The sequence below is a fragment of the Micromonospora sp. NPDC004336 genome, from assembly GCF_053602615.1.
In genome coordinates, this window is the sequence record NZ_JBSGDY010000001.1 from 56,551 (window position 1) to 113,152 (window position 56,602).

Sequence of the window (56,602 nt, forward strand, 5' to 3'; positions counted from 1 at the left end):
TGGTTAGTTCCTTGGAGAGGAGCTCGGCGATCTGGGCGGTGTTGAGGGCGGCGCCCTTGCGGAGGTTGTCGCCGGTGACGAAGAAGTCCAGGGCGCGCGGGTCGTCGACGGCGCGACGGATCCGGCCCACCCAGGACGGGTCGGTGCCGACCGCGTCGATCGGCATCGGGAACTCGCCGTCGGCCGGTTCGTCGACCAGGATCACCCCGGGGGCGTTGCGCAGCACCTCGCGGGCGCCCTCGGCGTCGACCTCGGTCGCGAAGACCGCGTGCACCGCGACGGAGTGGCCGGTCACCACGGGCACCCGTACGCAGGTGGCGGAGACCTTGAGGTCGGGCAGCCCGAGGATCTTGCGCGACTCGTTGCGCAGCTTCATCTCCTCGGACGACCAACCCGCCTCGGCCAGCGACCCGGCCCAGGGCACCACGTTGAGGGCCAGCGGAGCCGGGAAGGGGCCCAGCTCGTCGCCCACCGCCTGGCGGACGTCGCCCGGACGCGACCCGAGCGCCCGGTCCCCGGCGATCTTGGTGAGCTGGGTGTGCAGGGTGTCCACCCCGGCCTGGCCGGCTCCGGAGACCGCCTGGTAGGAGGCGAGCACCAGCTCGCGCAGACCGTACTCGCGGTGCAGCGGGGCCACCGCGACGATCATCGCGAGGGTGGTGCAGTTGGCGTTGGCGATGATCCCCTTCGGCCGGTTGCGGACCTGCTCGGGGTTGATCTCCGGCACCACCAGGGGAACGTCGCGGTCCATCCGGAAGGCGCCGGAGTTGTCCACCGCGACCGCGCCCCGGCTCACCGCGACCGGGGCCCACTGCGCCGAGACCTCGTCCGGCACGTCGAACATCGCCACGTCGACGCCGTCGAACGCCTCCGGGGTCAGCGCCCGGACGGTGAGCTCCTCGCCCCGGCAGCGCACCCGCCGCCCGACCGAGCGTTCGGAGGCGAGCAGCCGGATCTCTCCCCAGACGTTCTTGCGCCCGGTGAGCAGCTCGCACATCACGGTGCCGACGGCACCGGTCGCTCCGACCACGGCCAGGGTGGGCAGCGACGACACGGGGGCTACCGTCCCGTCCCCGCGTAGACGACGGCCTCGGTCTCGCCGCCGAGGTCGAAGGCCTCGTGGATGGCGCGCACGGCGGCGTCCAGGTCGGTGTCGCGGCAGACCACGGAGACCCGGATCTCCGAGGTGGAGATCATCTCGATGTTCACCCCGGCCGCGCCGAGGGCGGCGAAGAAGCCGGCCGCCACGCCGGGGTGGGACCGCATGCCGGCCCCGATGAGCGACACCTTGCCGACGTGGTCGTCGTAGAGCAGGCCCTTGAACTTGACCGCTTCCTGGATCTTGCTGAGCGCGGCCATGGCCGTCGGGCCGTCGGTCTTGGGCAGGGTGAACGAGATGTCCGTGCGCCCCGTGCCCTCGGTGGAGACGTTCTGCACGATCATGTCGATGTTGATCTCGGCGCCGGCGACGGTGTCGAAGATCCGCGCGGCGGCGCCCGGCTCGTCGGGCACGCCCACGATCGTGATCTTGGCCTCGCTGCGGTCGTGGGCGACCCCGGTGATCAGTGCTTGCTCCACAGGAAGGTCCTCCATCGATCCGGTGACCATCGTGCCGGTGTTGGTCGAGTATGACGAACGGACGTGGATCGGCAAGCCCGCCCGGCGGGCGTACTCCACGCTGCGCAGGTGCAGGACCTTGGCGCCGCAGGCGGCCAGCTCCAGCATCTCCTCGTAGGTGATCTGCTTGATGTGCCGGGCGTTGGGGACGATCCGCGGGTCGGCGCTGAAGATGCCGTCGACGTCGGTGTAGATCTCGCAGACGTCCGCCCGCAGGGCGGCGGCCAGCGCCACGGCGGTCGTGTCGGAGCCGCCCCGGCCCAGCGTCGTGACGTCCTTGGTGTCCTGCGAGACGCCCTGGAAGCCGGCCACGATGACCACGGCGCCCTCGTCGAGCGCGCCCTTGAGCCGGCCCGGCGTGACGTCGATGATCCGCGCCCGCCCGTGCACCGACGTGGTGATCACGCCGGCCTGCGAGCCGGTGAACGAGCGTGCCTCGTAACCCAGGTTGTGGATGGCCATGGCGAGCAGCGCCATGGAGATCCGCTCCCCGGCCGTGAGCAGCATGTCCAGCTCGCGGCCCGGCGGCAGCGGGCTGACCTGGTTGGCCAGGTCGAGCAGCTCGTCGGTGGTGTCCCCCATCGCGGAGACCACCACCACGACGTCGTCGCCGGCCTTGCGCGCGGCGACGATCCGCTCGGCCACGCGCTTGATCCGCTCGGCGTTGGCGACGGAGGACCCGCCGTACTTCTGCACCACGAGTGCCACGACGGTGCGCTCCCTCCCAGCGACGACCCTGAGCGTGCCGACGCCGCCGGTCGGGGCCGGCGGCGCGTGTCAGACCCGTCCAGGGTATCGGTCGGCGAGTTCGGCCGGGTCAGGTGATCCCACGATCCGGCCCGGCCGACGGCGGCGACGCGGCGCGCGACACGCCGGACGGGCGGAGCGGCAGGGACCCCCGCGCGCCGCCGCCGGCCCGCAGAATGGCCCCGTGCACGCCCACCTGAGTCCGGCCCGCCCCCACGGCCGGGATCGTCGGCCCGCCCCCGGCGGAGACGCCCACCCGCCCACACCGCCCGCTCCTGGCGGAGACGCCGGCACGCCCACGCGGCCCGCTCGCCGCCTCGCCGGAGCGCTCGCGCTCGCCCTGCCGGCGCTTCTCGTCGCCTGCACCGCCGACCAGCCGGCCGCTCCGCCGCCCTCCACCCCGACACTCGCAGTGGCCGGGATGGACGCGGCGCGCGACGAGCTGGCCGCGCTCGCCGCCGCGGCGCAGGACCGGCACCTGGTCGCCGGCTACACGCTGCGCGCCTCCGACGCCCCCGACCGGACGGTCATGGTGACCCGCGCCACCGACGGCACCTGGCGGGTCGACATCCCGGGCGGCGCGCTCGGCGGCACCGCGGACGTCTCGTTCGCCGCGACCGCCGACGGGCTCTACCAGTGCGCCCTGCCGTCGGCCACCCGGCCGGAGCCGCCGAGCTGCGTGCGCCTCGGCGACCCCGACGACGCCGTGCCCCGCCGGCTCGATCCCCGGGTCCAGCACCCCTTCACCGACTGGCTGGACGTGCTGACCGACCGTCGGGCCCCGCTCGCCGTGTCGCCGGCCGAGCCCCTGCCCGGCGCGGCGGGCGCCTGCTACTCGGTCGAGACGACCTCGGCGTCGATCAACGCCCCGCTGGACGTGGGCATCTACTGCTACGACCGCGACGGCACGCCCACCGCCGTACGGACTGTCGCCGGCACGCTGGTCCTGGCCGCGCCGCCCGCACCGGCCCCGGCCACCGTGCAGCTCGCCGGTCCGGTGGTGGACCGCGAACCGCTCGGCACGGCGGCGCCGGAACCGGTCGACAGCCCGAGCGCGGCAACGCCCTGACCGTCAGGACGTTACGGGTGCGATTCGCCACATTCGGACATCCCTCTCTTAATCCCTGAATCACCCGTACGGGACACTCGACGCATGGCCGACCTCACCCCGCTGCTCGCGTTCCGCTGGAGTCCCCGCGCGTTCGACCCCGACGCGGAGCTGACCGCCGACGAGGTCGCCGCCCTGCTGGAGGCGGCCCGCTGGGCGCCCTCGGCCGGCAACGCCCAGCCGTGGCGGTTCGCGCTCGGGCACCGGCAGGACGAGACCTGGAAGCGGATCCTCGTCGGGCTGCCCGACGACGACCAGGGCTGGGCCCGGCACGCGGCCGCACTGCTGCTCGGCGCGCACGCCGGCAGCGATCCCGAGCAGGCCGCGTACGACCTGGGACAGGCCGTCGCCCACGTCACCGTGCAGGCCACCGCGCTCGGCCTGCACGTACGCCAGCTCACCCGCCTGGACCGGCCCCGCCTCGCGGCTGAGCTGGAGCTGCCCGGCGACGTCCGCCCGCTGGTGGTCGCCGCCGTCGGCCGCCTCGGCGACCCGGCCGTCCTCCCGCCGGACCTCTACGTCCGGGAGACCGCACTGCGGCGCCGCCGGCCGATGCCGGCTCTGCTGCTCCACTGAGCCGGTACGGTCGGCTCAGGTGCCGCGAGCGGCCCGGAGCAGGGCAGCGCCGGCCTCGGTGTTGCGGTAGAGCACGTGCCGCCCCGATCGGGACCTGGCGACCAACCCGGCGGCATGTAGTGCGAAGAGATGCTGGGAGACGTTCCCGGCCGACATCCCGGTCCGCCGGGCCAGGTCCGTGGTCGTCGCCGCCGTGCCGAGCAGGTGCAGCAACGCGGCCCGGCCGGCGCCGACCACCCGGGCCAGCGGGTCGCCGGGCGAGGTGGAGACCCGCTCCCAGAGCGTCCCGACCGCCCGGACCGGGTACACGCCGACGGGCAACGACTCCTCCAGCAGGGTCCACAGCACGCGCCGATCGGTGAAGATCCCGGGGTTGAGCGCCAGCCCGCGTCCACGAAGGTCGAAGTCGCGCCCGAACGGGTCGTCACTGACCACCCGGTCGCCGAGCCAGCGCAGGCTCGGGTGGATCTGCTCGAACAGCCGCCCGGCACCGCCCTCGGCGAGCTGGGAGGCGCGGTACGCCACGTCGGCGTCGAGCAGCGCCCGCATCCGCGGCCAGTCCGGGGCGATCGCCTCGTCGTACCAGACCCGCACCGCCTCGACGAGCTGCGGCAACAGCCCGCGAGGATCGGCGAGCAACGCCTGCCCGAACGGGCCCGGCGGCCGGCGCGACGCGGTCGACAGCACGTCCCGGACCACGACGTCCGGCGGCGTGGCGGCGATCTGGTCGAGCTGGTCGGCCAGCTCGGTGCCCGGATGGGCCGCCGGGGTGAGGAAATCGGGCAGCCAGCGACGCGGCCCGGCCAGCTCCACCAGCGGGCGGACCCGGTCGGCCACCTCCGGGCGGCGCAGCGTCGCCCGAGCCCGGTCGATCCAGGGCAGGTGCAAGGCGTAGCGGACCGGATCGTTCAGGGCCCAGATGCTCATGACCGTCTCGTTGGCCGGCGAGACGGCGAACCGGACGCCGGCGACATCGGCCAGGCTGAACCGCAACTCGGACACGGTCCCTCCAACGGCAGGATTCGGCTCAGCCTAAAAGTTTGGACCGGGGCATGGGAAATCCGCTTGGCTCGCCGCCATGAGTGTTCGAGCAAGCATTCGCACCGCCGTCCGGGTGCTGCTCCAGGTACGCCTCAGCCGGGGTGCCGACACCGCGCCGGACGCGGCCCGGGCGTCTCGCCGGGGCGCCCTGCTGATCGCCCTGTTCTGCCTGGTCCTTCCGCTCTCCGGGGCGACCCGCGGCACGCTGACCGTGGTGGTGCTGGTGGCCGCCGCGACGCTGTTGATCGTGGCCGAGCTGGTCGAGTCGGCGGGCGCCTGGGGGCTCACCGCCGCACTGCCACCGGCCGCCCAGCGCGGCGCGTACGTGGGGGCGTTCCAGTTCGGCACGCGGGTGCAGTCCCTGATCGCTCCGGCGGGGCTCACGGCGCTGGCGGTGACCACCGGCGGCTGGGGCTGGTACCCGATCGCCGCCGTCTTCGCGCTGATCGGGCTGGCGATCGTGCCGGTGGTGGCCTGGGCCGGACGGACGCCACGGCTCGGCACGACCGCTCCGGAGACGCCGGTGACCCTGGTCCCATAATCCGGACCTGCCTTCCCCGCCCCCGCCCCGCCACGTAGGGTGACCCTGTCATGTGGCGGGCGTACCTCCTCCTTGGTCGCCGCGACGAGGCCTGAAGGCCGGCACCTCGTCGCGGAGTCGAACCGCGCCGTCCAGCACATCCGAACTTTCCATCGGCACCGCACGGGCACCGTCGCCCGGCACCTCGCCGACACCTTCCGATTGCTGACGCCACATGTTCCAAGGGGAGCACTCCGTCATGGCTCAACCCGTCACCGACGTCGAGACCGATCCGATCGCCCGGCAGCGCCCCAGCCGGATGCCCTACCACCGTTACCAGCCGTACCAGCAGCAGTTCCGGATCGACCTGCCGGACCGCACCTGGCCGACCCGGCACGTCGAGGCCGCGCCGCGCTGGTGCGCGGTGGACCTGCGCGACGGCAACCAGGCGCTCATCGACCCGATGTCGCCGGAGCGCAAGCGCCGGATGTTCCAGCTCCTGGTGCAGATGGGCTACAAGGAGATCGAGGTCGGCTTCCCCTCGGCCAGCCAGACCGACTACGACTTCGTCCGGCAGCTGATCGAGCAGGACCTGATCCCGGAGGACGTCACGATCCAGGTGCTGACCCAGTGCCGGGAGCACCTGATCGAGCGCACCTTCGAGTCGCTGCGCGGCGCGCGCCGGGCCATCGTGCACTTCTACAACTCGACCTCCACGCTCCAGCGGCGGGTGGTCTTCGGGCTGGACCGCGACGGCATCGCGGACATCGCCACCCAGGGCGCGCGGCTCTGCCAGAAGTACGCGGAGATCCACACGCCGGACACCGACATCCACTACGAGTACTCCCCCGAGTCCTACACGGGCACCGAGCTGGAGTACGCGCTGGAGGTCTGCGCCAAGGTCATCGAGGTGGTCGACCCGACCCCGGACCGCAAGCTGATCATCAACCTGCCGGCCACCGTCGAGATGGCCATGCCGAACGTCTACGCCGACTCGATCGAGTGGATGCACCGGCACCTGCCCCGCCGCGACAGCCTGGTGCTGAGCCTGCACCCGCACAACGACCGGGGCACCGGCGTGGCCGCCGCCGAGCTGGGGCTGCTGGCCGGCGCGGACCGGGTCGAGGGCTGCCTGTTCGGCAACGGCGAGCGCACCGGAAACGTCGACCTGGTGACGCTGGGGCTCAACCTGTTCTCCCAGGGCGTCGACCCGATGATCGACTTCTCGAACATCGACGAGGTCAAGCGGGCCGTCGAGTACTGCAACCAGCTCCCGGTGCACGAGCGCCACCCGTACGCGGGCGACCTGGTCTACACCGCCTTCTCCGGCTCCCACCAGGACGCGATCAAGAAGGGCTTCGACGCGCTCGCCAGGGACGCGGCGGCGGCCGGGGTGCCGATCGACCAGCACACCTGGGCGGTGCCCTACCTGCCGATCGACCCGAAGGACCTGGGCCGCACCTACGAGGCGGTCATCCGGGTCAACTCGCAGTCCGGCAAGGGCGGCGTCGCGTACATCATGAAGAGCGAGCACCAGCTCGACCTGCCGCGCCGGCTCCAGATCGAGTTCTCCGGCGTCGTCCAGCAGGTCACCGACCACGACGGCGGCGAGGTCGACCCGGGCACGATGTGGGAGATCTTCGCCCGGCACTACCTGCTCGACCACCAGGCCGACCCGGCGCTCACCCTGGCCGGCTACGCCATCGGCACCGCCGACGGCAAGGTCGAGATCGAGGCCCGCGTCGGCCTGGGCGGCGAGACCCACTCCCTCACCGCGGTCGGCAACGGCCCCATCGACGCGTACGTCGGCGCGCTCCAGTCGGTCGGCGTGGCGGTACGGGTGCTCGACTACCACGAGCACGCGCTCTCCTCCGGCGGGGACGCGCAGGCCGCCGCGTACGTGGAGTGCGAGGTGGACGGCCGCACGGTGTGGGGCGTCGGCACCGACGCCAACATCGTCACCGCCTCGATCAAGGCCGTGACCAGCGCCGTCAACCGCGCCCGAAGCTGAGCGACGGGTGGTCGGGCCCCGCACGCCGGAGCCCGACCACCTGCTCAGACCGGCACGACGACGGCATTGCCGTCGTCGAGGACGAGCGCCTGCGCCACGATCACCCGCTGTCCGTCGAAGGTTGCCGCCGGCGAGCCGTGCAACCGGTAGCCGTCGGCCAGCAGGTCGCTGACCCGCCGGCAGAAGTCGGCGTCGTCCGGCCCGGTCAGCAGCCGGTACCGCAGCCGGACCGGCGTCCCACTCTTCTGATCACCCATGGCCCGACGCTAACAGCGCCACCGGTCACCGCCGCTCTGGCGGCGACGAGGCGGGCGGGGAGGCGCGGCGCCGGCCGCGGGCTGGTTACCGCCGCTCTGGCGGCGTCGAGGCGGACGGGGAGGCGCGGCGCCGGCCGCGGGCTGGTTACGGCCGCTCTGGCGGCGTCGAGGCGGGCGGGGAGGGGCGGCGCCGGCCGCCGGGCGTCGGCCGCGCCGGCCGGTGGATGAGCAGGGCGGCCAGCGCCGCGCCGGCCAGCAGCTGGCCGGCGCACCAGAGCATCGCGCCCCGGTACGCGCCGGTCAGCTCGCCCGGCTGCGCGTAGCCGGTGCCGGAGAGCCCGACCAGCAGCGGCAGCGCGGCCACCGCGAGCAGGCCGCCGGCCCGCGACGCGGCGTTGTTGAACCCGCTGGCCACGCCGGCGTACCGGTCGTCGACCGCCGCCAGCACGGAGGCGGTCAGCGGCGCCACCACCAGCGTCAGGCCGACCCCGAAGAGCCCCACCCCGGGCAGCACGTCCCGCCAGTACGACGCGTCGGGGTCGACGCCGCGCAGCAGCACCAGCCCGGCGGCGGCGACCACCGGCCCGACGGTCAGCGGCAGCCGGGGGCCGATCCGCGCCGACAACGCGCCGGCCCGCGCCGAGCCGACCAGCAGCAGGACGGTCGTCGGCAGCATCGCGACACCGGTGAGCAGCGCCGACCAGCCGACCACGTTCTGCAGGTAGACGGCGAGGAAGAAGGTGAAGCCGCCGAGGGCCGCGTAGACCAGCACGGTGAAGACGTTCAGCACGGAGAACAGCCGGCTGCCGAACAGCCCGGTGGGCAGCATCGCGGCGTCGCCGCGGCGCCGCTCGACGAGCACGAAGGCCACCGCGCCGGCCACCCCGACCAGGGCCGCGACCAGCACCGGCGCCGAGTCGAAGCCGCGCGCCGGAGCGTCGATCAGGGCGTACGTGACGCCGGCCAGGGCGAGCGCGCCGAGCAGCGCGCCGGCCACGTCGAAGCGGCGCCGACGCCCCGGCCCCCGGGTGCGGGACGCGGCCTCGTCCCGGCTCTCCGGCACCCAGCGCAGCGCGGCGAGCACCACCAGCACGGCGAGCGGCAGGTTGAGGAAGAAGATCCACCGCCAGGAGAGCGCGTCGATCAGCCAGCCGCCGACGAACGGGCCGACCGCGGTGGAGACGCCGGAGAGCCCCGACCAGACGCCGATCGCCCGGCCCCGGTCGTCGGGGTGGAAGCTGGCCTGGAGCACCGACAGCGAGCCCGGCGTCAGCAGCGCGCCGCCGGCACCCTGGAGGAACCGGGCCGCGATCAGCCACTCCGTGCTCTGGGCCAGCCCGCAGAGCAGCGAGGCGCCGGTGAACCAGACCACGCCGAGCAGGAAGACCCGCCGCCGCCCGAAGCGGTCGCCGAGGGCGCCCCCGAGCAGCACGAAGGCGGCCAGCATCAGCAGGTAGCCGTTGACCGTCCACTGGAGACCCGCCACGGTGGCGTCGAGTTCCGCGCCGAGCCGGGGCAGCGCCACGTTGACGACCGTGCTGTCCAGGAAGACCATGCCGGAGGCGAGGACGGCCGCGAGGAGGGTGCCCCGGCCGTGGACGGTGCCCAGGCGGAGTGCCGGCGCGGATCGGGTCATGCCGTCCAATCTGCCTCGCACCATATGAGCAACGCCACGAAACGCCGAAACCATGCCCGGGTACTGTGCGGGATCGCCGGGAGCCCCCAAGCTGGAGAGGTGTCGACTGTGCGTACCAGATCAGGACCGCGCGTCGCGGTGACGGCCGCGCTGGCCGCGGCGCTGGCGCTCGGCGCGGCCGGCTGCGTCCCCGCCGACGAGCCCGACGCCCCGCCGAGCGGCAGCGGCAGCGGCGGCAACGCCGCGCAGAAGCTGGCCCAGCTCACCGTCGCCAACGCGGGGTCGATGAAGGGCTACAGCCGGGAGCGTTTCCCGCACTGGCGGGACACCGGCAAGAACTGCGACGTGCGGGACAGCGTGCTGAAGCGCGACGGGGAGGACATCAGGTTCTCCGGCTGCAACGTGGTGGGCGGCCGGTGGGAGAGCGTGTACGACGACCGCGCCCTGACCGACCCGTCCGACGTGGACATCGACCACATGGTGCCGCTGGCCAACGCGTGGCGCTCCGGCGCCGACGAGTGGGACGACGCCAAGCGGGGCGACTTCGCCAACGACATGGACCGGCCGCAGCTCATCGCGGTTTCCAAGTCCTCCAACCGGGCAAAGGGTGATCAGGACCCGTCCCAGTGGAAGCCGGCGAACCGGTCGTTCTGGTGCAAGTACGCCGAGAACTGGGTGACGGTCAAGCACCACTGGCGGCTCACGGTGACCAATGCCGAGAAGGCCGCCCTGACCGACATGTTGGAGGGCTGCACATGGGCGAGCAAGCCGTGACCGGGGCCGGGGCGACCCCCGCCCCGGAGCAGACGCCGGACGCCGCCGGGGCGGACGCGGCGGCCGCCACCGGCGACGCGCCGACCGAACCGACCACCCCGGAAACGACCGCCGGACCGACCACGCCCGGACCGACGACGACCGGGACGGCGGCGGGACCGACCACGGCCGGGATGACGGCCGACGGCGCGCCCGGCGCGCGGGACGCGGTGCCGGGAGCCGGGATGGCCGCCGACGCCGGCGGCACGTCGACCGCCGCGCAGGAGCGCACGGCGGACATCGTGCCCGGGCCGGGCGGGGTGATGACCGACGAGGTCGGCGTGGTCACCGGCGAACTGACCCTGCGCACCGGCTACGCCGACGGCCAGGTCACGCTGTCGGTGCAGTACAGGGACGCCGACGAGTGGTACGCGGTGACCGGCGGCAGGGCCGCGCTGGCCGACCCGGCCGGGCTGGACGCGGTGCACGGCATCGCGGTCGCCCTGCTGCACCGTCCCGAGGGCTGACGACGCCGGGCCTCCAGGGCGGACGACGCCTCGTCCTTCAGGGCGATCGACGCCCTGGCTCACAGGGCGGACGACGCACGTCCTCCCAGGGCTGGCGGCGGCGCGGACGCGACCCGGTCGAGACGGGGCCGCGTCCGCGCCGCCGGATCAGACGTACGAGCCCGGCTCGCTGGGGGCGGAGACGGTGTGCGGCTCCTCGCCCTCGTCCATCGGCCGGGTGATCTGCACGCTCACCTTGTGCGGACGCAACTCGCCGCTGGCGATCGGCTCCGCGAAGTGGCAGGCGACCCGGCTGCCGCCGATCTCCCGCAGCGCGGGCCGCTCGTCGGCGCAGCGGGTCGGCTGCGCCCAGGGGCAGCGGGTGTGGAACCGGCAGCCCGACGGCGGGTTGGCCGGCGAGGGCAGGTCGCCGGCGAGCAGGATGCGCTCCCGCCGGTCCTCCACGTCCGGGTCGGGCACCGGCACCGCCGACATCAGCGCCCGGGTGTACGGGTGCAGCGGCTCCGTGTAGAGCCGGTCGCTGGGCGCCTCCTCGACGAGCGCGCCGAGGTACATCACGCCGACGGTGTCGGAGATGTGCCGCACCACCGCGAGGTCGTGCGCGATCACCAGGTAGGTCAGGCCGAGGCTGTCCTGGAGCTCGTCGAGCAGGTTGACCACCTGGGCCTGGATCGACACGTCGAGCGCGGAGACCGGCTCGTCGGCGACGATCAGGTCAGGGCCGAGCACCAGCGCCCGGGCGATGCCGATGCGCTGCCGCTGCCCGCCCGAGAACTCGTGCGGGTAGCGGGAGAGCGCCCAGCGGGGCAGGCCCACCGCGTCCAGCGTCTCGCCGATGATCCGCCGCCGCTCGTCGCGGTTGCCGCCGATGCCGTGGGTCTGCAACCCCTCGGTGAGGATCGACTCGACGTTCTGCCGGGGGTCCAGGCTCGACATCGGATCCTGGAAGATCATCTGCATCCGGCGGCGCATCGAGCGCAGCTTGCCCGCCGGCAGCTTCGTCAGCTCGACGCCGTCGAACTCCACCTGGCCGCTGGTGGGCGGGGTGAGCTGGAGCAGCGCCCGGCCGAGCGTGGACTTGCCACACCCGGACTCGCCGACCAGGCCGTACGTCTTGCCGCGCGCGATGCGCAGGTCGACGCCGTCGACCGCCTTGACGTGCCCGATCGTCCGGTCGAGGATGACCCCCCGCCGGATCGGGAAGTGCACCTTCAGGTCGCGGACCTCGACGAGGATGTCGCTCTCGGTCACGGCTTCTCCTCCTCGCGCGGGGCGGGCACCGGGCCCGGGGTCGTCTCCGCCACCGGGGCCTCGGCGGCCGGGGCCTCGGCGGCCGGGGCCTCCGCCGCTGGGGTTTCCGCCACCGGGACCTCGGTGGCCGGGGCCTCCGCCACCATGACCTCCGCGGCCTGAGTCTCCGCCGCCGGGGCCTCCGCGGCCGGGGCGGTGGCCGGCGTCGCTGCCGGGACGGTGGCCGGGGCGGCGGCGGCCGGCACGACGCCGGGCAGCGGGGCCGGGTTGACGCAGCGGTAGCTGCGCCCGTCGTGGGCGAGCACCAGCGCGGGCGGCTCCCCCACGCACTCGTCGACCTGCCGGGCGCAGCGCGGCGCGAAGGCGCAGCCGTCCGGCCAGGGCAGCAGGTCGCGGACCGAGCCGGGGATCGGGTTCAGCCGCTCGCCGCGCCCCGCGTCCAGGCGGGGCACCGAGCCGAGCAGCCCCACGGTGTACGGGTGCCGCGGCTCGCGGAACAGCGGACGGCGGCGGGCCGTCTCCACCACCCGGCCGGCGTAGAGCACATTGATGCTGTCGCACATGCCGGCCACCACGCCCAGGTCGTGCGTGATCATGACCAGCGCGGTGCCGGAGTCGCGGACCAGCTCCTTGAGCAGCTCCAGGATCTGCGCCTGGATCGTGACGTCCAGCGCCGTGGTCGGCTCGTCGGCGATCAGCAGCCGAGGCTTGCAGGCGACCGCCATCGCGATGAGGGCACGCTGCCGCATGCCGCCGGAGAGCTGGTGCGGGTACTCCTTCAACCGCCGCTTCGGGTCGGGGATGCCGACCCGGTCCAGCAGCGCCGCCGCCTCCTTCTCGGCCGCCGCGCCCTTCATCCCCCGGTGCCGCGTGAGCACCTCGGTCACCTGCAGCCCGATCGGAATGACCGGGTTCAGGGAGGAGAGCGGGTCCTGGAAGATCATCGCGACGTCCCGGCCCCGGATGTCCCGCCGGGACCGGTCGTCGAGCTGGAGCAGGTCGGTGCCGTCGAAGACCGCCTTGCCCCCGACGCGCAGGCCCGGCTGCTTCGGCAGCAGGCCCATGATCGCCAGGGAGGTGACGCTCTTGCCGCAGCCGGACTCGCCGACCAGGCCGACCACCTCGCCGGCGTCGACGGAGAACGAGACCCCGTCGACGGCGTGCACGGCGCGCTGACCGCGCCGGGCGAACGTGACCGAGAGGTCGTCCACTTCGAGCAGTGCCATCATCGACCTTCCGTTCGCGACTGCGGGGCTCGCAAGCTCACTCCTCGCGCCTCACACAGCCGACCTTCCGCTCGCGACTGCGGGGCTCGCAAGCTCACTCCTCGCGCTTCACACAGCCGACCTTCCGCTCGCGACTGCGGGGCTCGCAAGCTCACTCCTCGCGCTTCACACATCGCGCCTACTTCCGCAGCTTCGGGTCGAGAGCCTCGCGCATCGCCTCACCGAGCAGGGTGAAGCCGAGCGCGGTGATGATGATCGCGACCGCCGGATAGATGGCCAGCGCCGGCCGGATCCCCAGGTACTGCTGCGCGTCGGCGAGCATCACACCCCACTCGGGCACGGCCGTGTCGGGGTTGCCCAGGCCGAGGAACGAGAGCGCGGCGGCCTCGATGATCGCCGTCGCCAGGGTCAGGGTGGCCTGCACGATCACCGGGGCGAGCGAGTTCGGCACCACGTGGGTGATCGCGATCTTCGACTTCTTCACGCCCAGCGAGGTCGCGGCCAGCACGTAGTCGCTGTTGGCCTGGGAGATCATCGAGCCGCGCAGCAGCCGGGCGAAGACCGGCACGGAGACCACGCCGACGGCGATCATCACGGTGGCCAGGCTCGCCCCGAGCAGGGCGGCGATGCTCACCGCCAGCAGCAGGCTGGGCAGCGCCAGCATCATGTCGATGACGCGCATGAGCGCGGTGTCGATCGTCCGGCCCCACCGGCCGCCGAGCCCGGCCGCCGCGCCGGCGACCCCGCCGATCAACGCGCCGACCGCCAGACCGATCAGCGTGGAGACCACGCCGACCAGCAGCGTCTGCCGGGCGCCGACGACCATCCGGCTGAACACGTCGCGGCCCTGGTGGTCGTAGCCGAACCAGTGGTCGCCGGACGAACCCGGGATGAGCCCCTGGCCCGACTTCACCACGCCCTCGCGGATCCCGATCGTGTCCGTCGGCCCGTACGGGACGAAGAACGGGCCGAAGACCGCGACCAGGACGAAGAGCACCAGGATGACCGCGCCGATGATCGCGGCGGGGTTGCGCCGCAGCCGGCGGAACGCCTCCTGCCAGAGGCTGACGCCGCGCTCGTCGTCGCGGGCGGCCAGCTCGGAGAGCCGGTCGATCCTCTCCTTCTTCTTGCCACTGGTGATCGTCATCGAACCCTCACCCTCGGGTCGATCAAGCTGTAGGAGAGGTCGACCAGGAGGTTCACCAGCACGTACACCACCGCGATGATCATGATGAAGCCCATCAGCACCGGGTAGTCCCGCTGGCCGATGGCGTCGTAGATGAACGCTCCGATGCCGCTGAAGGCGAAGACGGTCTCGGTCAACACCGCGCCGGAGAGCAGGCCGCCGGTGAGCAGGCCGATCGAGGTGACCACCGGCAGCATCGCGTTGCGCAGGACGTGCCGGCGGCGGACGGTCGACTCGGTGAGGCCCTTCGCCTCGGCGGTACGGACGAAGTCCTCGTTGAGCACCTCGAGCACGCTGGCCCGGGTGATCCGGACGATGATCGCCAGGGGGATGCTGGCCAGCGCGACACCCGGCAGCACGAGGTGCCAGAGCGCGTCGGCGGCGGCGTCCCACTCCCGGGTCATCAGGCCGTCGAGGACGAAGAAGTTGGTGATCCGGGTCGCGCCGAGCGTCGGGTCCTGCCGGCCGCTGGAGGGGAACCAGCCGAGGTTCTCCGAGAAGATCGCCTTGAGCACGTAGGCCAGGAAGAAGACGGGGATGCAGATGCCGATCAGCGAGCCGCCGACCGAGGCGTGGTCGAGCAGTCGGCCACGACGTCGGGCGGCCAGGTAGCCGAGGGGGATACCGAGCCCGATCGCGATCGCCAGCGCCATGACGGTCAGCTCGACGGTGCCCGGGAAGCGCTCCAGGAACTCCGTGGTGACCGCGCGCTTGGTGGAGGTCGAGGTGCCGAGGTCGAGGCGGAGCAGCCGCCGCACGAACCGGCCGTACTGCACCAGGATCGGCTCGTCGAGGCCCATGTTGCGCCGGATCGCGGCGCGCATCTCGGGCGTCCCGCGCTCGCCGAGGATGGCGGTCTCGGGACCGCCGGGCAGTCGACGGAGCCAGATGAAGAGCAGGAGGGAGAGCCCGAACAGCGTGGGTATGAGCTGGAGCAGGCGTCTGACGATGAACCGGAACACGGTGGCCTCGAAAGGGGTACGGAGGGTCGCGGGCGGACGCTGCCGAAACAGCGCCCGCCCGCGGTCCTTGCGTCAGGTCAGGACTTGAACTCGGCGGTGGAGAACCGCTCGTCGGTGAGCGGGCTCGCCTTGACCCCGGTCACGTCCTTGCCGAACACGATCGCCGGCGGCGAGTGCGACACCGGGACACCCGGCAGGAAGTCCATGATGGCCTTGTTCAGGGCCTTGTACTTCTCCACCCGGGCCGCCGGGTCGGCGGTGGTGTCCGCGTCCTTGAACTGGTCGAACAGGGCCTTGTTGGTGAAGCCCCACTCGTCCTTCGGCCGGTCGAACATGGTGCCGATGAAGTTGTAGCCGTCGCCGTAGTCACCGGTCCAGCCGAGGAAGTGGATGTCGTGCTTGTTGCCGGAGGTGGTGGCGTTCAGGTAGTCCGGGCTCCACTTGAGCGGGATGGCCTGGACGTTGATGCCGACCGCCTTCAGGTCCGCCGAGAGCAGCTCGAAGATGTCCTTCGGGTTCGGCATGTACGGCCGGGTGACCTCGGTCGGGTAGTGGAACCGCAGGGTCAGGTTCGACGCGCCGGCCTCGGCCAGCAGCTGCTTGGCCTTCTCCGGGTTGTAGTCGTACTTGGTGACCTCGCCGTTCCAGCCCTCGACGGTGTCCGGCATGAAGTTGTCGGCGACCTTGGCGCCCGGGGGCAGCTTCGAGTCGACCAGCGCCTGCCGGTTCAGGGCGTGCGCGATGGCCTGACGGACCTTCACGTCGGCGAGCTTCGGGTTCCCCTTCTGGTTGATGGCCAGGTAGAGGATGTTGAACGCCGGGCGGGTCAGGACGTTGAAGCCCTCGCCCTTCAGCGGCTCGACGTCGGCCGGGCCGACCAGGTCGTACCCCTGGATGTCGCCGGAGCGCAGCGCCTGCTTGCGCGCGTTCTCGTCCGAGATGGTCTTGTAGATGAGGGTCTTCAGCTTGGCCTTCTGGCCGGCGTAGTCCTCGTTACGCTCGATGGTGAGCGTCTTGTTGGCCACGTCCCAGGACTTGAACTTGAACGGGCCGGTGCCGGTCGGGTGCTCCATGGCGTACGCCGGGTACTTGATGTCCTCGGCGGTGCCGCCCACGTTGCTGGCGTCGTACTTCTCCAGCGCGGTCGGGCTGTGGATCGAGAACGACGGCAGCATCAGCGCGGCCGGGATCTTGCTGGACACCCGGGTGAAGGCCAGGTCGACCGTGGTGGCGTCCTTGGCCGTGCAGGACTTGAAGAGGCTCGGCGGCAGGTCCGCGTTCTCGTTCTTGGCGAAGCCGCCCATGACGTCCTGCCAGTACGGCGTCACGTCCGGGCTCTGCATGAGCCCCTTGGCGTTGTACCAGCGGTCGAAGTTCTTGCAGACCGCCTCGGCGTTGAAGTCGGTGCCGTCGTGGAACTTCACGCCGGAACGCAGCTTGAAGGTCCACGTCGTGCCGGCGGCGTCCGGGGTCCAGGACTCGGCCAGGCCGGGGGTGACCTTGGTGCCACCCTCCTCCGGACGGACCAGCGTCTCGAAGACCTGACGCGCGACACGCAGCGACTCACCGTCGCTGGCGAAGCTCGGGTCGAGGACCTTCGGGTCTCCGGCTACGCCGAAGACCAGGGTGTCCTTCTTGCTACCGCCGGAACTGTCATCGCGGTCGCTCTCGGCGCAGCCTGCTACCGCGAGGGCCGCGACCGCGACGGCCGCGAGAGCGACCTTCGGCCTGGATGCACGCATGGGTGCTTCACCTCGTCCTTGGGGTTACGGACAACGTGGTGACAGGGGTCACCGATGGCCGTGACCTTAGCCCTCGTTCGGACCGCCGGGAAACCGTCGTCGGAGCGGTTGGTACCGGATCGTGTCTTAACCGATGCGCACCGCCCGCGAGGCCGCGCCGGACCGCTATCAAAGGGGGCAGATGCCCGGTTTGACCGATGCAAACTTGTTACATCGATCGACGCCCGCTCCGCCCACATGTCAGAACCCACAGTGGACGACGAGGCGCGTCCGACGATGGCCGGCACCGGGAATCCGGCGCCGGCCATCGTCGCCGGATCTGCCGCCCCGGCGGCCGAATCAGCCGATACTGCCGACGGGCCGAACGCCGCCGCTGCCGGGCCGTACGCCGCCGCTGCTGCCGCTGCCGGGCGGGCGGGCAAGGCCGCCAGCTCGAAACGACGGCCGTCGCCACCGCCGGACGCAGCCGGTCAGCTCAGGTCGGCGCAGCGGGCGGGCCAGGTCGAGGCAGCGACCGATAAGACGGCGCGGCGGTCGGGTCAGACGGCGCGGCGGCCCTCGAAAGCCCGGCCGAGGGTGATCTCGTCGGCGTACTCCAGGTCGCCGCCGACCGGCAGGCCGCTCGCCAGCCGGGTCACCGCGATGCCCATCGGCTTGACCATCAACGCCAGGTAGGTGGCGGTGGCCTCGCCCTCGGTGTTCGGATCGGTGGCGAGGATCAGCTCGCGTACGGCGCCGCCACCGAGCCGGGTCATCAGCTCGCGGATGCGCAGGTTGTCGGGCCCGATCCCCTCCAGCGGGTTGATCGCGCCGCCGAGCACGTGGTAGCGACCCCGGAACTCACCGGTCCGCTCGATCGCGACCACATCCTTCGGCTCCTCGACCACGCAGAGCACCTCGTCGGTGCGGCGCGGGTCGCGGCAGATCCGGCACTGGTCGGACTCGGCCACGTTGTAGCAGGTGGTGCAGAACCGCACCAGCTCCTTGACCTTGCGCAACGCGCCCGCCAGCCGGTTGACGTCGGCCGGATCAGCCGACAGCACGTGGAAGGCGATCCGCTGGGCGCTCTTCGGGCCGACGCCCGGCAGCCGCCCCAGCTCGTCGATCAGGTCCTGGATGGCACCCTCGTACATCTGCCGCTCAGAAACCGGGCAGGCCGAGGCCGCCCATGCCGCCGGTGACCGGGCCCATCTTCTTCTCGGTCAGCTCCCGGGCCGCCTCGGCGGCGTTGTGCATGGCCGCGACGACGAGATCCTCCAGGGTCTCCACGTCGTCCGGGTCGACAGCCTTCGGGTCGATCTTGATCGCCTTGAGCTCCCCGGTGCCGGCGACGGTCGCGGTCACCAGGCCGCCACCGGCGGTGCCGGTCAGCTCCGCCTCGGCGAGCTCGGCCTGGGCCTTGGCGATCTGCTGCTGCATCTTCTGCGCCTGCTTCAGCATCTGCTGCATGTTCGGCTGTCCACCTGGGCGCACGGGATGGCTCCTTCTCGCACTCGTCTGCTCGGCCGCCGCTCAGCCTATCCGCTCCGAGCGCCCCCGCCCGCCCCGGTGCATCCCCGCGCGGCAGCCCGCACACCACCGTCATCGAGGGGTACGAGGACGCGTCGACGCCACCGTGCCGCCGCGCCTCCCTGGCAGTGCTCCCACTGGGTCCTCACGCCGACCCGGTCACCGGGCGACGGCCAGCCGGCAGCGCACGACGGTCGGCGGTCGAGATCTTGGTAGGGAATGGCCCCCAGAGGGGCCGTTTCCTACCAAGATCTCGCTGCGTACCCGGCGTGCACCAGCAGCTTCAGGCGCGCGGTCCCGTCGCCAGCCGCGGTCGGCGAGCGTCGGATCCGGGCGGCGCGTCTACCGGGCGTCCACCTCGTCGATCTTCTCCGCGCCGAAGGCCTCGCGCAGCAGCCGTACCGCCTGCTCCTCGCTGGACTCCCGCGCGGTCCGCTCGTCGAGCACCTCGTCCAGCGGCTCGTCGCCGGGGTCGAAGCCCTCGTAGGTCGGGCTCGCCGTCGGTGCCCCGCCGGGACGCCCCGCTCCACCGCGCACCGGCCCGTCGAAGTCGGGGTCGTACGGTGGCTCGCCGGCCCACTCGGCGTCCGCCGTCTTCCGGGCCGCCTGGGCCGGACGCGGGCCGCGCCCCGCCGCAGCCGCCCGCGCCGCCGCGATCGCGCTGCTCACCGGCGGACCGGCGGACGCGGCCTGCGGCGGCGTCGCCGAGGGACCGGCCGGTTTCGGTACGGCGACCGCCGACCCGCCGCCCGTGACAGCGGCTGTCGCCGGACCGCCGCCGATAGGAGCGCCGCCCACCGGAGCGCCACCCGCCGAAGCGCCGCCCGCGGAGGCGCCGCCCCCCGAAGCGCCGCCCGTCGGCCTGATACCCGTCGGAGCAGTGCCGGTCAAAGCGGTGCCGGTCGGACCGGTGGTCGACGTCGGGTTGGTGGCCGACGCGCCGCCCGGCCGAGCCGGTTCCGGCCAGTCGTCGCCGCCCGCCGCCGTACCGCCCGGGCGGGCCGGCTCCGGCCAGTCCTCGCCCCCGCCGGCCGTGCCGCCGGGTCGCGCCGGCTCGGGCCAGTCCTCGGCGTCGGCGGCGGGAGCACCTCCGCCCCGCACCGCGCCTGCACCGGGACCGGCCGCCTCGCCCGCCCCGCCCGGCCCACGGAGTCCACCGGCCGCGCCACGGGGCCCGCCGACCGTGCCATCGGGCCCACCGCCGGCGCCCTTCGGCCCGGCGGACGTTCCGCCGCCCACGCCGCCGTGGGCGGGGGCGGCCGGCGGCGGTGCGGCGGGTCGGGCCGGAGCGGCGGTACGGGACGGGCCGCCGACCGACGCGCCGCCCCGCTCGCCGGCCACCTCGCAACGGATCTGCCAGCGGCCGCCGAACTCCTCGTAGAGCGCCTCGGCCAGCACCGAGGTGTGGTTGCCCATCATCTGCGCGAGCACCGGCGACTTGACGGTCAGCACCAGGGTGTCGCCGTCCACGTCGCGCACCACCGCGTCGCGCATCAGGGCGGCAGCCGGCTTCTTGATCCGGTTGACCTTGGCGACGATGTCCGGCCAGACGCGGCGTACCGCGACGGCGTCCAGCGCGCCGGTCGCCTGCGCGCCGGGGCGGGGCGGCTCGGGGGTCGCCGGGTCGGGCATCACCGCCGACGGCGGCACCGCCCGCCGGGGAACGCCTGCGGCAGGGTCTGCCCCGGCCGGGGCCGGAGCGGTGGGAGAGGTCGGCGCGCCCGGAGCCGCCGAGACCGGTGCGACCGGAGACGTCGGCGCACCCTCCACCCCCGGAACGCCCGCGCCAACGCCGCGCGACCCGGCACCCGGATCAGCCACCGGAACGCCCGCGCCGGCGCCGCGCGGCCCGGCACCCGGATCAGCCGCCGGAACGCCCGCGTCGACCCCGCGCGGCCCGGCACCCGGAGCGCCAGTCGGGACGCCCGCGCCGGAGGCGGTCACCCCGGTCGGGGCGTTCACCTCGGGCGACGGGGACGCGGCGGGGACGGGCTCGGGGCGTACGGCAGGGGCGGCGGCGACCGGCGCGGGGCCGGCAGCGGCCGGCGGCGCGTCGGTGCCGGCGAGGGTGAGCCGGCGCTCCATGCGTTCCAGGCGCTGGAGCAGGCCGCCGCTGGTGTCGTCGGCGCCCGGCAGCAGCATCCGGGCGCAGATCAGCTCCAGCAGCAGCCGGGGGGCGGTGGTGCCGCGCATCTCCACCAGGCCGTTGTGCACGATGTCGGCGCAGCGCGACAGGGTGGCCGGGCCGAGCCGCTGGGCCTGGGCGGCCATCCGCTCGATCTGGTCGGCCGGGCCGTCGATCAGGCCCTTGGTGGCGGCGTCCGGCACCTGCTGGAGCACGATCAGGTCGCGCAGCCGCTCCAGCAGGTCGGAGGCGAACCGGCGCGGGTCGTGCCCGGCCTCGGCCACCCGGTCGACGGTCGCGTACGCGGCCGCCCCGTCGCCGGCCGCCAGCGCGTCGCACATCTCGTCGATCAGGGCGGCGTCGGTGACGCCGAGCAGGGCCGCGGCCCGCGGGTAGGTGACGCCCTCCGGCCCGGCCCCGGCGATGAGCTGGTCGAGCACGGAGAGGCTGTCCCGGGCGCTGCCGCCGCCGGCGCGCACCACCAGCGGGAAGACCGCCGGCTCGACGGAGACCCCCTCGGCCTCGCAGAGCTGCTCCAGGTAGGGGCGGAGCACCTTCGGCGGGATCAGCCGGAACGGGTAGTGGTGCGTCCGCGACTTGATCGTGCCGAGGACCTTCTCCGGCTCGGTGGTCGCGAAGATGAACTTGACGTACTCCGGGGGCTCCTCGACCAGCTTGAGCAGGGCGTTGAAGCCGGCCGACGAGACCATGTGCGCCTCGTCGATGACATAGATCTTGAAGCGGCTCTTGGCCGGCGCGAAGAACGCCTTCTCGCGCAGCTCGCGGGCGTCGTCGACGCCACCGTGGCTGGCGGCGTCGATCTCCAGCACGTCGATCGAGCCGCCGTCGGTGGCCAGCTCGCGGCACGACTCGCACTGCCCGCACGGCTCCGGGGTGGGACCCTGCTCACAGTTGAGCGAGCGGGCCAGGATCCGGGCGCTGGAGGTCTTGCCGCAGCCGCGTGGGCCGGAGAAGAGATAGGCGTGGTTGAGCCGCCCGCTGCGCAACGCCTGCGACAGCGGCTCGGTGACGTGCTCCTGCCCGATGACCTCGGCGAAGGTGCGTGGCCGGTACTTGCGGTAGAGCGCCAGTGCCACCCGTCCCGCCTCCTCTCGACCGAGCCATTCTGCGCCGGTCAGCCGCGGGTGACCACCCACCCCGCCGGTGACCTGACCCGCAGGGACGTTACCGGCACCCGGAGACAGAAAGGCCCCCCGTGCACCCGTCAGAGCCCGCTTATCCTTGCTGCCTTCCGGCCCTGGGGAGGTTCACGAGATGCACGCCGCACGGGGGGTGCCGCCAAGCCTACCCGACCGGCGGTCGATCTTCAGGGGGTGGTGGGGTGGCCGACCCGTCGGGGACCTGTATCCTCGTCTGCGGAGGATTCGCCTAGAGGCCTAGGGCGCACGCTTGGAAAGCGTGTTGGGTTCACACCCTCACGAGTTCGAATCTCGTATCCTCCGCTCTCTTGAGCAGGAAGAACGACAGGGCCGGCCCCCACGGGGACCGGCCCTTCGTCGTACGTCCGGTCGCGCCCACCGGCCGCGTGATCTCCGACGCAGGCCGATCGACGACCGGGGCCGGAACCTTACGCTGACATCCGCATTCGACAGCGAGGTAACCGGGCGGCGGCGACCTGAGGGCGACGACCGGCCCGGGGAAAGCGCGGACACAAATGAACACGATGCTGAACGCCGCCGAGGGGCTGGCGGTGCTGGCCGCCGGAGTGGCGGCCGGAGCCATCAACGCGGTGGTGGGCTCGGGGACCCTGGTGACCTTCCCGGTCCTGCTGCCCCTGGGCTATCCGCCGGTGGTGGCTAACGTGTCGAACACGGTCGGGCTGGTGCCGGGGTCGTTCTCCGGGGCGTACGCCTATCGGCACGACCTGGCCGGGCACGGCGGGCTGCTGGCGCGGCTGGGCGTCGCCGGCGTGCTGGGCGGAGTCACGGGCGGCGTACTGCTGCTGCAACTGCCGCCGGGAGCGTTCCGGGCGATCGTGCCGGTGCTGATCGTCGCGGCGTTGGTGCTGGTGGTGGCGCAGCCGCGCCTGGCCCGGGCGCTGGCCCGCCGGCGGCAGGGCGCGGCGGACACGGCGCCGCCGCCGGCCGACGGGGAGGTCCGGCGGGTCGGGCCGCTCCTGCTCCTCGGCGTGTTCGCCACCGGGGTGTACGGCGGCTACTTCGGCGCCGCCCAGGGGGTGCTGCTGCTGGGGCTGCTCGGCGTGCTGCTCTCCACCGACCTGCGCTGGGTCAACGGGGTGAAGAACGTGCTCGCCGGCCTGGTGAACGGGGTGGCGGCGGTGCTGTTCGTCGCCCTGGGCACGGTGGCGTGGCAGCCGGCCCTGCTGATCGCGGCGGGTTCCGTGCTGGGTGGCCTGGTCGGCGGGCGGTGGGGACGCCGGCTGCCGCCGGCGGCGTTGCGCGCCGCGATCGTGGTGGTCGGGCTCGCCGCGCTGGTCAACCTGCTGGCCTGAGCCGACACGGCGCGCCGGACCGCCGGCCCCTCGTCGACGCCCGCGAGGCGGATGATCTCGGGGTCGTCCACGGGCTCAACCTCGCCCCGCGACGATCTCGACGAAGTGCGGGTTGTACATGACGCCCAGCAGGTTGCCGAACGGGTCGACCACGGTGGCGGTCACGAAGCCCGTGCCCCGGTCCTGCGGCGGCTCGTGGGCCGTGGCGCCCATGTCGAGCAGCCGCGCGTACATGCCGTGCACGTCGTCCACGTGCCAGTAGACGACGACGCCGCCGGGGCCCGACGCCGCGCCCGGGGGCCGGTAGCGGCTGTCGATCAGGCCCAGCTCGTCCTGGTCGTCGCCGAGCCGCCACTCCGCGTACCCGTCCCGCAGGAAGTACGGCTCGAAGCCGATCAGCTCGGCGTACCACCCCTTCGCGGCCTGCCAGTCCTCGGCCCAGTAGCTGACGGTGGCCATGCCGCGCATCTTCGGTGTCTCGGTCATGACCTCACGCTAGGAGTGGTTGCGGAACATCAGGTTCCTCAACCTCGGGCAGAATCGGGAAATGTTGGAGACCTCGGTACGGCTGCTGCGCCTGCTCGCCCTCCTGCAACAGCGACGGGACTGGCCCGGCCCCGACCTGGCGGCGCGGCTGGCCGTGACCACCCGCACCGTCCGCAACGACGTCGACCGGCTCCGCCAGCTCGGCTACCAGATCGACTCGACCACCGGGCCGACCGGCGGCTACCGGCTGGCCGCCGGCAACGCGATGCCGCCCCTGCTGCTCGACGACGACGAGGTGGTGGCCGTCGCGGTGGGGTTGCGGGCCGCTGCGGCGGGCACCGTCACCGGCATCGAGGACGCGTCGCTGCGGGCACTGACCAAACTGGAACGCACCCTGCCGAAGCGGCTGCGCCCGCGCGTCGACGCCCTGCGCGCCGCGACGATCTCGGCGGCCGGCGGCGGCCCCACCGTCGACGCCGACACGCTGACCACCGTCGCGGCGGCCGCGCACGGGCACGAGCGGCTGCGATTCGAGTACGCCGGCCACGGCGGGCAGGTCAGCGAACGCGACGTGGAGCCGCACAGCCTCGTCTACACCGGCCGCCGCTGGTACCTGCTCGCCTGGGACACCGACCGGCGGGACTGGCGTACGTTCCGCGCCGACCGGCTGCGCCCACTGCCGCCGACCGGGCCACGGTTCGTGCCGCGAGAGCCGCCCGGCGGCGACGCGGCGGCGCACGTGCTGCGCGGGGTCCGCTCGCTGGTCTGGCCCTACCGGGCGCGCATCCGCTTCGAGGCGCCCGCTGCGGTGATCGCCGAACGCAGCACCACCACCTCCGGCGAGATCGTCCCGCTCGACGACGCGACGTGCGAGCTGATCACCGGCACCGACTCGCTGCACGACCTGGCCACCTACCTGAGCAAGTTCGACGTCCCGTTCACCGTCCTGGACCCCCCGGAACTCCGCGACTTCCTCCACACCCTCGCCACCCGCTACCTGTCCGCCCTCCCCCACTAACCCACCTCCCCTCCCTCGCCCCTCGCCCTCCGCCCTCGCCCTCCGCCCTCGCCCCCTCCCTCGCCCTCGCCCCCTCCCTCGCCCCACCCCCGGGCCCGCCCTCGCCCCTAGCCCTTCGCCCCTCGCGATCTTGCACTTCCTGCCCCCACGAAGCGGACATAGGGCGCAAAAGCAGGGCCGAAAGTGCAAGATCGACGAGGCGGGGGCGGAGTGCGGGCGAGGCGAGGTGCGGGCGGGCGGGGCGAGATGCGGGGCGAGATGCAGGGCGGGGTGAGGGTGGGGCGGTGGTGGGTTACGGGGTTGTGGGGGGTTGGGTAGGTTTCGGGGAGCGGCGGGACCGGGATCGTCGTACACATGTTCCATCCACAGGCTGTGGACGGCGGAGGGCTCGGATGGGTTACCAGCTCAGCGCGGTCGTCGCGGACGCCGAGCTGCTCCGCGAGCAGACCGCCGGCCTCGACCACGCGGTCGTCGGCGAGCTGCGTCAGGATTTCGCGCTGCTGCCCGTCACCCCGCAACTGGTCGAGGAGCTGACCGGGGCGCTGCCCGACTTCTCGACGGTGGAGCGGTCGCCGGAGGAGCCCTTCCACGTGGTGCTCTCGCCCGTTCTCGCCGGCGTCCTGGCGGGCTGGTCCCGGGCGGGTCCGGTCGCCTACCTGGAGGCCGAGTTCTCCGGCGGCGCCGGGTACCAGTCGGCGATCGTGTGGCTCGGCGGCGGGGTGAGCTGGGGGCCGCGCGTCGACCGCCTCCTCGACGGGCCGCGGTCGGAGTGGCCGCTGAACGCCGCGCTCGCCCGGCTCGGCGCGGAGCCGGGCGCATGGATAGACCCGTTCGCCGAGCTGGGCCTGCACGTGGAGCGGAGCACCGCGGGATGGCTGTCCCACGGTCGCCGACGGCTGAGCGCCGACTACTGGGACGAGCTGGCCGAGGAGTGGGAAAACCGGCAATCTGGGGACGAGCAGCAACCTGAGCGCCCCCGCCCCGTTGGGGACTGGGGGATTCTATGAAATTGCGACAATTCGGCTTTATCGCGACGCTGCTGACGGCTGCCTCGATCGCGGGCAGTGGCGCGCACCCGTCGGGGCCCGGGCTGGACGGCCGGCCCGCCGGGTCCGTGGAGGTGGCCGACCTGAACGGGCTGCGCGACATCGAGTTCGGCGACACCGAGGACGAGCTGACCCGGCGGGGCATCCTGCGTACGGACGTCGACGCCTGCGGCCCGTCGCTCGCCGGATACGACACGACCAGCCCGATCTTCATCGACGACCGGCTGGTGCTGCTCTGGCTCGGCGACGCGACGCGCACCCCGGAGGGCGTCACCGCCGGCAGCCCGGTCGAGGAGGTCTGGAGCCGCTACCCCTCCGCCCGCGAGCTCGACGCTCCACGGGGGACGCACCGGTTCGACGGGGTGCTCGCCCGGCGGGGCGACCGCGCGTACCTCTTCCTGCACGACGGGGACGCGGTCCGCAAGATCATTGTCGGGTACGCCGACTGGGCGCAGCGCCTCTTCGAGGAGGGCCACAGCCCCTGCTGAGCGGCAGCGGCAGCAGCGGCAGGAACAGCGGCAGCAGCAGCAGCGACAGCAGGAACAGCGGCAGGAACAGCCGCGGTGGCTCGCCCGGCCGGTCCGCGGTGGGACCGACCGGGCGAGCCGCCGTTACCGGGGGCGAGCCGCCGTCACCCGGGCTCGGTCAGGCGCAGCGCCAGACGACGGCCTGGATCGTGCCCGACGCGTCGTCCGACTGGCCGCCGATCGTGCGCCCGTCGTCGCTCACCGTCGTCGCGATGGTGGACACGCCGTCCGCCCGGTCGGTCAGGCCGCGAAGCACCACCGGGGCGGCGTCGGTGACGAGCACTGCGCGCCCCTGCTTGTCCGTCCCGAGCTGCCAGCCCTGCGCGTTCACCGTGCCCGCGTAGGGCCGCATCTCGCCGAACACGCGCACCTCGCCGGTCCGGACGTTCCACCGCACGACCTGCACCCGGTGCTCCTCCGACCCCTTGCCCCCGCCCGCCGAGGGGGCCTTCGTGCCCTTCCCCGCGCGGACGACGTCGCCGGCCACCCCGGTGGCCCAGCCGTTCCGGATCGCGAAGACCCGGGCGCCCGGGTCCTGCACCCCGTCGACGCGCGGTGTCGGAAGCGCCCGGTGGGTGCCGTCGGGGAACCAGACGTACGCCTGGTCACCGCCGACGGTGCCGACCACCGTGCCGTCCTCGTCGATGTCCCTGACCGTGACCTGCGACGTGCCGTCGGGCACCGGCAGCCGGATCGGCTGCGCGGTCGCCGACGGCCAGACCAGCGCGGCGCTACCGCTGTCGTCGTCGCCCACGATGGCCCCGGCGTCGTTGATCGCGTACGCGGACCCGCGCCGCACCCCCGGCAGTTTCGACACCTTGCCGTCGCGGTACACGTACGGGACGGGGCCCGAGTCCGCCTCGTCGCCCCCGGTGTAGCTCCAGCCGACCGCCGTGCCCGTCGAGTTGACGTCCCGCAGCAACTCCTCCTGGTCGCCGGGCAGCAGCACCTTCCGGGCCTTGCCGTCGTGCCAGATGACCGCCTGGTAGCCGCCGCCCTTCGGGTACGAGCGCCCGACGACGTACCGGCCGGTGGGGTCCGCGCCGCTGACCAGGGCCATCGGCGCGCCGTCCGGGGCCGGCAGCCGTTCGAGCCGGCACCCGGTGGGCGGGGCCGCCGCCGGCGCCCGCCAGCCGGGGGTGCCCGGAATCGTGTAGGCGGGGGCGCCGGCGGTCGTCGCGGGCGCGGCGGCGGGCGCCGCGGTGGGTGACGGGGCCGGCTCGAGGACCCCGTTCACGACGGAGGCGCCGGCGACGGCGAGCGCGGTCACCGCCGCCGCGCCCGCGTAGCCCACGCCGCGCACGACCCGACGGCGGCGTCCGGCCGCGATCGCGCGCCCGATGTCCACCGTGGAGGGAGTACGCGGCTCGTCGTCGAGCGACCGCAGCAGATCGAGTTCGGATGACATCATCGGCTCCTCAGTTCACGACGGAGTAGGTTGCCGGCTCCCGCTCGCCGAGCAGGCGCCGCAGCGTGGCCAGCCCTCGGGACGTCTGGCTCTTGACCGTGCCGGGCGAGCAGCCGAGCACCTCGGCCACCTCGTCTACCGGCAGGTCGTGGTAGAACCGCAGCACCAGCACGGCCCGCTGCCGCCGGGGCACCTGGCTCAGCGCCGCCCGGACGACCTGGCGCTCCTCGATTCCGTGGTCCTCGAACGGCGGTGGCTCGGGCGTCTCGCGGAACAGCCGGACCCGCGCCCACGCCAGCCGCCGCTCGCTCAGGTACGTGCGGACCAGCATCGTCCGGACGTACGCGTCGATCCGGTCGGCGGCGCGCGCCCGCCGCCACTTCACGTACAACGTGGTGATGGTCTGCTGGACCAGGTCGTCGGCGCGGTGCTCGTCGCCGGCCAGGAGGTACGCCAACCGCCGGAGCGCGGGGATCCGCGCCGTGACGTAGTCGACGTACTCCTGCTCCGAACCATCGCGCATCGAATGTCCCTCCGCTTGGCCGCCAACCCTCAGACGGCAGCGGACGATTGCCCGGTTGTCACGATCCACGAGTTGATTCCGGGGCCGGGACGGCCACGGGTCGGATCGCGTGCCGCACCGGCCGCCCCGATCCGATCCGGCCGTTCGGGCAACCCGGGGGGGGTGGCCGGGCCCTTCTAAGGGGCGTGAATGTCTCTATGGATGGATTCAGAAGACGCGGGCGCGGCCGCCGGCTGACACTCGCCCTGCCCGCCGTCGCGGTGCTGCTGGCCTCGCTGACAGTGTCCGGCGTCGGCGTCGCGGGAGCGGCGAGCCGGCCGACCGGCGCGGCGCACGCCGCCACCCCGTCGCTGCTGCCGGCCGGGCGGACCTACACGGTGACGCTGCTGACCGGCGACGTGGTGACCGTACGGGGGACGTCGTCCGGCTGCCCGGCGGTGACCGTGCGCCCCGTCGGCGAGAGCGGCGTGCTGAGGCGCAGTTGCGGCCCCGACGGACACGTGCGGGTGGTCCCGGCCCGGGTGGCGTCGATGGTCGGCCGGACTCTCGACCCGGCCCTGTTCGACGTGACCGCGCTGATCCTCGACGGGTACGACGACGGGCGCACGAAGGAGCTGCCGCTCATCGTCCGTCCCGGCGGGCCGGCGCGAGGGCTGACGACCGACCCGCTCGTCGCGGGCCTCTCCGGAGCCCACGCGCTGCCGAGCATCGCCGCGGTCTCGGGTCGCCGGTCGAAGGCGGCGGGCGCGGAACTCGTCCGGTCGTTGTCGGCCCGCTCGGCGGCGGTGCGCTCGTCCGGCCCCGCGCCGAAGGTGTGGCTGGACCGGCGGGTGCGCGCCACCCTCGCGCCCACGGCCGTCACCGAGCGGCGGGAGCCGGCCGCCCGCACGCCCGTGACCACCGAGCGGTGGGACCGCAACCTGCGCCAGGTCGCCGCGCCGCAGGCGTGGGACGCCGGGTACACCGGCGAGGGCACGCGGGTCGCGGTGCTCGACACCGGTGTCGACGCCACCCACCCGGACCTCGCGGGACGGATCGCGGAGAAGCGGGACTTCACCGTCGACGGCGGCGACGCGGGCGACCGCGTCGGCCACGGCACCCACGTGGCGGCCACGATCGCGGGCACCGGAGCGGCCTCGGGCGGCGCGCGCAGGGGCGTGGCGCCGGACGCGCGCCTCGTCGTGGGCAAGGTCCTCGACGACAACGGCGACGGCACCGACTCGCAGGTGATCGCCGGGATGGAGTGGGCGGCGAGCCGGGCCCCGGTGGTGAACATGAGCCTCGGCGGCTGGGCGCCGAGCGACGGCAACGACCCGCTGTCGCTCGCGCTCGACGCGCTGTCCCGGCAGACCGGCGCGCTGTTCGTGGTGGCGGCCGGCAACTCCGGCTCCGCCGACCGCACCGTCTCCTCGCCGGGCGCCGCCGCGACCGCGTTGACCGTCGGCGCCGTCGACGACGGCGACCGGCTCGCCGACTTCTCCAGCCGGGGGCCGCTGGTCGACACCCACGTCGCCAAGCCCGAACTGGTCGCGCCGGGAGTGGAGATCGTCGCGGCCCGCGCGGCCGGCACCACCATGGGTCGGGCCGTCGACGCGCGCTACGTCGCCGCCTCCGGCACGTCGATGGCCACCCCGCACGTCGCCGGCGCGGCCGCCCTCCTCGCCCAGCGCCACCCCGACTGGCGTGCCGAGCAGCTCAAGGCCGCGCTGGTGGGCGCCGTCGACCGGATCGCCGACGGCGACACGTACGCGAGCGGCGCCGGGCGGCTCGACGCGGCCCGGGCCCTGTCCGGCGTGGTCAGCGCCCAGCCGGTGGTGCACCTCGGCGCCTTCGCCCACCCCCAGTCCGGCACGGCGGAGACGAAACTGGCGTGGGTCAACACCGGGGCCGGCGCGGCCACGGTCGCCCTCGACGTGGCGGTGATCGACCGGCACGGCGTTCCCGGCCCGGCCGGCGCCGCCACCCTGTCGGCCGGTCAGGTGCGTCTCGCCGCCGGCGCCGCTGGCGGCGTCACGCTGCGCGTCGACCGCGCCGCGTTCGCGGCCCGCCCCGGGTTCCACACGGCCGTGGTCACGGCCCGCGCCGGCGACGGCGTGGTGTCGCGTACGCCGGTGACGTTCCTCGTGGAGCCGCCCAGCCACGACCTCACCGTCGCCACGACCGCGATCCCGGGCGCCCCGGACGACGCGTTGAAGTGGGTCAGCGTGACGGTGGTCAATCTCGACGACCGCGCCGTGTACGCCCGGCTCGAATCCGGTGAGCCCGGTGACACGCTGACGTTCCGGGTGCCCGCCGGCCGGTACAGCGTGATGGCCTCGTTCGTGTCGTGGGCGGAGGGCGACGAACGCGCGGTCCTGGCCGGCGATCCGGACGTGGACGTCGCGGGCGACACGTCGCTGCGGCTCGACCTGTCCCGGGCTCGGCGGCTTGCGGCGAGCGTCGACGGCGTCGCCACCGAGGCCAACTCGATCGGCCTCACCTACGTGCAGATGCCCCGCCGCGGCCCCGGCTGGACCGACTTCGCCTTCGCCTGGGGCGACGCGGCCCGGGCGGGCAACGTGTCCGTGGTGCCGAACGACGGGACGGGCCTGGGCACCTTCCAGGCGTACGCGGCCTTCGGTCTCGACGCGCCGGGCAGCGGGCAGAGCCCGTACCTGTACGACCTCGTCCACCCGTTCGGGAACGGGATCCCCGATGACCCGACCTACCGGGTGACCGCCGCCGAGCACGCCACCCTCGCCCGGATCGACCAGCGCTTCCACAGGCTGGACGCGCCGGAGCACGACACCTCGCACAAGCGGTACGGGCTCAGCCCGGAGGGCGTGTTCCTCGCCGAGAACTCCACCGACCGGCTCTCCGGCGACCGCACCGACTACGTGTCGCCCGGCTTCGACTGGTTGGACGAGGCGTTCTGGCGGGGGATCGTGACCCAGGAGGGACTGCGGCGGTACGCGCCGGGCAGCCGGCAGGAGAAGGTGTGGGTCCGGCAGCCGCTGCGCTCCGACTGGTACGACCACCCGGCCGGTTCCCCCAGCGGGTGCCAGCCGCTGGCGCCGCGCCGCACCAGCGGCAACCTGCACGTCGAACTCGTCACGCTGACCGATCAGCACGGCAGGTTCGACTGCCTCGCCGACGGCCTCGACCTCGACATCGCCCGTACGCTCACCCTGGAGCGCGACGGGCGGACGGTGGGCCGGGTCGACGCCGCGGTCGCGGACTTCAGCGTCCCGAGGGGGGCCGCCGACTACCGGCTGACCTACGACGTCGACACCAGCGCGGTCCTGCCGGTGTCGACCCGGGTCACCACCTCCTGGACGTTCCGGTCGGCCGGCCCGAAGGGCACCGGCAGCGTCCCGCTTCCGCTGTTGTCGGTCGACTACGCCCTGCCGTTGGACGCGGCCAACCACCCCACCGCCGGCACGGCGACCTTCACCGTGCGGCAGGCGCACGGCGTCCGGGCGCAGGCCGTCACCTCCTTCACGTTGGCCGTCTCCCTCGACGGCGGCGCGAGCTGGCAGCCTGTGCGGGTCGACCGCTCCGGCGACGGCACGTACCGGGCCCGGCTGCCGCAACCCGCAGCCGGCGGGGCGGTCTCGCTGCGGGTGGCGGCTCGGGGCGACGCCGGCAGCGGCATCGAGCAGACCGTCATCGGCGCGTACCGGGCCGGTCAGCCCTGAGCCCCGGCTGACGGGCTGACGCGTGCACGGGGTCCCCGCCGACCGGGTCGGCGGGGACCACGTCCGTGCCTGCGCACCGTGGCCCGTGGCGCTGTCCGTGGTCCGTGGCGCTGGACGTGGTTCGTGGCGCTGGGCGGTGGCCGGCGTCGCCCAGGCATGGGCGGCCGAGCGCCCGGGGGCGGTGGCCGGCACCCGCCCCAGGCATGGGCGGCCGAGCGTCGGGTAACCGCCCGGGCATGGCGCGGTACACGAAGCCCGAACTGCGGGAGCAGGTCAAGGAAGAGATCATGGCTTCCGACAGGGGCGGCAGGCCGGGGCAGTGGTCGGCGCGCAAGTCGCAGCTGCTCACCAAGGAGTACCAGCGGCGCGGCGGGGGCTACGAGGGCCCGAAGGACGAGCGGCAGAAGTCCCTCCAGCGCTGGGGCAACGAGAAGTGGCAGACCCGGGAGGGCGACACCCGGGCGCGGCACGGCGACGAGACGAGCCGCTACCTGCCCGAGCGGGCCTGGAAGCAGCTCTCCGAGAAGGAGCGGCGCGCGACGGACGCCAAGAAGCGCCGGGAGTCGAAGTCCGGCAGACAGTTCGTCGCGAACACCGAGCCGGCGAAACGGGCGCGCCGGGACGCCACGTCGGTCGCGCGACTGTCGGAGCTGCCGGTCGCCGAGGCGGCCAAGCTGGTGCGGGGCCTCGACACCGGCCAGCTCAGGGCGGCGCTGCGGCGCGAACGCGACGGCAAGGGCCGCAAGACGCTCATCCAGCGGCTGGAGTCGGAACTCGACCGGCGCTGACCGGACGCACCGGCGCTGACGGGCCCTGACCAGGCTGGTCGGCGGTCGGCGGCTACGTCCGCACGCGGGAGCTGGCCCGGATCCGCCAGCCGACGAGGCTCGTCAGCGTGAGGGCCGCCGAGGTCGCGGCGAAGAGACCCGTCGACTGCGGATAGCCGAACCGGTTGCCCACCGCGCCCATGAGCGCGGTGCCGAGCGGGATGGTGGAGAAGGCGACGAGCCGCTTCAGGCTGAGGATGCGCGCACGGGCCTCGGGCGGGGCGGCGTGCAGCCAGACCTGACCGCCAGCCGCGACGAGTATCGAGAACAGCCCACCCACGCAGAACAGGGCGACGACGATGGCCCACGTCGACGCCAGTGCCGCGGCGACGGCGAGCCCCGCACAGATCGACAGGTGGGCGAGGGTCGCCTGCAGCAGCGCTCGGCGGCCGTCGGGCTCGACCGATCGGGCGCCGATGAGGACGCTGCCGAGAATCATCCCCACCGCGTACGCGGCGAGGGCGCGGCTCGACCAGACGGCCGTCGCCCGTCCGGGGCCCAGCAGGTCGCCGTACCAGGCCGGGAGCATCGCCAGCACCGGCGACACGGCCAGGTTGCTCCATGCCCCGAAGGCGAGCAGGTAGCGCAGGTCCGGGCGGGCGGTGACGTACCGCCACGCCCGCCTGGTCGACATCTGCGGGCCGGTCGCCCGTGCCGGCCGGGCGGTGTCCCTCCGGCGCCGGTGGCCGAGGGCCGGACCGGCCAGGAGGGTGGCGCCGAGCGCCAGGGCGAGCAGGAGCAGCGCCGCGGGCGCCACCGAGCGGGCGTACCCGAGGCCGATCAGCCCTCCCGCGAAGACGGGCGAGACGATTCGCTCCAGTTGGCCGTGCACCTGGCCGAGGAGGGAGAGCCTCCGACGGGGCCAGTGGCCGGGGGCGACGTCGACCGTCGTGGTTTCGACCGCCGCGAGGTAGACGATCTCCGCGACGGCCACGGCCAGGTGAAGGAGGACCACCCCGACGAGCGCTGCCGGGGACACGCCGCCGGCCAGCGCGACGACGTAGCCCGCGGCGGCGGCGAGGAGCACCACCAGCAGGATCGACAGGCTCCGCCGGCGGGACGTGCGGTCGACCCACCCGCTCGCCAGTGCGTTGGTGACCAGCGCGACGACACCCGTGCCGCCGAGGACCCAGCCGAGGACGAGGCCGTCGGCGTGGGTCGCCAGCCACCAACTGCTGAGGAACAACAGGGCTCCGGTGCCCACGGACGCGACCACGCTGGGCACCCACGAGCGCAGGAATTCCTTCATCGGGTGGTGACGGCGCCGCCGTTGAGGTGGATCGTCTGCCCGGTGACGTGGCGGGCCTGCGGCGAGAGGAGGAACAGTACGCAGGCGACCGCGTCGGAGAGCGCCCCGACGCGACCGATCATCGTCTGCGCGCGAAGCTGCTCCTCCCGTTCCCTGGTCATGCCGCCACGGAAGAACTCGGTGTCCGCGACGTACCCGGGAGCCAGGCAGTTGACCGTGATCCCCCGGGCGCCGAGGCGGGCGGCCAGGCCCACGGCGTAGGAGGCGACGGCCGCCTTGGCGGGCCCGTAGAACCCGACCCCGCGCTCGGCGGCGATCGACCCGAACAGCACCACGGAGGCCCCGTCGGCCAGGCGGGACTCCAGCGCCGCGACGGTCAGCGCGACCGAGCGGACGTTGCTGGCCATGGTCTCGTCGAGCAGGGCGGCGACGTCGGCGAGGCTCTCGGGTTCGGGCCGGCCGATGGCCGGGTTGCCGCCCGCGCACAGCACGAGCCCGTCGACCGGCTCCGTGACCGACTCGGCGAGCCGGCGCGCGTCGGCCGGGTCGGAGTTGTCGCACGCGAGGAACTCGATCCCGCCGCCGGTCTCGCGGGAGAGCGCCGCCAGCGGGGCCGCCCGCCGCCCGGTGACCAGCACCCTGTCCCCCCGCTCGTGCAGCGCCGACGCGACTGCGCGACCGATGCCGGTTCCTCCGCCGGTGACAACGAACATGGCACCCTCCGTTAAGGTCTAAACGAATAGGTTAAGACCTTAACGTACACTGGTCGGGTGAGCACAAGCGCGGACAGGGCCGGCTGGATCGAGGCGGCCTGGCGACGGGAACGACCCGACCTCGACCCCTCGTCCATCGCGGTCGTGACCCGCGTCTGGCAGCTGGCCAAGGTGTTCGCCGACGAGCGCCGCCGCCTGCTCGCCACGCTGGACATCGACCCGGCCCTGCTGGACCTGCTGGGCACGCTCCGCCGGTCGGGCCACCCCTACACCCTCTCCACCCGGGAGCTCGCCGAGCAGACCCTCGTGACGCCGGCGGCGATCTCCCAGCGCCTGACCAGAGCGGAGCGACAGGAGTGGGTCACGAGGACGCCCGGCTCGGGCCGCCGGGTGCTGGTGCGGTTGACCGACGCCGGCCGCGACCTCATCGACCACGTCGCGGGGCAGATCTTCGACCGGGAGCGGGAGCTGCTGGCATCCCTCACGGCCGCCGAGCAACGCCAGCTCGCGACGCAACTGGAGCGCCTCATCAACGCGATCGCCGAACCGGGACCCATTCCCACCGTGGGCGCCTGACGCCGCGGGATCGACTCGTCCGGAACTCGACGAAAGTAAGGGCTCACCGCTGGCCTTCGGGTCCTGCCCCTGACTGTCGCGATACCTAGCGTGGCCGGTACGTACGGCTGACACGTGGGGGGCATTGTGGGGCAGGGCAGAGGATTGCGGTGGGTGGCACCGCTCACCGCCGGACTGGTGGTTCTGATGGTGCCGGGCATCGCGAGCGCGAAGCAGGAACCGGACGGGGCCGCGATCGAGCGAGTGGTGTCCGCCTACGCGGAGAGGGCGGGCTACCAGGGAATCGCCGCGACGATCACCAGAGGAAACCGGGTGTTGTACGCGGGCGGGTACGGCCACGACTCCGCTGGCGACGCGGTGACCGCGACGACCCCGCTGCCGGTCGCCTCCGTGAGCAAGTCGTTCACCGCGCTCGCCGTGCTGCGGCTGGTCGAGGCGGGGAAGGTGGAGCTGGACGCCCCGGTGCGCAGCTACCTGCCCGACTTCCGGATCGCCGACCCCCGAGGATCGCAGATCACGGTACGTCAACTGCTGAACCAGACGTCCGGGATCACCGACGGCACGCTTCCCGAGAAGAGCCTGCCGCAGCCCGACTCGCTCGCCGGCGCGGTGACCCGAGCCCGGAACGCCACGTTGGCCGTCGAGCCGGGCACCCGGCACTTCTACACCAACACGAACTACCACCTGGCTGCGCGACTGGTGGAGGTGGTCGCGGGCGAGTCGTTCAAGGACCATCTGGAGCGCCGGGTCCTCCAGCCGATCGGCATGGGAGCGACCACCACGATCGACCAGACCCCACGGGATCTGCCGCGCGACGTGCGTAGGGGGTACGTCTACGCCTACGGCGCCTCGATTCCCGCCGCCGAGCCGAAACGGTTCGTCAACGGTTCCGACGGGGTGATCACCACGGCGTCGGACCTGGCGAAGTGGCTGATCGTGCAGAACAACGCCGGCCTGGCCGCGAACGGGACACGGCTGGTCTCGGCGGCCAGCATCACCGCGATGCACACCTCGTCGGACCCGCGCTGGACGTACGGGATGGGCTGGGCGACCGACCAGCAGGGCCGGGTCGACCACAGCGGCATCTGGTTCACCCACAGCTCCCACGCACTCCTGCTCCCGGGCGGGTACGGCATCGCGGTGATCGGCAACGGCGGAATCGGCCTCGCCAACGAAGGCATCGCTCCGCTCGCCGACGCCCTGGCCGCCCTCGTCACCGGGGGCACGCCTCCGGCCGGCGCGCCGGTACGGCTGATCGTCGACCTGACGCTGGCCGGCCTCACCCTCCTCACCCTCCTGCTCGGCATCCGCAGCCTGCAACGCACGCGAACCTGGGCAGACCGCTTCGCCGGCCGACCGCCGTGGCGGCTCGCCCTGCGGCTGCTGCCCCGGCTCGCCCCCCTCGCCCTGCTGGTCGCCCTTCCGGACCTGATCGGCGGGATCGTCGGCGGCGGGCGGGACATCACGTTCTTCCAGCTCTGCTACTACGCAGTCGCGCTGGTCGGCTGGACGGCCGCCGCGGCCGTGACGAACGCCGCGGTGCTGACCGCCCGCGTCGTCGCGCTCTGGCGACCACGCCGGCCGGCCGACAACCCGCCGGCCCTGGACACACCGCCTCAACTGGTCACGAGCTGAGGGACTGAGCGCCTCCGGAAGACGCCTGACGAGAACCGTCGGAGATGCGACAACGTCGATGAATTACTTGTAACGGCTTCGATGCCGTCCCTAGGCTCGCTTGGCATGTCGATCAACCGCCGCGCCCTGCTCAAGGGCCTCGCCGCCGCCCCCGCCGTCGTGACCGCCTCGAACATGGCCAATCCCCGGTTGGCGTCGGCCGCGCCAGAAGCATTACCGGAGATCGAAGCCGGAAACTTCAGACTGATCTACCGCACCACCAGCAATCTCGGCCTGCGCGCGCCCTTCGCCGAGGCCATCGACCAGATCCAGGTGAGGGGCTCGCTCCGGTGGGCGACCGTCGATGAGGTGCTCGCCTCCGCGAACCGCACCGGCACCTTCCCTGCTGACACCAGCAACGGCGACTACACCGGGGGCACCCCCCGCTACACCGGCTACATCCAGGGCTGGGTGTAGAAGGACGACGACCAGACCGGCAACTGGTATCCGCAGGGCATCAGCACCAGCGCCGACTACCAGGACGCGGGGCACTACAACGGACGGAAGCTCATCCTCGTGTCGTGGTATGACAACCTCGACGAGAAGACGGGCAAGGGCTCGCGGATCAGCTTCGTCGACATGACCGATCCCCGCCGCCCGAAATACCGTCACGTCCTCCTGGTCGAGCCCTATCTCCTCGATCAGGGTGCCGGAGTCGCGGACCGGCCGACCTTCAGGGCCGTCCACAGCCACGCCGGCGGCATCATGTGGTACGGAAAACTGCTCTACGTCGCCGACACCTGGAACGGCATCCGCGTCTTCGACACCACCAAGATCTTCGAGGTGTCGACCGGCGACTCGGCCGCCATCGGTTGGCAGCCGAACGACATCTACAGCGCGCACAACTACCTCTACGCGCTGCCGCAGGTCGCCGCGTACGACAACGACAGGCCCCGGGTGAACGGCGTGCCCGTCTACGAGACCATGCGCTTCTCCTGCGTCTCCCTGGACCGCTCCACCACCCCCGACAGCGTGGTCGTGGCCGAATACGGCGAACCCGCGGAGCCCGCCACGCGCAAGCGCCTGTTCAGGTTCGACCTCGACGCCACCACCCGCCGGCTGGCCACCGGCAGCGACGGCAAGGCCACCGCCACCAGGGCGTACCAGGTCGACATCAACGGGGTGAACGGCGCCACCAGCACCGAGGGCAAGTACTACTTCGCGCGGGTCGACGCGGACCTGTCCGGAGACCTGATCACCTGGGTGCCGGGCAGCTACGTGAAGTACTACGACGCGACGTCGAAGCCGCAGGACGTGTCCTACGACAAGCACACCCGATGGCTGTGGAACATGTCCGAGACGCCCGGCAAGCGCCTCGTGTACGCCCGCAGCATCGACCAGCTCGCGTAGCGGGTCGGCCAGACCATCCGGGCACCACAAGCGGAACGCCCGGTCGATCCTCGCGGATCGACCGGGCGTTCTCGCTTGTGACGAGCGGTGGCGGCGGGATTTGAACCCGCGGAGGGCGTAAACCCTCACACGCTTTCGAGGCGTGCTCCTTAGGCCACTCGGACACGCCACCGCCGACGAGGGTACAGGACGCCGGGTTCCGACGCCGAACCGGTATCCCCGGGGGCGGCCTGGCAGGATCCTTGCCATGAGTACGCACATCGGCGCGAAGCCGGGAGAGATCGCCGAGCGGGTCCTGATGCCGGGCGACCCGCTGCGGGCCAAGTGGATCGCGGAGACCTACCTCGAGGGCGCCACCTGCTACTCGACGGTCCGGGGGATGCTGGGCTTCACCGGCCGCTGGAACGGCGTCGAGGTCTCCGTCCAGGGCTCCGGCATGGGCATGCCGTCCGCCTCCATCTACGCCCACGAGCTGGTCAACGAGTACGGCGTGAAGACGCTGATCCGGGTGGGCTCCTGCGGCGCCCTCTCCGAGGACCTGCGGCTGCGCGACGTGATCGCGGCGATCGGCTCGTCCACCGACTCGAACATGAACCGGATGCGCTTCGACGGGCTGATCGACTACGCCCCGGTCGCGGACTTCGGGCTGCTGCGTACGTCGGTCGAGGTGGCCGAGCGGCGCGGCATCAGCATGCGGGTCGGGCCGATCCTGGCGGCGGACGCCTTCTACACCGACCGCCCGGACCTCTACGACACGCTCGCCGACTACGGCGTGCTGGCAGTGGAGATGGAGTCGGCGGCGCTCTACACGATCGCCGCCCGGTTCAAGGCCCGCGCGCTGACGGTGCTGACCGTCAGCGACCACATCAAGACCGGCGAGAAGACCACCTCCGAGGAGCGCGAGCAGACCTTCAGCCAGATGGTCGAGATCGCCCTCGACACGATCATCGCCTGACGCTCCCGGCGTCCCCGCCGCCCCGCCGTCCGCGCCGACGGCGGGGCGGCGTCGCCCTTCCGGCTCCGGGAGCCGCTCGTCGTTCAGCCGGGCGGCGCGCCAGGGTTCGACAACGACGCCGAACTGCTCCGCAGATACGTCAGGACGGCGACCACCCGGCGGTTGATGTCGTCCGTGGGCGGCAGGTCGAGCTTCGCCAGGATGTTGCCGACGTGCTTGCTGACGGCGGCTTCGGAGATGACGAGGAGTCGGGCGATCGCGGCGTTGGAGTGGCCCTCGGCGACCAGCGCGAGCACGTCGCGTTCGCGGGCGGAGAGCTGCGCGACGGGATCGTGCCGGCGACGCAGCAGCCGCCGCACCACGTCCGGGTCCACGACGGTCCCGCCGTCGACCACCTGACGCAGCGCGGCGACGAACTCCTCGACGTCGACCACCCGGTCCTTGAGCAGGTAGCCCACGCGACGCCCGTCGCCGGAGTCGAGCAGCTCGGCGGCGTAGCTCTGCTGCACGTACTGGCTGAGCGCGACCACCGCCAACCCGGGACGGGCCCGCCGGAGCTCCACGGCGGCGCGTAACCCCTCGTCGGTGAAGCTCGGCGGCATCCGGATGTCGGTCACCACCAGGTCCGGAGCGTGCGCGGCGACGGCGGCTCGCAGCGCGTCCGCGTCGCCGACGGTCGCGACCATCTCGAACCCGAATCTGGCCATCAGGCCGGCGAGCCCCTCCCGCAGCAGCACGCCGTCCTCGGCCAGGACCACGCGGATGGGCTGTCGTTCTATCTGCACGGAAGCTCCACGAGTATGCGGGTCGGGCCGCCTGCCGGGCTCGTCAGGTACATCCTCCCGGCCACCGCCGAGACCCGGTCCGCCAGGCCGGTGAGGCCGGTGCCCCGCGCCGGGTCCGCCGCGCCCTGCCCGTTGTCCCGGACCTCGACGGCCAGGGTGTGGCCCCGCCGGCTGGCGGCGACGGTCGCCACCGTGGCCCCGCTGTGCTTGGCCACGTTGGCGAGCGCCTCGGCCACCACGAAGTAGGCGGTCGACTCGACGTGGGCGGGCAGCCGCCCCGGCAGGTCGGCGTCGACGGTCACCTCGATCGGCGACTGGTCGGCCAGTTCGCGCAGTGCGGCCGGCAGCCCGAGGTCTGTCAGCACCTGCGGACGGATGCCGTGGATGAGCTCCCGCAGCTCGGTCATGAGCTGCTTCGCCTGCTCGTGGGCGGCCGCCACGGCCCTGCCGGCGGGCGAGTCGGCCGACAGGTCGAGGCGGGCCAGCCCGAGCTGGAGGGTCAGGCCGACCAGCCGCTGTTGGGCGCCGTCGTGCAGGTCGCGCTCGATCCGACGGCGCTCGGCCTCGAACGCGTCGACCAGGCGGGCCCGCGACCGGGACACCTCGACCAGTTCGGCCTGGAGTCGGGTGTCCGCTCCGGCGGAGAGCAGCGCCCGGGCCGCCGCGCCGTGGGCACCCGCGAGCAGCGCCAGCAGGTATGGAACGGCCGGAAGCAACGCGGTGCCGGTCAGCACGTAGGGCACCGTCTCGGCGAGCGTGGTGGCCTGGCCGAAGCCGAGCGAGATCGGGCCGTCGCCGGGCAGCAGCAGAGGACTGGCGATCCACACCACGACCAGCAGCAGGAGCGTCAGCACGACCCCGTACCCGAACGGCACGACCGTCGACAGCAGGGCGGCGTATCCCAGCTCCCGCCAGGTGGCCGTCTCCGTGTAGCGGGTGCGCAGCCACCGCCCGGGGCCCTCGCCCGGCGGTCGGCGGTGCGCCGACTCCACGGGCCGGGTGTCGACCAGCCGTAGCCGCCAGCGTTCGACGGCCGCCACCGGCATCGCCACCAGCGGGCCGAACGCCACGAGCAGCCCGGCCCCGGCCAGCGGCAGGAGAACCAACTCGACCGGCGTCGGAGCGCTCCCCGCCGTGGCCCGGCGGAGCAGCACGGCCCAGGGCAGGGCGAGCATCGCCAGGGGGAGCCCTGCCGCGAGCGCCATCGGCGGGGTGGTCAGCAGGTAGGCCAGCGACCGCCAGGGCCATCCGCCGAGCACGAAGCGACGCCGGGCGACCGCCTCGATCAGCGTCGATGGCGTCGGCTGGGGCACCGGGCCACCATATCCCGGCTCCGGCCGAGGTATGCCTAGCTCTACCCCGCTTCGGCCGCTTGGCCGTAGTGCCCCGCACCCGCCCTGCGTGATGGGCTTCGGGCATCCCTTCTTCCACGTCTCGGGAGCCCGTCATGCGCCCTGTGCCAGCCCTGACCGCCACCGCCACCGCCACCGCCATCGCCGTTGCCACCGCCGTCGCCGTCAGCGGCTGCGCCGACGTGCGAGCGATCAACGAAGCGCGCGACGACCGGCGCGACTTCGACCTGCCCGGCAGGCAACTGGTGGTCGACAGCAACGGCGCCGAACTGCGCCTGGTCGGGGGCACCGGCGACGGGGTCAGGGTCGAGCGGTCCCTGACCGGCAAGGCCACCCTCCAGGGCAACGCGTCCTGGTCGATGGACGGCGGCACGCTCCGGCTGCGGGTGGAGTGCAGCGGCCTCGTCCCGGACTGCGGCGGTCGGCACATCGTGCACGTGCCGCCCGACGTGACGGTCCGGGTGACCAACGACGCCGCGGTGCGCGCGGTCGGGCTGAGCGCCGACCTGACGGCGAAGGTGACCGACGGTTGGCTGCGCGTCGAGAACCCCGTCGGCACCCTGCGCCTCGACGCCGAGTACGCCGTCGACGTCACCGGAGCGCGCTCCCCCGACGTCACCGTCACGTCCAGCAGCCGGGACGTCGAACTCACCTTCGCCGCCCCGCCGGGCCGGGTCGAGGCCCGGGCCGGCGGCTCCGCCAAGGTCACGCTTCCCGACGGGGCGGAGACCTACCGCGTCGCCGCCACGCCCCCCGGTTCGGTCATGACCAGCGACCCGGCCAGCGCACGAACGGTCACCGTCACCGCCGGCGCGGGCCACGCCGCGACCGTACGGAAGGCGGGCTGATGTTCGAGTTCGTCGACGTGACCAAGATCTACAAGGGCCGGAAGCGAGCCGTCGACGGGATCACCATGCGGCTCGGCACCGGCGTGGTGGGCCTGCTGGGCCCCAACGGTGCGGGCAAGTCGTCGCTGATGCGGATGGCCGCCACCGTGACCAGACCGACGAGCGGACGGCTGCTCTTCGAGGGCACCGACATCGTGGCGAAGCCGGCGGTGCTCCGGCGTCAGCTCGGCTACCTGCCGCAGGACTTCGGCGTCTATCCCCACCTGACCGCCCGGGAGTTCCTGTCGTACCTGGCGGCCGTCAAGGGGCTCTCGGCGCGCTCCGCCCGCGCCCGCATCGACGAGCTGCTGGAGATCGTCAACCTGACCGAGGCGGCCCGGCGTCCGCTGGGCAGGTACTCCGGCGGCATGCTGCGCCGGGTCGGCATCGCGCAGGCGCTGCTCGCCGACCCGTCGATGATCATCGTCGACGAGCCCACGGCCGGCCTGGACCCGCAGGAGCGGGTGCGCTTCCGCAACCTGCTCAGCGACCTGGCCGCCGACCGGCTCGTGCTGCTCTCCACCCACATCGTCTCGGACATCGAGTCCGTGGCCGGCGACATCGCGATCGTGGCCCAGGGCCGGCTGCTGCGCCGCGGCGCACCGGAGGAGCTGCTGCGCAGCGTGGCGGGGCACGTCTGGGAGACCGTCGTCGGAGCGGACGCGGTCGCGGCGGTGCAGGCCCGACACCCGGTCAGTCGGATGGTCCGCACCGGGGCCGGCGTGCGCGTACGGCTGCTCTCGGCCACCGCTCCCGGGCCGGACGCGACGCCGGTGCCGCCCGACCTGGAGGATGCCTACCTCGCGGTGGTGGGCGGGGTGCGGGAGCTGACGCGATGAGACCGCGAATGCTGGCGGCGCTCGCCGTCGCGGACTACCGCGAGCGGGTACGCCGTCCGGGTTACCTGGTGGTCCTCCTGGGCGCCGTCGGGCTGGGCTACCTGGCGGCGCCCGCGACCGACACCAACTGGACCATCGTCAACTCGGGGGGATACCGCGGCTTCTACGACAGCGCCTACCTCGGGGCGGTGACCGCGCTGGCCGGAGCGCTGTGGCTCTCCGTCGGCGGCTTCTACGTGATCCGGACGGCGATCGCCCACGACGAGCGGACCGGCGTGGGCCAGTTGCTCGCCGCGACGCCGCTTCGCACCTGCGGCTACCTGCTCGGCAAGTTCCTCAGCAACCTGCTGGTGTTGGGTTCGATGGCGGCGACGTTGGTCGGCACGGCGCTGGCGTTGCAGTGGGCGCGGGGCGAGTCCCTGGCCGTCGACCCGATCGCCCTGCTGTTGCCGTTCGCCCTGTTCACGTTGCCGGTGTTGGCGGTCACCGCGGCCGCCGCGGTGGTGTTCGAGACGACCCCGGTGCTGCGCACCGGATTCGGGAACCTGGTCTGGTTCTTCCTGTCGATGGCCGCCGTCGTCGTCGGGCAGTCGGCGAACGCTCCGCTGGGTGGCTTCGGCGTGCATCTCTTCGCCGCGGCCATGAGCGACGACCTGGCAGCCCGGGGCGTGACCGCCACCGAGTTCGGGCTGGGCCTGATGTATCTGGACGAGCCGCCCCGGGCCATCGCCTGGACGGGGGTGGACTTCACCGCCGACTTCGTCGGCGAGCGGCTCCTGCTCGTACTGGTGGCGGCCGCCGCGGCAACGGTGCCGGCCGTCTGGTTCGGCCGCTTCGACACCGCTCGCGCGGTCGTTCCCGGCGCGCCCGCACCGGCCGCCACCGCACCGGTCGAGTCGCTCCCCGCGGCCTACCCGGTGGTGTCGTCCCCGCGCACCGCGGCACGGCGCGGGAACGCCTTCGGCCGCCTGTTCGCCGGCGAGTTGCGCATCCTCGTCCGGAGCGTCTCCTGGTGGTGGTGGCTGGGAGTCGCGGTGCTGGTCGTCGGCGGGCTGGCCCTGCCCACCGGCGCCACGCGGGCCGTACTCGTCGCGGCGTGGATCTGGCCGGTGCTGGTCTGGTCCCGCCTCGGCACCCACGCCCGCGAGCACGGCGTCGACGCGCTGCTCGGCGCCTGCGGGGCCCCGGCCGCTCGGGTGCTGGCGCAGTGGCTCGCCGGTTTCGTGCTCACCGCGCTCGTCGGGCTGGGTCCGGCGGCGCGGATGGCGGCCGGTGGTGACCTGGGGGGCTGGCTCGCGGGGGCCGCCTTCATTCCGGCGCTCGCGCTGGCCCTGGGCGTGCTGGGCCGGACCCACCGGCTGTTCCAGGCCGGCTACCCGCCGCTCTGGTACGCGGTCGCCAACGACATCGCCGGTCTCGACTACATGGGTGTCGTGGCCGGCGGCCCGGGACCGGTCGCGGTGGGTGCCGTGGCGGTGCTCCTGCTGGCGGTGGCCGTCGCCGCCGTCGTCACGAGGGAGGCCCGCCGCTGACCGGAGTGACCACCCTCACGCGATAAAACTATACGACCGGTCGTGCACATTTATTAGCCTCTCCCCCATGACAGTCGACGGCCGCCTGGCGCGCGGGGACCGCACCCGCGCCGCCGCGCTCGACGCCGCGGTGGTGCTGGCCACCGAGGTCGGCCTGCACGGGCTCTCCCTCGCCCAGCTCGCCGACTCGCTCGGGGTCAGCAAGTCCGGTCTCTTCGCGCACTGGCGCTCCAAGGAGGCGCTCCAGCTCGCCACCGTCGACCGGGCGGTCGAGCAGTGGCAGGAGCTGATCGTCGCGCCGGCGCTGCGCGCGCCCGTGGGCGTGCGGCGGCTCTGGGCGCTGCACCAGGCCCGGATCGACTTCTACGCCGCCCGGGTGCTCCCCGGCGGCTGCTTCTTCGCCAGCACCGACTTCGAGTACAACGCCCGGCCCGGCCCGGTCCGGGACCGGCTCGCCGAGGTGTTCGGCCGCTGGACCGCGTTCCTCGAACGGCTCGTCCGGGAGGCCGTCGACGCCGGCGAGCTGCCCGCCGACACCGACGCCGCCCAACTGGCGTACGAGATCGACGCGCTGGGGATCGCCGCCGCGATGCGCTCCCGGCTGCTCGACCCCGACACCACCTACCGGCACGCCCGCCAGGGCCTGCTGCACCGCCTGCGGGCGCTGTGCCCCGATCCGACCCTGCTACCGGAAGGCCACCCATGAGCCACGCCATCGTCGACCAGCCGGCCGTCGAGTTCGGTCACGTCGAGCACGTCACGGTGCACTTCGACGACCTCGACGCCCTCGGCCTCCTGCACAACGCCCGGTACGCGGTGCTGCTGGAGCGGGCGCTGACCCCGTACTGGGCGGAGCGGGGCATCTCCTTCGCCGGCGGGCGGCAGATCGCCCCCGACACGTTCCACGCCGTACGCGAGTTCAGCATCACCTACCGCGCCCCGATCACCGGGACCGGGCCCGTGGCGGTGCACTTCTGGCTCGAACACTTCGGCACCAGCAGCGCCGAGTACGCGTACCGGTTCCGCTCGACCGACGGCGGCACCGTCTACGCCGAGGGCCGGCGGGCGATCGTCCGGCTCGACCCGGCGACCCGGCGGCCCACCCCGTGGACGGAGGCCGCCCGCGCGGTGGCCGCGACCCTGCTGCGCCCCACCCCCGCCCCGGCCCCCGCCTGAGCGAAGAGGGGCGCCGGAACGAACGACGCGGGCCGGGCGGGGGACGGCGCCGGACCGCGCGCGGGGCACCTCGGCGGAAGGCGGACGGACGGCACGGCCGGTGACGGGCACCCGCGTGCCTCGGCGTCGCGGCCGACCGAGCAGGGGCGGGTCAGCGGAAGAAGGCGCGCAGCAGCGCGGCGCTCTCCGGCTCCAGGACGCCGCCGTAGACCTCCGGCCGGTGGTTGAGCCGGCGGTCGCGCAGCACGTCCCAGAGCGAGCCGGCCGCCCCGGTCTTCGGCTCCCAGGCGCCGAACACCACGGTGGACACCCGGGCCAGCACCAGCGCGCCCGCACACATCGTGCAGGGTTCGAGGGTGACGACCAGCGTGCAGCCGTCGAGCCGCCAGCGGCCCAGCCGCTCGGCGGCCCGGCGCAGCGCCAGCACCTCGGCGTGCGCGGTCGGGTCGCCGGTCAGTTCCCGCTCGTTGCGCCCGATCGCCAGCTCGGCGCCGTCCGGCCCGTAGAGCACGGCGCCGACCGGGATGTCGTCGGGCCCGCCGTCGTCGCCCTGGCCGGGGGAGGCGGGACCGGTGACGGCGACCTCCAGCGCCCGGCGCATCCAGACCTCGTGCCGCTGCCGCCGGCCGGCGCCGTCCGGGTCGGCCAGCCCCTCCCGCGCGCCGGGCCCGGCCCGGCCGGCCGAGCCCGGGGTCGGCTGTCCCGGCCGCACGGTCCCCAGGGCCGGATCGGTGGCGTCGGCCGGCTCGCCGCCGCCCGCCCCCGCGCGGCCCGGCCCCACGGGTCCGTCAGACCTCACGCAACTCCTCGACCTCGTCGGCGCAGCCGAGCACCTGGCAGACCTCGGCGGTGACGTCGGCGGGCATCATGCCCTCGTGCGCGCAGAGGTTGAGCAGCTTCTGCGCGGAGATGCCCAGGTCGGCCAGGATGTCGGCGTCGCCGACCGGGTCGGCCTCGGGGTCGACGGCGGGCTGCTCGGTCTCCTCGTCGCCGGAGGCGGCCGGGCGCGGCTCGTCGGTGTCGTCCAGCCCGGTCACCGAGGTCTTCAGGTCCCCCACCAGCAGCGCGCCCAGCCGGGACTCCTCCGCGTACGCGGAGTCGGAGCCGAAGACCCGCAGGTCCTCGCCCTCGTCCAAGCGCAGGATCACCAGATAGGCGTCGTCTGCCTCGACGAAGAGCAGCGACAGGTCGGCGTCGGGGTCGACGTCGCGCAGCCGGTCGGCGACGTCGTCGACGTCGGTGGCACCCCGCAGGTTCACCTCGGCGGCGGTCCAACCACTGTCGTCACGCACGGCCGCCGCAGCGAAGTACGACACGGTCCCCCCAAAAGCCTCGGTACGCCCACCCGTTACGCGTGCACGTTAGCCGGTCGGGTCGGCGGGCGACCGGTCAACGCCCCGAAGGGCAGACCAATCCCGGGAAAACTCGTCAGCCGGCGACGCGACGACGGGTGGCGATCAGCTCCCGGAGCCGCTCGCTGCGCACCCGCTGCGGCCGCTCGCGCTGGCGTACCGCCCGGGCACCCGCCAACTCGGCGAGGAGCTGCTGGCGACGACGGCTGCGCTCGGGGTCGAGCCGCGGAGTGGTCCAGGCCATACCGCCGAGCGTGCCGAGTCCGGGCGGCCGCGTCAAGACGGGATTCGCTGCGCAGCCGGCCCGCGACGCAGCGTCGCCGGGCCCGCCGCCGCGAACCGGACGGCCGCGACGGAAGCTACCAGAGCGGCCAGTCCCCGCTCGACGCCCAGCGGACCGCCACGACGGCGGCGGCGATGCTCCACCCGCCGGCGGTGACGATCGCGATCCCCGTGGCCACCCCCCGGTCGCCGGCCCGCACCAGCAGCAGCGCGACCAGCCAGGCCAGCGCGCCGGCCAGCAGCGTCCACCAGGCGTACTCGGGCACGCTGCGGCCCAGCAGGCCGAACAGGACGAGCCAGGCGGTGGCCGCGCCGCCGCCCGCGGCGACGCCCGCGCCGGTGACCGGGTGCGGCTCGCGGTAGGTGGGTCGGGGCGGCGGGCCGGCCGGGAAGAGCCCCGAGGGGGCGCGGGGCGCCGGGCGGAAATCCGGTTCCGGCGGATAGGCGTACCGTCCGGTCGTCACCGACCCCTCCCTCCGCCGTGGACCTCGTCCCACCGTACCGACTCTGTCAGGATGTCCGGATGCCCTCGCCGACGATCGGACGCCGCCGCGCGCGTCCGGCGTACCCGGTCCTGCTGCTGCTCGTGCCGGCGCTGGCCGCCGGCTGCGCGACGAGCCGGCCCGGGACGGCACCCGGCACCCCCCGGCCGAGCCCGCCGGCCACGGCCGCGCAGCCGGCGCCCGCCACCCCGACCCCCGTCGCCCCGACCGGCCCGTCGGCGGCGCCGACCCGCGCCGGGCTGCCGCACGTCTTTCCCGTACGCGCTGCCGACGTGGCCTACCACCCGACCCACTCGGCCTACCCGGGGACGGACATCTTCGCCGACTGCGGGGAACCGGTGGTGGCGGTGACCGACGGCGTGATCCTGGAGGTCAGCCGGGTGGACCGGTTCGACCGGCGCGGGCCGCGGGGGCCGTACAACGGCGGGCTGTCGGTCTCGCTGCTCGGCGACGACGGGGTGCGCTACTACGGCTCGCACCTGAGCCGGATCGCCGACGGGATCGACGCCGGGGTGCGGGTACGCGCCGGGCAGCGGCTCGGCGCGGTCGGCCGCACGGGCAACGCCAACAACGTCTGCCACCTGCACTTCGGCATCTCCCCGCCGTGCACCGGCCGGGACGGGTGGTGGATCAGGCGGGGCGTGGTCTGGCCGGCGCCCTACCTGAGCTCGTGGCGGCGCAAGGGCAACCGCGAGCCGGCCGCCGAGGTGTCGGCCTGGCACCGCCGGCACGGCTGCCCGAAGGCCCCGGCGACGACGGGCTGACCGGGCCCGGCGGCCGGAGCTCGTCGAGCGCCTCCCGGGGCCGCGCCGATTCTCGGCATCAGCGGTTCACCGCGCGGAAACATTGACGAATGTCTCGCCGCTGGGCTAGCGTCCGGCGGCAAAGAGAGCGCTCTCTGAGCCACCTTTCTTCACAATTCCCCCGCCGGTCGCGCCCGTCCCCGACCGGCCACTCCCGACCGGAGGCACCGTGAAACCTCCCCCGACCCGCCGCGCCTGGGCCGTGGCGGCCACCTCCGCCCTGGCCCTCGCCCTCGGCGGCCTCGCCGTCGTGACCACCACCCCCGCCGAGGCCGCCACCGTCGGCGCCGGCAGCTACACCACCGACCGCGTCGGCCCCCTCCCCACCGGCTGCGGGGACATGACCACCAATCCCCGCCAGTTCGCCACCGCCGACGCCCCCGCCGGGCCGATCCCCACCAACGACTGGTGGTCGTCCCTGCTGTGGAAGCGGACCAACTGCTCCTACAGCGAGCCGCTGCACGCGCACCCCGTCTCCTACCAGCCCTTCGGCGACGGCCTCGGCCTGTCGGCCACCTCCACGCCGACGGTCAGCGGCACCCCAACCGGCGTCGGCGAGTTCAAGTACGCGTACGCCGAGGACATCCGGGTCGGCGTGGCCGCGCTCGGCGCCCCCGTCGTCAAGGTCGACGGCTGGACCGACTGGACGGTCACCCCGTACTGGTCGGACGGGGCCCGCACCATGCGCGCCACCATCGGCCACGGGCTGCCGTTCGCGTACTTCCGCACCAGCGGCGGCGACGCGCTGGTCAACGCCACCGGCGGCAGCGCCACCGTCTGGTCCAACAGCGGCGCCACGATCGGCTTCACCGTCCGGGGGCACGACTACGTCGCGTACGCCCCGACGGGCGCGACCTGGACCGTCAACGGCGGCCGGATCACGTCCAACCTCGCCGGGAGGGGCTACTTCTCGGTCGCCCTGCTGCCCACCACGCCGGGCACCGACGCCGCTTCCCGAGCCGAGCTGGCCGCCACCTTCGGCCGGTACGCCCACGCCCACGTCACCGGCACGCGCGTCTCGTACGCGTACGACCCGGCCACCAGCACCGTCAACACCACGTACGCCCTCACCACGACCGCCCGCGAGGGCACCGCCAACCGGACCGTCGTCAGCCTCTACCCGCACCAGTGGCGGGCACTGACCGGCGCCACCCCGCTGGCGCTCACCTACCCGTCGGCGCGCGGCCGGATGAAGGTGCTCACCGGCGTCGACGCGTTCCGCACCTCGATGAGGTTCCAGGGCGTCCTGCCGGAGGTGCCCGCCGTGGCGACCGGCGGCGGCGCCGACCTGACCACGCTGCGCAACCACCTCGCGGCCGTCCGGGGCAACCCGATGGACCAGCGCGGCGGCGACACCTACTGGACGGGCAAGGGGCTGGGCCGGGCCGCCCGGATCGCCGAGATCGCCGACCAGGTCGGCGACGCCGAGACGCGTACCGCCGCACTGAACGCCATCCGGAGCACGCTCACCGACTGGCTCACCGCCACACCCGGGGAGACGTCGAGGCTCTTCCACTACGACCGCAACTGGGGAACGCTGATCGGCTACCCGGCCTCCTACGGCTCCGACCAGGAGCTCAACGACCACCACTTCCACTACGGCTACTTCGTCGCGGCCGCCGCCACCCTGGCCAAGTTCGACCCGGCCTGGGCCCGGCAGGACCAGTACGGCGGCATGGTCGACCTGCTCATCCGGGACGCGAACAACTACGACCGCGCCGACAACCGCTTCCCGTACCTGCGCGACTTCGACATCTACGCCGGTCACGACTGGGCCGCCGGGCACGGCTCGTTCCACGCCGGCAACAACCAGGAGTCCTCGTCGGAGGGGATGAACTTCGCCAACGCCCTCATCCAGTGGGGCCAGGCCACCGGCAACACCGCCGTACGCGACGCCGGCATCTTCATCCACACCACGCAGGCCGCGGCGATCCACGAGTACTGGTTCGACGTGACCGACCAGAACTACCCGGCGGCCTTCGGGCACTCCACGGTCGGCATGGTCTGGGGCGACGGCGGCGCGTACGCCACCTGGTTCAGCGCGGAGCCGGAGATGATCCAGGGCATCAACATGCTCCCGGTCACCGGCGGGCACCTCTACCTGGGCCAGCACCCCGCCGCCAACCGCGCGAACTACCAGGAGCTGGTGCGCAACAACGGCGGCGAACCGACGGTGTGGCAGGACATCCACTGGCAGTTCCTCGCGCTCGGCGACCCGGACGCGGCGCTGGCGAAGCTGCGCGCGAACCCCGGGTACACCCCGGAGGAGGGCGAGAGCCGGGCGCACACCTTCCACTGGATCCGCAACCTCGCCGCCCTCGGTCTGGTGCAGACCGGGATCACCGCCAACCACCCGCTGGCGGCGGTGTTCCAGCGCAACGGCGCCCGCACCTACGTCGCGAGCAACATCACCGCCGTACCGCTGACGGTCACCTTCTCCGACGGCACCCGGCTCGACGTGCCCGCCGGGAGGACGGCGACCGCAGGGGCGCACACCTGGAGCGGCGGCACCGCGACCGGCGGGGTGAGCGGCACGACGCCGCCCACGACCACCCCGCCGACCACGGCCCCGCCGCCCACCACCCCGCCGCCGTCGGCGGACCTGCCCACCCGGTACCTGCTGCCCGGCGGCGGCCTGGCGGCGGCCGGCGGCCCGACGACCGCCACGGTCGCCGGCGCCGGCGGCACGAACCACGACGGCACGCCGACCAACCCGCAGGTGTTCACCGCGACGGGCCTGGACCTGGCGTACGCCGGCGGGCAGACCGCGTTCGACCTCTTCCTCGACGCCGGCACGGCGGTCGGCAACGGGGTGCAGGTGCGGATCTCCTACGACCTGACCGGCAACGGCGGCTGGGAGCGGGTGGAGACCTACCGCTACTTCGCCACCGACCCGGTGCCCGGGTACGAGCGCTACACCCAGCAGAGCGGCCTGCACTCCGCCACCGGCGCCCTCGGCAACCTGTCGAACGGCACGGTGCGGGTGGAGGTCTGGTCGGCGATCGGGACCAACCCGACCACCCTCGGCATCGGCGACAGGTCCCTCGTCAGGCTGCCGTACGCCTGATCCCCGCGCCCCGCGCCGCCGGTCGTCCCTGCGACCGGCGGCGCGGAGGCGTATTTTCCATGGAATGAGCGCCCGGGACCCGATCGCCGATCTCCGTCGGATCGCCTTCCTCCTGGAGCGGGCGAACGAGGCGACCTACCGGGTCCGGGCGTTCCGCTCGGCGGCCACGGCCCTCGCCGCGCTGCCGGCCGGGGAGCTGGCCGAGCGGGCTCGCACCGGCAAGCTCACCGAGCTGCCCGGGGTCGGCGACGTGACCGCCCGCTGCGTCGCCGAGTCGATCGCCGGCGAGGAGCCGGTCTACCTGCGCCGGCTGGTCGCCACCGAGGGCACCGACCTCGACGCGGAGGCCACCGCCCTGCGGACCGCGCTGCGCGGCGACTGCCACACCCACTCCGACTGGTCCGACGGCGGCTCACCCATCGAGGAGATGGCGCTCGCCGCGGTCGAGCTCGGCCACGAGTACGTGGTGCTGACCGACCACTCGCCCCGGCTGAAGGTGGCCCGGGGGCTGACCGCCGACCGGCTCCGCCGCCAGCTCGACCACGTGGCCAAGGTCAACGAGGCGCTGCCGGAGGGCTTCCGGATCCTGACCGGCATCGAGGTGGACATCCTCGCCGACGGGTCGCTCGACCAGGACGAGAAGCTGCTGGCCCGCCTCGACGTGGTCGTCGGCTCGGTGCACAGCGGCCTGAACGACGACCGGGCCAGGATGACCCGGCGGATGCTGACCGCGATCGCGAACCCGCACCTGGACATCCTCGGGCACTGCACCGGGCGGATGGTGTCGTCCCGGCCGGCCGGGGTGAAGGGGCCGGGCGACCGGGCGCACCGGCCGCGTACCCGGGCCGAGAGCGACTTCGACGCGGACGCCGTCTTCGCCGCGTGCGCCGAGCGGGGCGTGGCCGTCGAGATCAACTCGCGGCCGGAGCGGCAGGACCCGCCGAAGCGCCTGATCCGTCGGGCGCTGGAGGCCGGTTGCCACTTCGCCGTCAACACCGACGCGCACGCGCCCGGCCAGCTCGACTGGCAGCGCTTCGGCTGCGAGCGCGCCGCCCGCTGCGGCGTGCCTGCCGACCGGGTGGTCAACACCTGGGACGCCGACCGGCTGGTCGACTGGGCGCGCGGCCACTCCGCGGCCTGACCGCCGACCCCGCCCGACCGCCGGGCGTGGCCCGGCGTGCCGGTCGGTGCGTCACCGGCGGCTCAGCGGTGGGCGGCGGGGGCAGGGGCAGGGGCGGTGGGCGCGACGGCCGGCGCGGGGGCGGCGACGCCGACCGGGGCGGGACCGCGCCGGCCGAACATGCCCTGCGAGACGGCGACGCCGAGCAGCACGACCAGCGCGCCGACCGGCTGGTGCCAGGTGAGCCGCTCGCCGAGGACGAGGGCGCCGATCAGCACCGCGAAGATCGGGATCAGGTACGTCACGGCGGAGGCCGTGCTCGCCCCGGCGACCCGGATGTTGCGCATGTTGATGACGAAGGCGAGCCCGGTGCCGAGCGCGCCGAGCGTCAGCACGCAGGCGAGCACCTCGGCCGAGAGGCCGGTCGGCGACGGCGGCGCCCCGGCGACGAACGGCGCGACGACCGCGAGCTGGGCGGCCGCGATCAGCAGCTGCGCCGCCGAGAGCGAGAGCCCGGAGTGCGCGCTGCCGGCGACGAACTTCTTCTGGTAGGGGATGGCCACGCCGTAGCAGGCGGCCGCGCCGAAGCACATCAGTTGGCCGACGAAGTGCGCCCCGCCGACGCCCTTCCAGACGCCGAGCACCACCAGCACGCCGACGAAGCCGAGCGCCAGCCCGACCGCCCGGCGCGCGGTCAGCCGCTCGGTGCGGAACACCAGCACCGCCAGCGGCAGCACGATGATCGGGGTGGTCGCGTTCCAGATGCCGGCGAGCATCGACTCGACCCGCTGCTCCCCGTAGCCGAAGAGGGTGAACGGCACGGCGACACCGAACGCGGCGACCACGGTCAGGTGCGCCCAGACCCGGGGCTCGGCGGGCAGGCGTTCCCGGAGGACGGCGAGCACCACCAGCAGCGTCACCGCGCCGGCGCAGACGCGGTAGAGGGTGAGGTGCAGCGGGTGCAGCTCCTCGATGCCGACCTTGATGAAGAGGAAGCTGGAGCCCCAGATCGCAGCCAGCGCGATGAACCCGGGCAGCCAGCTGCGCAGCGCCACCCGGTCAGGAGTCAACTCGGCCGTCACTCCTGACACTCTGCCGCAGCCCTACGACATTGTCCCGCGCCTTTTCGGCCGCCGTGTCGACCACCACAGCGGCCGTCCCACCGCTCGGGATCAGGTGTCGGGGGGCCGCCGCCGGGGGCGGGCGGGGCGCACCCGGGCCGGTCCGGTGCCGGCTGCCGCGACGACTGCCCTGAACACCGCAAACACGCGCGACAACGTGGCCGCCGCTTCGCGTAGGGTCGCAGCGTGGGACGAATTGATGACCTCGCCAACAGGTACGTGGCCGAGTGGGCGCCGCTGAGCCCGACCGGCGCCACCTACGTCGGCATCGCCGGCTACGACGACCAGCTCGACGACCTGTCGCCCGACGGGTACGCGGCCAAGGCCGACCTGATCCGCCGGACCCTGGCCGACCTGGACGTCACCGAGCCGGAATCGGAGTCGGAGCGGATCGCCAAGGACGCGATGCAGGAACGGCTGGGCCTGGACCTCGCCCGCCACGACGCCGGCGAGACGGCCAGCGAGGTCAACGTGATCGCCAGCGGCCTGCACGAGGTGCGCATGGTGTTCGACCTGATGCCGACCGAGGGCGACGACGCCCGGGCCAACATCGCCGCCCGCCTCAACGGTTTCGCGGGCGTGCTGGAGGGCTACAAGGCGACGCTGCGCGAGTCGGCCGCCGCCGGTCACGTCAGCTCCCGGGTGCAGCTGGTCGAGGTGGCCAAGCAGTGCGACATCTGGACCGACCCGAACGGCGACAACTTCTTCCACGGGCTGGCCGAGCGGCTGAACGCCGACGGCACCCTCGGCGCGGAGCTGCGGCGGGGCGCGGCGGCGGCGACCGCGGCGACCGCCGAGTTCGGGCAGTTCCTCCGCACCGAGCTGGCCCCGCTGGGCCGGGAGAAGCAGGCCGCCGGCCGCGAACGCTACGAGCTGGCCTCGCAGTACTTCCTCGGCGCCAGGGTCGACCTCGACGAGACGTACGCCTGGGGCTTCGAGGAGCTGGCCCGGCTGGAGGCCGACATGCGGGCGGTGGCCGCCCGGATCGTCGGCCCCGGCGCGACCATCGACGAGGCGGTCGCGGCGCTCGACGCCGACCCGGCCCGCACCATCCAGGGCAAGGAGGCGTTCCGGGACTGGATGCAGGCGCTCGCCGACAAGGCGATCAGCGACCTGCACGGCACCCACTTCGACATCCCGGAGCAGGTGCGCCGGATCGAGTGCTGCCTCGCCCCGACCAGCGACGGCGCCATCTACTACACCGGCCCGAGCGAGGACTTCTCCCGCCCGGGGCGGATGTGGTGGGCGGTGCCGCAGGGCGTCACCGACTTCTCCACCTGGCGCGAGGTGACCACCGTCTACCACGAGGGCGTGCCGGGCCACCACCTCCAGGTCGCCCAGACCGCCGTCCGGGCCGAGCTGCTCAACCGCTGGCAGCGCCTGCTCTGCTGGGTCTCCGGGCACGGCGAGGGCTGGGCGCTGTACTCGGAGCGGCTGATGGACGAGCTGGGCTACCTCGACGATCCCGGCGACAAGCTCGGCATGCTGGACGGGCAGGCGTTCCGCGCCGCCCGGGTGATCGTCGACATCGGCATGCACCTGGAGCTGGAGATCCCGAAGGACAACCCGTTCGGCTTCCACCCGGGCGAGCGCTGGACGCCGGAGCTGGGCTGGGAGTTCATGCGGGCGCACTGCCGGGTGCCCGACGAGAACCTGCGCTTCGAGCTGAACCGCTACCTCGGCTGGCCGGGGCAGGCCCCCTCCTACAAGGTGGGCGAGCGGATCTGGTTCCAGGCCCGCGACGAGGCGAAGGCCCGCAAGGGCGCCGACTTCGACCTCAAGGAGTTCCACCGCCAGGCGCTCGACCTGGGCTCGCTCGGGCTCGACCCGCTGCGCAAGGCGCTCGCCCGACTCTGAGCGAGGCGGTGCGGGGCCGGAGGGACACCGGCCCCGCACCTGGTCTCGGGCGGGGCGAGCTCAGTCGAGGGTCAGCCTCAGCCTCGGCCGGGCGGTCAGCGTGTCGCTGCTGACGAAGGCCAGGTCCATGGCCGGGTCGGTGAAGCTGATCGGGATCGGCGAGGTGATCGGCAGCCCGTCGGGGAGCGGCAGGTCGGGAGTGAGCGTGATCTTGATGCCGAGCAGCCGACCGACGAAGCGGGTGGCATAGAAGGCGACGTTCCCGCGTACGGTCAACCGGCCGGTGGCGAAGCGCATCGTCCGGCCCGCCGGGCCGGGCGTGCGGAGCAGGAAGTCCTCCGTGACCGCCTCGTCCATGCCGAACTTCAGGACCTTCACGGTGCCGTCGGCGGTGGGCAGGTCCACGATGCCCTCGAACCGCAGCCCGACCATCGTCACCTTCGAGCCGGTCAGCTTCGACGGAACGGCCGACACCGGGGGCTGCCCCGGCTCGGCGGCGATCCGCGGCAGCGGCCGGCCCGGCTCCACCGCCGCCGGGCGGCTCGGCTTCGGCCGGGCCGGGCCGCAGGCGGGGCCGCTGGTGGGCCGGCGGGTGGCCGAGGGGCCGGCGCTCGGCGCGGCCGACGGCGT

The 56,602-nt window shown here is 73.6% G+C and carries 51 protein-coding genes, 2 tRNA genes, 1 other RNA gene and 1 pseudogene (2 of these 55 running past the window's edge); 27 read left to right on the forward strand and 28 right to left on the reverse strand.

Annotation, left to right across the window (positions count from 1 at the left end; all coding sequences use genetic code 11):
- Window positions 1-1,054, reverse strand: partial view of an aspartate-semialdehyde dehydrogenase gene (locus ACWENR_RS00265; protein WP_452274894.1) — the 5' portion only. The gene continues 8 nt to the left of window position 1, outside the view; the window shows 1,054 of its 1,062 coding nt (coding positions 1-1,054); the start codon lies at window positions 1,052-1,054; the stop codon falls past the left edge of the window.
- Between the two features lie 5 nt (window positions 1,055-1,059).
- Window positions 1,060-2,325, reverse strand: coding sequence for an aspartate kinase (locus ACWENR_RS00270; RefSeq protein WP_452274895.1), 1,266 nt, complete (start codon window positions 2,323-2,325; stop codon window positions 1,060-1,062).
- A gap of 460 nt (window positions 2,326-2,785) precedes the next feature.
- Here ACWENR_RS00270 and ACWENR_RS00275 point away from each other — a divergent pair, with 460 nt between their 5' ends.
- Window positions 2,786-3,433, forward strand: coding sequence for a hypothetical protein (locus ACWENR_RS00275; protein ID WP_452274896.1), 648 nt, complete (start codon window positions 2,786-2,788; stop codon window positions 3,431-3,433).
- An 84-nt stretch (window positions 3,434-3,517) separates the two neighbouring features.
- Window positions 3,518-4,048, forward strand: a complete 531-nt coding sequence (locus ACWENR_RS00280) for a nitroreductase family protein (protein WP_452274897.1) — start codon at window positions 3,518-3,520, stop codon at window positions 4,046-4,048.
- 15 nt (window positions 4,049-4,063) lie between these two features.
- Here the strand turns inward: ACWENR_RS00280 and ACWENR_RS00285 are convergent, their stop codons facing one another.
- The gene (locus ACWENR_RS00285; RefSeq protein ID WP_452274898.1) at window positions 4,064-5,050 is read right to left on the reverse strand and encodes a MarR family transcriptional regulator; all 987 of its coding nucleotides are present in this window, start codon (window positions 5,048-5,050) and stop codon (window positions 4,064-4,066) included.
- Window positions 5,051-5,126: 76 nt separating this feature from the next.
- Between ACWENR_RS00285 and ACWENR_RS00290 the strand changes: the two genes are divergently transcribed.
- Complete coding sequence (locus tag ACWENR_RS00290; protein WP_452274899.1) at window positions 5,127-5,630, forward strand: hypothetical protein; 504 nt, start codon at window positions 5,127-5,129, stop codon at window positions 5,628-5,630.
- 238 nt (window positions 5,631-5,868) lie between these two features.
- Window positions 5,869-7,620: a 2-isopropylmalate synthase gene (gene leuA / locus ACWENR_RS00295; protein WP_452274900.1), complete on the forward strand. Its 1,752-nt coding sequence runs from the start codon at window positions 5,869-5,871 to the stop codon at window positions 7,618-7,620.
- Between the two features lie 44 nt (window positions 7,621-7,664).
- Here the strand turns inward: leuA and ACWENR_RS00300 are convergent, their stop codons facing one another.
- Both ACWENR_RS00300 and ACWENR_RS00305 read right to left on the reverse strand, forming a co-directional pair.
- A complete protein-coding gene (locus tag ACWENR_RS00300) occupies window positions 7,665-7,877 on the reverse strand; it encodes a DUF1737 domain-containing protein (protein ID WP_452274901.1) in 213 nt (70 codons plus the stop codon).
- A 145-nt stretch (window positions 7,878-8,022) separates the two neighbouring features.
- Window positions 8,023-9,513 carry an MFS transporter gene (locus tag ACWENR_RS00305; RefSeq protein ID WP_452274902.1) on the reverse strand — a complete coding sequence of 497 codons (1,491 nt, stop codon included), beginning with the start codon at window positions 9,511-9,513 and terminating at the stop codon, window positions 8,023-8,025.
- Window positions 9,514-9,621: 108 nt separating this feature from the next.
- Here ACWENR_RS00305 and ACWENR_RS00310 point away from each other — a divergent pair, with 108 nt between their 5' ends.
- Window positions 9,622-10,287 carry an HNH endonuclease family protein gene (locus ACWENR_RS00310; RefSeq protein ID WP_452274956.1) on the forward strand — a complete coding sequence of 222 codons (666 nt, stop codon included), beginning with the start codon at window positions 9,622-9,624 and terminating at the stop codon, window positions 10,285-10,287.
- Window positions 10,269-10,793, forward strand: a complete 525-nt coding sequence (locus ACWENR_RS00315) for a hypothetical protein (protein WP_452274903.1) — start codon at window positions 10,269-10,271, stop codon at window positions 10,791-10,793. The genes ACWENR_RS00310 and ACWENR_RS00315 overlap by 19 nt, the downstream gene beginning before the upstream one ends.
- 147 nt (window positions 10,794-10,940) lie before the next feature.
- On the opposite strand, the gene ACWENR_RS00320 is transcribed toward ACWENR_RS00315, so the two are convergent.
- The 9 genes and pseudogenes from ACWENR_RS00320 to ffs all read right to left on the reverse strand — a co-directional run bounded on the left by ACWENR_RS00320 (window position 10,941) and on the right by ffs (window position 22,090).
- On the reverse strand, window positions 10,941-12,044 hold the full coding sequence (locus ACWENR_RS00320; protein ID WP_452274904.1) for an ABC transporter ATP-binding protein: 1,104 nt from the start codon (window positions 12,042-12,044) through the stop codon (window positions 10,941-10,943).
- 203 nt (window positions 12,045-12,247) lie between these two features.
- Window positions 12,248-13,270: pseudogene (locus ACWENR_RS00325) on the reverse strand (ABC transporter ATP-binding protein); the annotation flags it as partial.
- 178 nt (window positions 13,271-13,448) lie between these two features.
- Window positions 13,449-14,417, reverse strand: coding sequence for an ABC transporter permease (locus ACWENR_RS00330; protein ID WP_452274905.1), 969 nt, complete (start codon window positions 14,415-14,417; stop codon window positions 13,449-13,451).
- Window positions 14,414-15,418 (reverse strand): ABC transporter permease, encoded by a 1,005-nt coding sequence (locus tag ACWENR_RS00335; protein ID WP_091101233.1) that lies wholly within the window; start codon window positions 15,416-15,418, stop codon window positions 14,414-14,416. The genes ACWENR_RS00330 and ACWENR_RS00335 overlap by 4 nt, the downstream gene beginning before the upstream one ends.
- Before the next feature lie 77 nt (window positions 15,419-15,495).
- Window positions 15,496-17,160: an ABC transporter substrate-binding protein gene (locus ACWENR_RS00340; RefSeq protein ID WP_452274906.1), complete on the reverse strand. Its 1,665-nt coding sequence runs from the start codon at window positions 17,158-17,160 to the stop codon at window positions 15,496-15,498.
- 539 nt (window positions 17,161-17,699) lie between these two features.
- A complete protein-coding gene (recR, locus tag ACWENR_RS00345; protein WP_393111552.1) occupies window positions 17,700-18,293 on the reverse strand; it encodes a recombination mediator RecR in 594 nt (197 codons plus the stop codon).
- A 7-nt stretch (window positions 18,294-18,300) separates the two neighbouring features.
- A complete protein-coding gene (locus ACWENR_RS00350; RefSeq protein ID WP_452274957.1) occupies window positions 18,301-18,609 on the reverse strand; it encodes a YbaB/EbfC family nucleoid-associated protein in 309 nt (102 codons plus the stop codon).
- A gap of 402 nt (window positions 18,610-19,011) precedes the next feature.
- Window positions 19,012-21,891 carry a DNA polymerase III subunit gamma and tau gene (locus tag ACWENR_RS00355; protein WP_452274907.1) on the reverse strand — a complete coding sequence of 960 codons (2,880 nt, stop codon included), beginning with the start codon at window positions 21,889-21,891 and terminating at the stop codon, window positions 19,012-19,014.
- 108 nt (window positions 21,892-21,999) lie between these two features.
- An RNA gene (gene ffs / locus ACWENR_RS00360) (signal recognition particle sRNA small type) lies at window positions 22,000-22,090 on the reverse strand.
- Window positions 22,091-22,172: 82 nt separating this feature from the next.
- On the opposite strand from ffs, the gene ACWENR_RS00365 reads away from it, so the two are divergent.
- A tRNA-Ser gene (locus tag ACWENR_RS00365) sits at window positions 22,173-22,257 on the forward strand.
- 212 nt (window positions 22,258-22,469) lie between these two features.
- On the forward strand, window positions 22,470-23,267 hold the full coding sequence (locus ACWENR_RS00370) for a sulfite exporter TauE/SafE family protein (protein ID WP_452274908.1): 798 nt from the start codon (window positions 22,470-22,472) through the stop codon (window positions 23,265-23,267).
- A gap of 75 nt (window positions 23,268-23,342) precedes the next feature.
- On the opposite strand, the gene ACWENR_RS00375 is transcribed toward ACWENR_RS00370, so the two are convergent.
- Window positions 23,343-23,753 carry a VOC family protein gene (locus tag ACWENR_RS00375; protein ID WP_452274909.1) on the reverse strand — a complete coding sequence of 137 codons (411 nt, stop codon included), beginning with the start codon at window positions 23,751-23,753 and terminating at the stop codon, window positions 23,343-23,345.
- Window positions 23,754-23,814: 61 nt separating this feature from the next.
- Here ACWENR_RS00375 and ACWENR_RS00380 point away from each other — a divergent pair, with 61 nt between their 5' ends.
- The 3 genes from ACWENR_RS00380 (at window position 23,815) to ACWENR_RS00390 (ending at window position 26,305) form a co-directional block, all read left to right on the forward strand.
- Window positions 23,815-24,771 (forward strand): helix-turn-helix transcriptional regulator, encoded by a 957-nt coding sequence (locus ACWENR_RS00380; RefSeq protein WP_452274910.1) that lies wholly within the window; start codon window positions 23,815-23,817, stop codon window positions 24,769-24,771.
- A 392-nt stretch (window positions 24,772-25,163) separates the two neighbouring features.
- Entirely contained in the window at window positions 25,164-25,778 is a 615-nt protein-coding gene (locus tag ACWENR_RS00385) for a hypothetical protein (protein WP_452274911.1), read from the forward strand.
- 32 nt (window positions 25,779-25,810) lie between these two features.
- On the forward strand, window positions 25,811-26,305 hold the full coding sequence (locus ACWENR_RS00390) for a hypothetical protein (RefSeq protein ID WP_452274958.1): 495 nt from the start codon (window positions 25,811-25,813) through the stop codon (window positions 26,303-26,305).
- Between the two features lie 157 nt (window positions 26,306-26,462).
- Here ACWENR_RS00390 and ACWENR_RS00395 read toward each other — a convergent pair whose 3' ends face one another.
- Window positions 26,463-27,752, reverse strand: a complete 1,290-nt coding sequence (locus ACWENR_RS00395) for a hypothetical protein (protein ID WP_452274912.1) — start codon at window positions 27,750-27,752, stop codon at window positions 26,463-26,465.
- A gap of 10 nt (window positions 27,753-27,762) precedes the next feature.
- Window positions 27,763-28,275: a SigE family RNA polymerase sigma factor gene (locus tag ACWENR_RS00400; protein ID WP_452274913.1), complete on the reverse strand. Its 513-nt coding sequence runs from the start codon at window positions 28,273-28,275 to the stop codon at window positions 27,763-27,765.
- A gap of 197 nt (window positions 28,276-28,472) precedes the next feature.
- Here ACWENR_RS00400 and ACWENR_RS00405 point away from each other — a divergent pair, with 197 nt between their 5' ends.
- Together ACWENR_RS00405 and ACWENR_RS00410 are read left to right on the forward strand one after the other, a co-directional pair.
- Window positions 28,473-31,952 carry a S8 family serine peptidase gene (locus tag ACWENR_RS00405; RefSeq protein ID WP_452274914.1) on the forward strand — a complete coding sequence of 1,160 codons (3,480 nt, stop codon included), beginning with the start codon at window positions 28,473-28,475 and terminating at the stop codon, window positions 31,950-31,952.
- A gap of 236 nt (window positions 31,953-32,188) precedes the next feature.
- A complete protein-coding gene (locus ACWENR_RS00410) occupies window positions 32,189-32,740 on the forward strand; it encodes a DUF5872 domain-containing protein (protein ID WP_452274915.1) in 552 nt (183 codons plus the stop codon).
- 52 nt (window positions 32,741-32,792) lie between these two features.
- Here ACWENR_RS00410 and ACWENR_RS00415 read toward each other — a convergent pair whose 3' ends face one another.
- Entirely contained in the window at window positions 32,793-34,028 is a 1,236-nt protein-coding gene (locus ACWENR_RS00415; RefSeq protein ID WP_452274916.1) for an MFS transporter, read from the reverse strand.
- Window positions 34,025-34,741, reverse strand: coding sequence for an SDR family NAD(P)-dependent oxidoreductase (locus tag ACWENR_RS00420; RefSeq protein WP_452274917.1), 717 nt, complete (start codon window positions 34,739-34,741; stop codon window positions 34,025-34,027). The genes ACWENR_RS00415 and ACWENR_RS00420 overlap by 4 nt, the downstream gene beginning before the upstream one ends.
- 57 nt (window positions 34,742-34,798) lie before the next feature.
- Between ACWENR_RS00420 and ACWENR_RS00425 the strand changes: the two genes are divergently transcribed.
- The 4 genes from ACWENR_RS00425 (at window position 34,799) to ACWENR_RS00440 (ending at window position 38,341) form a co-directional block, all read left to right on the forward strand.
- Window positions 34,799-35,317: a MarR family winged helix-turn-helix transcriptional regulator gene (locus tag ACWENR_RS00425; RefSeq protein ID WP_452274918.1), complete on the forward strand. Its 519-nt coding sequence runs from the start codon at window positions 34,799-34,801 to the stop codon at window positions 35,315-35,317.
- Window positions 35,318-35,470: 153 nt separating this feature from the next.
- Window positions 35,471-36,952, forward strand: coding sequence for a serine hydrolase domain-containing protein (locus ACWENR_RS00430; protein WP_452274919.1), 1,482 nt, complete (start codon window positions 35,471-35,473; stop codon window positions 36,950-36,952).
- Window positions 36,953-37,057: 105 nt separating this feature from the next.
- The gene (locus tag ACWENR_RS00435) at window positions 37,058-37,408 is read left to right on the forward strand and encodes a hypothetical protein (RefSeq protein ID WP_452274920.1); all 351 of its coding nucleotides are present in this window, start codon (window positions 37,058-37,060) and stop codon (window positions 37,406-37,408) included.
- Window positions 37,409-37,507: 99 nt separating this feature from the next.
- Window positions 37,508-38,341: a hypothetical protein gene (locus ACWENR_RS00440; protein WP_452274921.1), complete on the forward strand. Its 834-nt coding sequence runs from the start codon at window positions 37,508-37,510 to the stop codon at window positions 38,339-38,341.
- A gap of 85 nt (window positions 38,342-38,426) precedes the next feature.
- Here ACWENR_RS00440 and ACWENR_RS00445 read toward each other — a convergent pair.
- A tRNA-Ser gene (locus ACWENR_RS00445) sits at window positions 38,427-38,513 on the reverse strand.
- Window positions 38,514-38,588: 75 nt separating this feature from the next.
- Between ACWENR_RS00445 and deoD the strand changes: the two genes are divergently transcribed.
- Complete coding sequence (gene deoD / locus ACWENR_RS00450; RefSeq protein ID WP_452274922.1) at window positions 38,589-39,296, forward strand: purine-nucleoside phosphorylase; 708 nt, start codon at window positions 38,589-38,591, stop codon at window positions 39,294-39,296.
- Between the two features lie 83 nt (window positions 39,297-39,379).
- On the opposite strand, the gene ACWENR_RS00455 is transcribed toward deoD, so the two are convergent.
- Entirely contained in the window at window positions 39,380-40,060 is a 681-nt protein-coding gene (locus ACWENR_RS00455; RefSeq protein WP_452274959.1) for a LuxR C-terminal-related transcriptional regulator, read from the reverse strand.
- An 11-nt stretch (window positions 40,061-40,071) separates the two neighbouring features.
- Window positions 40,072-41,394, reverse strand: a complete 1,323-nt coding sequence (locus ACWENR_RS00460) for a sensor histidine kinase (RefSeq protein WP_452274923.1) — start codon at window positions 41,392-41,394, stop codon at window positions 40,072-40,074.
- 134 nt (window positions 41,395-41,528) lie between these two features.
- Here ACWENR_RS00460 and ACWENR_RS00465 point away from each other — a divergent pair, with 134 nt between their 5' ends.
- The 5 genes from ACWENR_RS00465 (at window position 41,529) to ACWENR_RS00485 (ending at window position 45,867) form a co-directional block, all read left to right on the forward strand.
- On the forward strand, window positions 41,529-42,281 hold the full coding sequence (locus ACWENR_RS00465) for a hypothetical protein (RefSeq protein ID WP_452274924.1): 753 nt from the start codon (window positions 41,529-41,531) through the stop codon (window positions 42,279-42,281).
- Window positions 42,281-43,159: an ABC transporter ATP-binding protein gene (locus ACWENR_RS00470; protein ID WP_452274925.1), complete on the forward strand. Its 879-nt coding sequence runs from the start codon at window positions 42,281-42,283 to the stop codon at window positions 43,157-43,159. The genes ACWENR_RS00465 and ACWENR_RS00470 overlap by 1 nt, the downstream gene beginning before the upstream one ends.
- Window positions 43,156-44,691, forward strand: a complete 1,536-nt coding sequence (locus ACWENR_RS00475) for a hypothetical protein (protein ID WP_452274926.1) — start codon at window positions 43,156-43,158, stop codon at window positions 44,689-44,691. The genes ACWENR_RS00470 and ACWENR_RS00475 overlap by 4 nt, the downstream gene beginning before the upstream one ends.
- A 67-nt stretch (window positions 44,692-44,758) precedes the next feature.
- Window positions 44,759-45,397 (forward strand): TetR/AcrR family transcriptional regulator, encoded by a 639-nt coding sequence (locus ACWENR_RS00480; protein ID WP_452274927.1) that lies wholly within the window; start codon window positions 44,759-44,761, stop codon window positions 45,395-45,397.
- Window positions 45,394-45,867 (forward strand): acyl-CoA thioesterase, encoded by a 474-nt coding sequence (locus ACWENR_RS00485; protein ID WP_452274928.1) that lies wholly within the window; start codon window positions 45,394-45,396, stop codon window positions 45,865-45,867. The genes ACWENR_RS00480 and ACWENR_RS00485 overlap by 4 nt, the downstream gene beginning before the upstream one ends.
- Before the next feature lie 151 nt (window positions 45,868-46,018).
- Here the strand turns inward: ACWENR_RS00485 and ACWENR_RS00490 are convergent, their stop codons facing one another.
- The 4 genes from ACWENR_RS00490 to ACWENR_RS00505 all read right to left on the reverse strand — a co-directional run bounded on the left by ACWENR_RS00490 (window position 46,019) and on the right by ACWENR_RS00505 (window position 47,965).
- Window positions 46,019-46,579: a nucleoside deaminase gene (locus ACWENR_RS00490; protein ID WP_452274960.1), complete on the reverse strand. Its 561-nt coding sequence runs from the start codon at window positions 46,577-46,579 to the stop codon at window positions 46,019-46,021.
- A 76-nt stretch (window positions 46,580-46,655) separates the two neighbouring features.
- Entirely contained in the window at window positions 46,656-47,183 is a 528-nt protein-coding gene (locus ACWENR_RS00495; protein ID WP_452274929.1) for a tRNA adenosine deaminase-associated protein, read from the reverse strand.
- A gap of 112 nt (window positions 47,184-47,295) precedes the next feature.
- On the reverse strand, window positions 47,296-47,463 hold the full coding sequence (locus ACWENR_RS00500) for a hypothetical protein (protein WP_350709602.1): 168 nt from the start codon (window positions 47,461-47,463) through the stop codon (window positions 47,296-47,298).
- Window positions 47,464-47,578: 115 nt separating this feature from the next.
- Window positions 47,579-47,965 carry a hypothetical protein gene (locus tag ACWENR_RS00505; protein WP_452274930.1) on the reverse strand — a complete coding sequence of 129 codons (387 nt, stop codon included), beginning with the start codon at window positions 47,963-47,965 and terminating at the stop codon, window positions 47,579-47,581.
- Between the two features lie 59 nt (window positions 47,966-48,024).
- On the opposite strand from ACWENR_RS00505, the gene ACWENR_RS00510 reads away from it, so the two are divergent.
- The 3 genes from ACWENR_RS00510 to ACWENR_RS00520 all read left to right on the forward strand — a co-directional run bounded on the left by ACWENR_RS00510 (window position 48,025) and on the right by ACWENR_RS00520 (window position 53,015).
- Window positions 48,025-48,768 (forward strand): M23 family metallopeptidase, encoded by a 744-nt coding sequence (locus tag ACWENR_RS00510; RefSeq protein WP_452274931.1) that lies wholly within the window; start codon window positions 48,025-48,027, stop codon window positions 48,766-48,768.
- Window positions 48,769-48,976: 208 nt separating this feature from the next.
- Entirely contained in the window at window positions 48,977-51,874 is a 2,898-nt protein-coding gene (locus ACWENR_RS00515; protein WP_452274932.1) for a glycosyl hydrolase, read from the forward strand.
- Window positions 51,875-51,938: 64 nt separating this feature from the next.
- Window positions 51,939-53,015 carry a PHP domain-containing protein gene (locus tag ACWENR_RS00520; protein ID WP_452274933.1) on the forward strand — a complete coding sequence of 359 codons (1,077 nt, stop codon included), beginning with the start codon at window positions 51,939-51,941 and terminating at the stop codon, window positions 53,013-53,015.
- Between the two features lie 62 nt (window positions 53,016-53,077).
- Here the strand turns inward: ACWENR_RS00520 and ACWENR_RS00525 are convergent, their stop codons facing one another.
- Complete coding sequence (locus ACWENR_RS00525; RefSeq protein ID WP_452274934.1) at window positions 53,078-54,076, reverse strand: DMT family transporter; 999 nt, start codon at window positions 54,074-54,076, stop codon at window positions 53,078-53,080.
- A gap of 225 nt (window positions 54,077-54,301) precedes the next feature.
- Here ACWENR_RS00525 and ACWENR_RS00530 point away from each other — a divergent pair, with 225 nt between their 5' ends.
- The gene (locus tag ACWENR_RS00530) at window positions 54,302-55,972 is read left to right on the forward strand and encodes a DUF885 domain-containing protein (RefSeq protein ID WP_452274935.1); all 1,671 of its coding nucleotides are present in this window, start codon (window positions 54,302-54,304) and stop codon (window positions 55,970-55,972) included.
- A gap of 60 nt (window positions 55,973-56,032) precedes the next feature.
- Here the strand turns inward: ACWENR_RS00530 and ACWENR_RS00535 are convergent, their stop codons facing one another.
- Window positions 56,033-56,602, reverse strand: the 3' portion of a protein-coding gene (locus tag ACWENR_RS00535) for a DUF6114 domain-containing protein (RefSeq protein WP_452274936.1). The gene runs 1,038 nt beyond the window's last position; the window shows 570 of its 1,608 coding nt (coding positions 1,039-1,608); its start codon lies off the right edge, out of view; the stop codon is at window positions 56,033-56,035.

Coding starts and splice junctions, on each gene's coding strand:
- ACWENR_RS00330 (WP_452274905.1), bottom strand. CDS start 14,417: ATGACGATCACCAGTGGCAAGAAGAAGGAGAGGATCGACCGGCTCTCC.
- ACWENR_RS00280 (WP_452274897.1), top strand. CDS start 3,518: ATGGCCGACCTCACCCCGCTGCTCGCGTTCCGCTGGAGTCCCCGCGCG.
- ACWENR_RS00375 (WP_452274909.1), bottom strand. CDS start 23,753: ATGACCGAGACACCGAAGATGCGCGGCATGGCCACCGTCAGCTACTGG.
- ACWENR_RS00385 (WP_452274911.1), top strand. CDS start 25,164: ATGGGTTACCAGCTCAGCGCGGTCGTCGCGGACGCCGAGCTGCTCCGC.
- ACWENR_RS00465 (WP_452274924.1), top strand. CDS start 41,529: ATGCGCCCTGTGCCAGCCCTGACCGCCACCGCCACCGCCACCGCCATC.
- ACWENR_RS00380 (WP_452274910.1), top strand. CDS start 23,815: ATGTTGGAGACCTCGGTACGGCTGCTGCGCCTGCTCGCCCTCCTGCAA.
- leuA (WP_452274900.1), top strand. CDS start 5,869: ATGGCTCAACCCGTCACCGACGTCGAGACCGATCCGATCGCCCGGCAG.
- ACWENR_RS00480 (WP_452274927.1), top strand. CDS start 44,759: ATGACAGTCGACGGCCGCCTGGCGCGCGGGGACCGCACCCGCGCCGCC.
- ACWENR_RS00300 (WP_452274901.1), bottom strand. CDS start 7,877: ATGGGTGATCAGAAGAGTGGGACGCCGGTCCGGCTGCGGTACCGGCTG.
- ACWENR_RS00500 (WP_350709602.1), bottom strand. CDS start 47,463: ATGGCCTGGACCACTCCGCGGCTCGACCCCGAGCGCAGCCGTCGTCGC.
- ACWENR_RS00485 (WP_452274928.1), top strand. CDS start 45,394: ATGAGCCACGCCATCGTCGACCAGCCGGCCGTCGAGTTCGGTCACGTC.
- ACWENR_RS00475 (WP_452274926.1), top strand. CDS start 43,156: ATGAGACCGCGAATGCTGGCGGCGCTCGCCGTCGCGGACTACCGCGAG.
- ACWENR_RS00315 (WP_452274903.1), top strand. CDS start 10,269: ATGGGCGAGCAAGCCGTGACCGGGGCCGGGGCGACCCCCGCCCCGGAG.
- ACWENR_RS00395 (WP_452274912.1), bottom strand. CDS start 27,752: ATGTCATCCGAACTCGATCTGCTGCGGTCGCTCGACGACGAGCCGCGT.
- ACWENR_RS00370 (WP_452274908.1), top strand. CDS start 22,470: ATGAACACGATGCTGAACGCCGCCGAGGGGCTGGCGGTGCTGGCCGCC.
- ACWENR_RS00510 (WP_452274931.1), top strand. CDS start 48,025: ATGCCCTCGCCGACGATCGGACGCCGCCGCGCGCGTCCGGCGTACCCG.
- ACWENR_RS00470 (WP_452274925.1), top strand. CDS start 42,281: ATGTTCGAGTTCGTCGACGTGACCAAGATCTACAAGGGCCGGAAGCGA.
- ACWENR_RS00275 (WP_452274896.1), top strand. CDS start 2,786: ATGGACGCGGCGCGCGACGAGCTGGCCGCGCTCGCCGCCGCGGCGCAG.
- ACWENR_RS00405 (WP_452274914.1), top strand. CDS start 28,473: ATGGATGGATTCAGAAGACGCGGGCGCGGCCGCCGGCTGACACTCGCC.
- ACWENR_RS00290 (WP_452274899.1), top strand. CDS start 5,127: ATGAGTGTTCGAGCAAGCATTCGCACCGCCGTCCGGGTGCTGCTCCAG.
- ACWENR_RS00410 (WP_452274915.1), top strand. CDS start 32,189: ATGGCGCGGTACACGAAGCCCGAACTGCGGGAGCAGGTCAAGGAAGAG.
- ACWENR_RS00520 (WP_452274933.1), top strand. CDS start 51,939: ATGAGCGCCCGGGACCCGATCGCCGATCTCCGTCGGATCGCCTTCCTC.
- recR (WP_393111552.1), bottom strand. CDS start 18,293: ATGTACGAGGGTGCCATCCAGGACCTGATCGACGAGCTGGGGCGGCTG.
- ACWENR_RS00435 (WP_452274920.1), top strand. CDS start 37,058: ATGTCGATCAACCGCCGCGCCCTGCTCAAGGGCCTCGCCGCCGCCCCC.
- ACWENR_RS00305 (WP_452274902.1), bottom strand. CDS start 9,513: ATGACCCGATCCGCGCCGGCACTCCGCCTGGGCACCGTCCACGGCCGG.
- ACWENR_RS00350 (WP_452274957.1), bottom strand. CDS start 18,609: ATGCAGCAGATGCTGAAGCAGGCGCAGAAGATGCAGCAGCAGATCGCC.
- ACWENR_RS00400 (WP_452274913.1), bottom strand. CDS start 28,275: ATGCGCGATGGTTCGGAGCAGGAGTACGTCGACTACGTCACGGCGCGG.
- ACWENR_RS00340 (WP_452274906.1), bottom strand. CDS start 17,160: ATGCGTGCATCCAGGCCGAAGGTCGCTCTCGCGGCCGTCGCGGTCGCG.
- ACWENR_RS00415 (WP_452274916.1), bottom strand. CDS start 34,028: ATGAAGGAATTCCTGCGCTCGTGGGTGCCCAGCGTGGTCGCGTCCGTG.
- ACWENR_RS00420 (WP_452274917.1), bottom strand. CDS start 34,741: ATGTTCGTTGTCACCGGCGGAGGAACCGGCATCGGTCGCGCAGTCGCG.
- deoD (WP_452274922.1), top strand. CDS start 38,589: ATGAGTACGCACATCGGCGCGAAGCCGGGAGAGATCGCCGAGCGGGTC.